This is a genomic window from Plesiocystis pacifica SIR-1, assembly GCF_000170895.1.
Lineage (GTDB): Bacteria > Myxococcota_A > Polyangia > Nannocystales > Nannocystaceae > Plesiocystis > Plesiocystis pacifica.
In genome coordinates, this window is sequence record NZ_ABCS01000040.1 from 1 (window position 1) to 57,671 (window position 57,671).

The 57,671-nt window shown below is 64.6% G+C and carries 31 protein-coding genes (1 of these 31 running past the window's edge); 19 read left to right on the forward strand and 12 right to left on the reverse strand.

Features of this window, described 5'->3' with window-relative positions:
- Positions 1-107 precede the first annotated feature (107 nt).
- Together PPSIR1_RS20385 and PPSIR1_RS20390 are read right to left on the reverse strand one after the other, a co-directional pair.
- On the reverse strand, positions 108-2,261 hold the full coding sequence (locus PPSIR1_RS20385; RefSeq protein ID WP_157595755.1) for a WD40 repeat domain-containing protein: 2,154 nt from the start codon (positions 2,259-2,261) through the stop codon (positions 108-110).
- 47 nt (positions 2,262-2,308) lie between these two features.
- Entirely contained in the window at positions 2,309-4,561 is a 2,253-nt protein-coding gene (locus PPSIR1_RS20390; protein WP_006973030.1) for an McrB family protein, read from the reverse strand.
- Between the two features lie 141 nt (positions 4,562-4,702).
- Between PPSIR1_RS20390 and PPSIR1_RS20395 the strand changes: the two genes are divergently transcribed.
- The 5 genes from PPSIR1_RS20395 to PPSIR1_RS20410 are packed head-to-tail and all read left to right on the forward strand — an operon-like array spanning position 4,703 to position 14,561.
- On the forward strand, positions 4,703-6,478 hold the full coding sequence (locus PPSIR1_RS20395) for a type I restriction-modification system subunit M (protein ID WP_006973031.1): 1,776 nt from the start codon (positions 4,703-4,705) through the stop codon (positions 6,476-6,478).
- On the forward strand, positions 6,475-8,001 hold the full coding sequence (locus PPSIR1_RS20400) for a type I restriction-modification system subunit M (RefSeq protein WP_045116410.1): 1,527 nt from the start codon (positions 6,475-6,477) through the stop codon (positions 7,999-8,001). The genes PPSIR1_RS20395 and PPSIR1_RS20400 overlap by 4 nt, the downstream gene beginning before the upstream one ends.
- Positions 7,994-9,205, forward strand: coding sequence for a restriction endonuclease subunit S (locus PPSIR1_RS46350; RefSeq protein ID WP_006973033.1), 1,212 nt, complete (start codon positions 7,994-7,996; stop codon positions 9,203-9,205). The genes PPSIR1_RS20400 and PPSIR1_RS46350 overlap by 8 nt, the downstream gene beginning before the upstream one ends.
- On the forward strand, positions 9,202-12,486 hold the full coding sequence (locus PPSIR1_RS43300) for a type I restriction endonuclease subunit R (protein WP_006973034.1): 3,285 nt from the start codon (positions 9,202-9,204) through the stop codon (positions 12,484-12,486). Before PPSIR1_RS46350 ends, PPSIR1_RS43300 begins: the two co-directional genes overlap by 4 nt.
- Positions 12,483-14,561 (forward strand): hypothetical protein, encoded by a 2,079-nt coding sequence (locus tag PPSIR1_RS20410; RefSeq protein WP_006973035.1) that lies wholly within the window; start codon positions 12,483-12,485, stop codon positions 14,559-14,561. The genes PPSIR1_RS43300 and PPSIR1_RS20410 overlap by 4 nt, the downstream gene beginning before the upstream one ends.
- A gap of 59 nt (positions 14,562-14,620) precedes the next feature.
- On the opposite strand, the gene PPSIR1_RS20415 is transcribed toward PPSIR1_RS20410, so the two are convergent.
- The 3 genes from PPSIR1_RS20415 to PPSIR1_RS20425 form a co-directional block, all read right to left on the reverse strand.
- Entirely contained in the window at positions 14,621-15,694 is a 1,074-nt protein-coding gene (locus PPSIR1_RS20415; RefSeq protein WP_006973036.1) for a hypothetical protein, read from the reverse strand.
- A gap of 38 nt (positions 15,695-15,732) precedes the next feature.
- Complete coding sequence (locus tag PPSIR1_RS20420) at positions 15,733-16,410, reverse strand: hypothetical protein (RefSeq protein WP_006973037.1); 678 nt, start codon at positions 16,408-16,410, stop codon at positions 15,733-15,735.
- A 127-nt stretch (positions 16,411-16,537) separates the two neighbouring features.
- Positions 16,538-16,792: a helix-turn-helix domain-containing protein gene (locus PPSIR1_RS20425; RefSeq protein ID WP_006973038.1), complete on the reverse strand. Its 255-nt coding sequence runs from the start codon at positions 16,790-16,792 to the stop codon at positions 16,538-16,540.
- Positions 16,793-17,126: 334 nt separating this feature from the next.
- On the opposite strand from PPSIR1_RS20425, the gene PPSIR1_RS50255 reads away from it, so the two are divergent.
- A complete protein-coding gene (locus tag PPSIR1_RS50255; RefSeq protein ID WP_232296517.1) occupies positions 17,127-17,411 on the forward strand; it encodes a hypothetical protein in 285 nt (94 codons plus the stop codon).
- Positions 17,408-17,752, forward strand: a complete 345-nt coding sequence (locus PPSIR1_RS20435; RefSeq protein ID WP_006973040.1) for a helix-turn-helix domain-containing protein — start codon at positions 17,408-17,410, stop codon at positions 17,750-17,752. The genes PPSIR1_RS50255 and PPSIR1_RS20435 overlap by 4 nt, the downstream gene beginning before the upstream one ends.
- Here PPSIR1_RS20435 and PPSIR1_RS20440 read toward each other — a convergent pair.
- Positions 17,749-18,306 (reverse strand): RNA polymerase sigma factor, encoded by a 558-nt coding sequence (locus PPSIR1_RS20440; RefSeq protein WP_006973041.1) that lies wholly within the window; start codon positions 18,304-18,306, stop codon positions 17,749-17,751. The two genes, PPSIR1_RS20435 and PPSIR1_RS20440, sit on opposite strands and share 4 nt — an antisense overlap.
- Before the next feature lie 115 nt (positions 18,307-18,421).
- Here PPSIR1_RS20440 and PPSIR1_RS20445 point away from each other — a divergent pair, with 115 nt between their 5' ends.
- Positions 18,422-19,948 (forward strand): serine/threonine-protein kinase, encoded by a 1,527-nt coding sequence (locus PPSIR1_RS20445; RefSeq protein ID WP_006973042.1) that lies wholly within the window; start codon positions 18,422-18,424, stop codon positions 19,946-19,948.
- On the opposite strand, the gene PPSIR1_RS20450 is transcribed toward PPSIR1_RS20445, so the two are convergent.
- The gene (locus PPSIR1_RS20450; RefSeq protein ID WP_006973043.1) at positions 19,945-20,472 is read right to left on the reverse strand and encodes a hypothetical protein; all 528 of its coding nucleotides are present in this window, start codon (positions 20,470-20,472) and stop codon (positions 19,945-19,947) included. The two genes, PPSIR1_RS20445 and PPSIR1_RS20450, sit on opposite strands and share 4 nt — an antisense overlap.
- Before the next feature lie 1,053 nt (positions 20,473-21,525).
- On the opposite strand from PPSIR1_RS20450, the gene PPSIR1_RS20455 reads away from it, so the two are divergent.
- From PPSIR1_RS20455 to PPSIR1_RS20465, 3 genes are all read left to right on the forward strand, one after another.
- On the forward strand, positions 21,526-22,380 hold the full coding sequence (locus PPSIR1_RS20455) for a hypothetical protein (RefSeq protein ID WP_086001538.1): 855 nt from the start codon (positions 21,526-21,528) through the stop codon (positions 22,378-22,380).
- Positions 22,381-22,442: 62 nt separating this feature from the next.
- Positions 22,443-24,011: a site-specific integrase gene (locus PPSIR1_RS20460; RefSeq protein ID WP_086001532.1), complete on the forward strand. Its 1,569-nt coding sequence runs from the start codon at positions 22,443-22,445 to the stop codon at positions 24,009-24,011.
- A gap of 571 nt (positions 24,012-24,582) precedes the next feature.
- On the forward strand, positions 24,583-27,360 hold the full coding sequence (locus tag PPSIR1_RS20465) for an AAA domain-containing protein (protein ID WP_045116412.1): 2,778 nt from the start codon (positions 24,583-24,585) through the stop codon (positions 27,358-27,360).
- Here the strand turns inward: PPSIR1_RS20465 and PPSIR1_RS48100 are convergent.
- Positions 27,324-28,283 (reverse strand): hypothetical protein, encoded by a 960-nt coding sequence (locus PPSIR1_RS48100; protein WP_157595757.1) that lies wholly within the window; start codon positions 28,281-28,283, stop codon positions 27,324-27,326. The genes PPSIR1_RS20465 and PPSIR1_RS48100 overlap by 37 nt on opposite strands.
- Positions 28,284-28,696: 413 nt before the next feature.
- Here PPSIR1_RS48100 and PPSIR1_RS20475 point away from each other — a divergent pair, with 413 nt between their 5' ends.
- The 6 genes from PPSIR1_RS20475 (at position 28,697) to PPSIR1_RS20500 (ending at position 42,540) form a co-directional block, all read left to right on the forward strand.
- Positions 28,697-30,058: a phospholipase D-like domain-containing protein gene (locus PPSIR1_RS20475; RefSeq protein WP_045116420.1), complete on the forward strand. Its 1,362-nt coding sequence runs from the start codon at positions 28,697-28,699 to the stop codon at positions 30,056-30,058.
- Positions 30,059-30,093: 35 nt separating this feature from the next.
- On the forward strand, positions 30,094-31,641 hold the full coding sequence (locus tag PPSIR1_RS20480; protein WP_157595758.1) for a sigma-54-dependent transcriptional regulator: 1,548 nt from the start codon (positions 30,094-30,096) through the stop codon (positions 31,639-31,641).
- Positions 31,642-31,885: 244 nt separating this feature from the next.
- Positions 31,886-35,443, forward strand: a complete 3,558-nt coding sequence (locus tag PPSIR1_RS43320) for a Druantia anti-phage system protein DruA (protein WP_086001533.1) — start codon at positions 31,886-31,888, stop codon at positions 35,441-35,443.
- A 2-nt stretch (positions 35,444-35,445) separates the two neighbouring features.
- A complete protein-coding gene (locus PPSIR1_RS20490; protein WP_006973056.1) occupies positions 35,446-36,960 on the forward strand; it encodes a hypothetical protein in 1,515 nt (504 codons plus the stop codon).
- Between the two features lie 70 nt (positions 36,961-37,030).
- Positions 37,031-41,485, forward strand: coding sequence for an ATP-binding protein (locus PPSIR1_RS20495; RefSeq protein WP_157595759.1), 4,455 nt, complete (start codon positions 37,031-37,033; stop codon positions 41,483-41,485).
- Positions 41,486-41,496: 11 nt separating this feature from the next.
- Positions 41,497-42,540: a hypothetical protein gene (locus PPSIR1_RS20500; protein WP_006973058.1), complete on the forward strand. Its 1,044-nt coding sequence runs from the start codon at positions 41,497-41,499 to the stop codon at positions 42,538-42,540.
- A gap of 55 nt (positions 42,541-42,595) precedes the next feature.
- On the opposite strand, the gene PPSIR1_RS46355 is transcribed toward PPSIR1_RS20500, so the two are convergent.
- From PPSIR1_RS46355 to PPSIR1_RS48105, 4 genes are read right to left on the reverse strand one after another with little or no spacing between them, the layout of a single operon-like run.
- A complete protein-coding gene (locus PPSIR1_RS46355; RefSeq protein ID WP_086001534.1) occupies positions 42,596-44,269 on the reverse strand; it encodes a nuclease-related domain-containing DEAD/DEAH box helicase in 1,674 nt (557 codons plus the stop codon).
- Position 44,270: 1 nt separating this feature from the next.
- The gene (locus PPSIR1_RS46360; RefSeq protein WP_086001535.1) at positions 44,271-45,611 is read right to left on the reverse strand and encodes a PD-(D/E)XK nuclease family protein; all 1,341 of its coding nucleotides are present in this window, start codon (positions 45,609-45,611) and stop codon (positions 44,271-44,273) included.
- Positions 45,608-52,006, reverse strand: a complete 6,399-nt coding sequence (locus PPSIR1_RS20515; RefSeq protein ID WP_006973061.1) for a DEAD/DEAH box helicase — start codon at positions 52,004-52,006, stop codon at positions 45,608-45,610. The genes PPSIR1_RS46360 and PPSIR1_RS20515 overlap by 4 nt, the downstream gene beginning before the upstream one ends.
- 60 nt (positions 52,007-52,066) lie before the next feature.
- Complete coding sequence (locus tag PPSIR1_RS48105; RefSeq protein WP_157595761.1) at positions 52,067-56,215, reverse strand: hypothetical protein; 4,149 nt, start codon at positions 56,213-56,215, stop codon at positions 52,067-52,069.
- Between the two features lie 182 nt (positions 56,216-56,397).
- Between PPSIR1_RS48105 and PPSIR1_RS20525 the strand changes: the two genes are divergently transcribed.
- Both PPSIR1_RS20525 and PPSIR1_RS20530 read left to right on the forward strand, forming a co-directional pair.
- Entirely contained in the window at positions 56,398-57,666 is a 1,269-nt protein-coding gene (locus tag PPSIR1_RS20525) for a DUF6361 family protein (RefSeq protein ID WP_053335403.1), read from the forward strand.
- Positions 57,663-57,671: the 5' portion of a phospholipase D family protein gene (locus tag PPSIR1_RS20530; RefSeq protein ID WP_157595762.1), read on the forward strand. Its footprint extends 1,842 nt past the window's final position; the window shows 9 of its 1,851 coding nt (coding positions 1-9); it begins with the start codon at positions 57,663-57,665; its stop codon lies beyond the right edge, outside the window. Before PPSIR1_RS20525 ends, PPSIR1_RS20530 begins: the two co-directional genes overlap by 4 nt.

The window sequence follows — 57,671 nt, forward strand, 5'->3', positions numbered from 1 at the left end:
CCCTTCTACTTTCTCGCAGATCAAGTGGGCAGGAGAGGGTTAGATCGGGCCCGATCGACGAAAAAGTGGATGATGATCGTGCCCCGTTTGCGGGTGGAGGATCATCCCTACTCCGAGTTCAGCGGGCCGAGTTGCTGGGGCTCCACGGGATACAGAAGGCCCTGCTGGAGAGCCTCCCTCAGTCGAGAGTTTTCAGGCCACCGCAGGCGCAGGACCTTGGGTGTCACACCCCGTTCACCCGTCTCACTCCAGCTATAGGCGCCCTTCGGCATCGCGTGGACAGGGACCCTGAACAGCGGCGGATCAGGGCTGTCGCCACTTCGAGCATCGGCTACGAACGCGCCGACCCAACGATCAAGCTCGGCGTCCATCGGTCCATAGGCTCCCGTTTGCCACCACCGCTTGGTCCCCGTTGCTTCCACATGAATCGGCCACTCGTCTCCTGGGCGGACACGCATGATGGCCCCCTCATCGAGGACAAAGGTCGTCTCTACGAGTTCATACTCCTTGGACCACTCTCGCAGGCCATCTTCGGCGATGCTCAACAAGCTGCCGTCAGGGCGCTGGTGAACTGCAAGGATCGAGTGCGGGTGGGCGGGCACGCGTCGGTACCGATCAAGCGCGCTCCACACGATCAGCTCCCCTCCGCGGGTCCCCGCGAGGAACAGACAGTCACCGCCCTGGCCAAGGGCGAGGCAGGTCAGGTCTTCGTCGATCTCCCTCTCTGGTGTACAGCTTGGTAGGGGCCCGAGTTCGACGCGAACCAGCCCTTGGGCGTGGGCGACCATGAGAGTCCCTTCGTCGAGAAAGACGAGATCCTGCACGCGCTCGACACCCTCCACTTGAACACTCGAGATTTTGTGAGGGCCGTCTGCTCGCACGAACTCGAGCTTCCCCCCACGTCGAGCGACTGCGAGGTACTTCCCGTTCGGCGAGACTGCAACTCGATCAACCGCGAGCTCGACTTGGACGCGAGCTGAGTCTCCAAAACTCCACGAAGCAGCCACGGATTCAAGAACGCCGTAGTTCGAGGACTGGCTCCTCTCACGCGTAACCCAGCCATGCTCTTTCGTCCCCAGGACGAAAGCACCCCGCCAGGGAGCGACGGCAGTCACCTTGTGATGAAATAGCCCGCCGCCGAGTAGTCGCGGCTTGGCGTAGCTTGGTCGAGAAGCCCAAACGAGGCTGGACCCCATTTCTCCGTGGGAGAGAATGTCAGGGCCGATGAAGGCAAGACTGCTAAAACGACTGATCTGCCCAAGGGGCTCAGGACCCAGGGATTGGTCCTCGCGTGGCTCGTCGGTACTGGCCGCGTTGCCCATGGACCATAACCAGCTAGATCCTCCAGAACCGAAGTCGCAGTTACTGGTAGTCCACGCGACACGCTCCTCATCGATGACCGCAGCACAGATCTTAGATCGGTGTCGTTGCTCGAGTTGAAGTTCCCCGTCCAGAGACCAGCGCTGCAAGCCCCGGTCCATGGCCCCCCAGACCCGGCGGGTGTCCAGGGGGACCAAGCTCAAGACCAGCCAGCGGGCGTCGGCGAGCACCTCCGGTTCGTCCTGTGTATCCGGTCGCCACAGGCACAAGCGCCCCGCTTCATCGCCGAATAGATAGCCCCCATGAATCGGGCTGAAGGAGGTGATACGGACCTCGCTGAACTCGGAGGAGCCCACCCTGATCCGGGCGTTACGCAAGCGTCCTCTCAAGCTCCCGTCGAGGGTCCACACCGATAGCCACCCCCCTTGGGTCGCAGTGGCAAAACGCTCGCTGTCTACGGGGAACACCGCGAGCACCGCCTCTCCGCTGGGTTCGCGCCAGATCCGTCGTGTCGTCGGCGAGCCAGAGCCGACAGGCATGACACCGTCGTCCGCGTAGGTCCGCAACTTCCCGTAGGCGAGCAGCGGATCGTCGAGCTGACCGAGGCTCCCGGTGCGAGTCGTTGCAGGTTCGCTGCCGAGGACGAACTCCGGCTGGGCTTGGCGAAGCTCCGCGATGATCTCCGCGAAGCGATCGCGCCCGAGCTTGTCTGGGTTGGGCGAAACGTCCAAGCGCAACAGGTGCTCGGCCCCGCCGCGAAGGTCGATGAGGCGCGCCCGGACCTCGCCCGCGTAGAAGCCCGGTTTCCAGCGCCAGCAGGATCGCCCAGCGCCGTGCTCGACCAGGACATGCTCGTCATCGATCTCGAGGCGCCAGTGCTCGCCCTCGATCGCCAGCTCAGCCTCGACGAGCTCGCGGAAGCCCTCGATGGGTTCGCGCATGTCGACGAGGTCGAACTCCAGATCGGGGCGAGGCCGCGCGTGCAGGTTCAGCGCCAAAAACGCGCGCTCCCCGTGGTTGTGAGGTCATGCGCGAGTTGCTCGAGCTTGTTCAGGCAACGGTCGAGCTTGTGACGCTTGGCGACCTTTTTGGTCTCGTCGAGGGCGGCGCGGAAGCGGGGCGAGTCGTCGCCGCGCAGCTTGGGCACGATCTTGGCGTAAACGATCGCGTCCAGGGCCGCGTGGAACTCCAGCTGGCCGCCGTGCTCCTGGTTGCGAGCGAGAAAGTCGACGACGTCATCGACCACGCGCCAGCCAAAGTGCAGGCGCGCGGGCATCAGCGCCTGCATGAGCTCAGTCAACGCCGTCCGCAGCCGCTCTGTATCCTGCTTGCCGAGCTTGCTCCGGTCCCAGCCGGTGTAGTCGTTGATGTCGATGTCCCAGAACTCGAGGGTGAAGGCGCGATCGAGGACCTTGTCCGAGAGCCCGTGGGTGGTCTCGTCCATGTTGACGGTGCCGATGATTACGAGGTTGCTCGGGTAGGGGATCCGTTTCTCGACACCGTCATGCATGTCCCCCTCGCTGTGGAGGTCGATGCGATTCCCCGTCTCCATCGCCGACAGCAGCGGCGCGAGGTACTGCTCCGGGCGGGAGAGGTTCATCTCGTCGAGGATCAGCACGTGGGGCTCCTCAGGCTTGCTCACGGCTTGACGGAGGAACTCGAGCACCGGGGTTCGGACGTACGCCGTGGGCTGAATCGGGTTGATGTAGCCGAGCAGCGGCCCAGGGTCGTACCAACCAGGCTGGACGGCGATGATCTTGACCCGTGTGCGCGCAGCCTCGCCGCCACCGGTAAGCGCGAGGCCGTACTGATGGGCGAGTTGGGTCTTACCTGCGCCAGATAGACCTGTGAGCACGGCAAAGTGCCGGCGTGGGTGGGCCCAGAGGCCGGCGTGGAGCTCGGCCACGAGGGCCTTGGGGAAGTTGTAGGTCAACCCGGCGTAGAGCTGCTCGAAGGGAGGCTTTTGAATACCACTGACGTCGGTCGTGAGAGCTCCGTCGTCCTCGTCAGGCTCGCCTCCGTCATCCGGCTCGTCGATCGGTTCGAGGATCGCCGGCTCCCAGTGGATCTGCTTTGCCCACGCCTGACCACGATCGGTCAAGACCCACAGCCCGTTGTCGCGCTCGAACAGACCGAGGTTGAGGAGCCAGTACACGATCGAGTGGGGGGCAAACAGAGCTGTCCAGCCCGGGTTGGCTCTTTGGATCGCGCGCTTGAGCTCGCCATCCTCGACCGGCCCGCGGTCGCGTACGTGGACGAGGGCGAGGTCGACTCCGAGCACGCGCGTGAGCAACCACTTGGAGAGCTCGTCGGGGTCGCCTGTCTCCAGCGCTGCGCGGCCAGATGGCGTCAGCTTGTAGATGCCATTGACACGTTCGATTGCGCCAAACTCGCCTCGTAACACGTTGATGGTCGTGCCGTGGCTCGAGTCCTTCTTGCTGGGGTTCTCCGTGCGCAGAAAGTCAATGAAGTCCTCGCGGGTCAGACCCTCCTCGACGGCCTGGAGGATGGCGAGCATCGACTGGAAGTAGCCTTTGAAGGCGGTCAAGCCTTTGCGGCGCCGGGCGGCCGGCAAAGGCTTGAGCTTCGCCTCGCCTGCCTCGTCCACGACCTCGGTGACGTCTTCTTCTGTCTCGGCCTTGCTTCGGTGCAGGTGCATCAGCCACGGTAGGCTCATGCGGGCTGCGAGCGCGTCGTAGTCGTCGTGGGCGACGGGGCCGAGGACGTCGTTGAGGCGGCCAACGATCGCCCGGTTGACCGCGAGTGCCCCTTTGGGAGGGTCGGCGAGGAACCAGCCCGCGAACTCGTGCAGTATCCGACGGCTGGCGAGGGTCGTGAACTCGGTCGGAAACAGGGCGGAGAGCAGCCGGAGGATCTTCAGCCACGGGGTGCGGCGGCCCTCGAACTGGGCTACGAGGCGGTCGAAGATGGTCTTGATCTGCGCGGCCTTGGTGACCTTGCCCTCGGGGAGGGAGCCCATCGCTTCGGTGGCGAGCCACTCTCGGAACACCTCGTCGTCGAGGGCGACGTCGACCTTGACCGAACCCATGCTGGTGCTGGTGATCGCCTCGGACTCCCATAGCTTGCGCTGGAACTCACGCGTTCGTCGGAGCTCGAGCGGCGCCTGCGCGACCTCCCGAAGCAAGGTGGCAGCGCGCTGGCGCCAGCCCGAGACCCAGTCGGGGAGCTTGGCCTCGACGGTGTTGCAGAGCGAACGGAGGTCGTCGTCGGTGTAGGCCATGGTCGAGCTTCGATCTAGTAACATGCGCGCCGAGTGCCCAGGCCCACGAAACGCTCATGTCTCGAAACCCTGACCCGCGCGAGCCTGCTCGAGCTTGCCTCTGCTTTCGACGTTGAGGTCAGCAAGCGTGCCCGACACGACGTGCTCGTGGACGCGTTGATGAGCCGGCGCTCGGCCAAGCTGCGCGAGGTCTTGGACAGACTGCTCCTCAAGGACCTGAAGGCCATCTGTGACACTCATGGCCTCGATCGAAAGGCACGCGCCAAAGCCACGCTCATCGCGCGGATCCTTGGCGAGGATGATCCGCCGGTGGTGACCAAGTCCAAGGCCAAGACGAAGCCCAAGTCCAAGCCCAAAGCGCAGTTGAAGACCGCACGCCCCCGCCAGGGCGAGCTCCCCCTTGGACTGAGCGGGGGCGCCGAGCAAGTCGAGCAGGTCAATCTATCCAAGCTCGAGTCCCACCTGTGGGAGGCCGCCAACATCCTCCGCGGCAGCCCCGTCGACCGCACGGACTGGAAGAGCTACATCCTGCCGCTTCTGTTCTTCAAGCGCATCTGCGACGCATGGGACGAAGAGCGCGAGGACATGCTGAAGGCCTACGACGGGCAGGTGTTCCCCGACGAGTTCCGCTTCGATGTGCCCGATGGTTGCCATTGGCGAGTGGTCCGCGGGGCTACCAAGCACGTCGGCAAGGCCATCCGCGACGCCATGCGTGGGATCGAACAGGCCAACCAGGACAAGCTCCTCGGCGTGTTTGGTGACGCGTCGTGGACCAACAAGGAGCGCCTGCCCGATGACCTGCTCAAGGACCTGATCGAGCACTTCTCCAAGCTGTCGCTGGGCAACAAGGCCGTCAAAAACGACGTCATCGGCGACGCCTACGAGTACCTGATCAAGAAGTTCGCCGACTCGACCAACAAGAAGGCAGGCGAGTTCTATACCCCGCGGAGCGTCGTGCGCCTGATGGTCGATACCCTCGATCCCCAGGAGGGCGAGACGATCTACGACCCCGCCTGCGGCACGGGCGGCATGCTGCTCGCGGCGGTCGAGCACGTCAAAGACGCAGGCGGCGATCCGCGGACCTTCTTTGGCAAGCTCTTTGGCCAGGAGAAGAACCTGACCACGGCGTCCGTGGCCCGGATGAACCTGCAGCTGCATGGCGTGGAGGAGTTCGACATCCGGCGCGGGGACACGCTGCGCCGTCCGGCCTTTGCCTCCGCCGAAGACCACAGCCTGCGGCAGTTCGACATCGTGCTGGCCAACCCGCCCTTTTCGCTGAAGAACTGGGGGCGCGATGTCTGGGAGAGCGACCCCTGGGGGCGGGCCTTCGCCGGGCTGCCCACGGATAAGTCCGGCGACTTTGCGTGGGTCCAGCACATGGTCAAGTCGATGGCCCCCGGGCATGGGCGCATGGCGGTCGTGCTTCCCCAGGGCGCGCTGTTTCGCGGCGGGGCCGAGGGCAAGATCCGCAAGAAGCTGCTCGAGCTCGACCGCATCGAGGTCGTCATCGGCCTGGCCCCGAACCTCTTTTATGGCACGGGGTTGGCCGCCTGCATCCTCGTGCTGCGCATGACCAAGCCCGCAGCGCGAAAAAAGAAGGTGCTCGTCGTCGATGGCTCCTCGCTATTTCGCAAGGGTCGGGCCCAAAACCACCTCGAGCCTGAGCACGGCGCCCAGATGCTGTCTTGGGTGCGGGCCTTCGAGGATGTCGAAGACCGCGCTCGGGTGGTCAGCCTGGATGAGATCGAAGAAGAGGACTGGACTTTGAACATCAGCCGCTACGTACTGCCTCCGATCGGCAAGGACATCCCGCCGCTGCCCGAAGCCGTCGCGGACTTCAAGGCGGCCCTGGCCCGGTGCCGCGAGGCCGAGGAGGCCCTGCGGCGAGAGATGAACGAGGGCGGGTGGCTGGCATGAGCGACACGCTGACCCAAGACGAGCTCGAGTCCTATCTGTGGGGCGCAGCGACGATCCTCCGGGGCCTCGTGGACGCGGGGGACTACAAGCAGTTCATTTTCCCGCTGGTGTTCTACAAGCGCCTGTCCGACGTGTGGGACGAGGACTACGCCGAGGCGCTGGCCGACTACGATGACAGCGAGGAGCTGGCCCTGGCTCAAGCCAATGAGCGCTTCGTCATCCCCGAGGGCGCGCACTGGAACGACCTGCGCAAGGCGGCCAAGAACGTGGGCAAGGCCATTCAGGACGCGATGCGGGCGATCGAGGCCGCCAACCCCGGTCGGCTCGAGGGGATCTTTGGGGACGCGCCGTGGACCAACAAAAACCGGCTTCCGGATCACACGCTCAAGAGTTTGTTGGAGCACTTTTCTGGCCAAGTCTTGTCGATCGCGCGGGTGCCAGAGGACATGCTGGGGGACGGCTACGAGTATTTGGTGGGGAAGTTTGCCGACGACGGTGGGAGCACGGCGCAGGAGTTTTATACCAATCGGACCCTGGTTCACCTCATGGCGCAGATGCTGAAGCCGCAGGACGGTGAGAGCATCTACGACCCCACTTGTGGGACCGGCGGGATGCTGTTGTCGGCGCTGGCCGAGGTCAGGCGCACGGGGGGCGATCAGCGCACGCTCGGGCTCTATGGGCAGGAGCGCAACCACATGACGGCGTCCATCGCCCGCATGAACCTGGTGCTTCATGGGGTCGAGGACTTCGAGATTAAGCGGGGGGATACCTTGGCTCGTCCGCGCTTTGTCGAGGGGGACCGGCTGCGGACCTTTGATGTGGTGTTGGCGAATCCGCCCTACTCGATCAAGCGGTGGAACCGGGAGGCGTGGGGGGCGGATGCGTGGGGGCGGAACTTTTTGGGGACGCCGCCGCAGGGGAGGGCGGACTATGCGTTTTTTCAGCATATTTTGAAGAGCATGGATCCGGAGACTGGGCGCTGTGCGATTCTGTTTCCGCATGGGGTGTTGTTTCGGAAGGCCGAACAGGATCTACGCCAGAAACTGGTCGAGGCTGACCTCGTGGAGTGTGTGCTGGGGCTGGGGCCGAATCTGTTCTTCAACTCGCCGATGGAAGCGTGTGTCGTTTTTTGCCGGAGTGAGAAGCCTGCGGCGCGGAAGGGTCGAATCTTGTTCATCGATGCGGTGAACGAGATCGCCCGCGAGCGGGCTGTCAGCTTTCTCAGGCCCGAGCATCAGCAGCGCATCTTCGGCGCATATGAAGCTTTCGGCGACGAATCGTCGTTCTCGAAGGTGGCGACACTGGACGAGGTCGCGGCGCGAGGCCACAACCTATCTATCCCCCTCTATGTCAAGCGGGTAGTGAAGAAGAAGAAGAAGAAGGCTGCGGAGGACTCGGGCGCTCGCTCGCTGTCTGAGGTCTGGACCGAGTGGGAGCAGGAGGACCGTGCCTTTTGGCAGCAGATGGATGTACTCGTGGATACGCTGAACGATCTTGTGAGCGAGGAGGGTGCCCGTGGGTGAACTCAAGTCGGGATGGCGGCGGGTCAAGTTCGGAGACGTTGTTCGCCAGGTCAAGGACAAGGTTCCAGCCAAAGAGTCAGGCCTTAGCCGCTACATCGCGGGCGAGCATATGGACACCAATGACCTGCGGTTACGTCGATGGGGCGAGATCAACGACGACTACCTTGGGCCTGCATTCCATATCCGGTTCCGGCCTGGTCAAGTGCTCTATGGGTCACGACGAACCTATTTGCGAAAGGTCGCAGTTGCTGGGTTCGATGGTGTCTGTGCGAATACGACCTTCGTCGTCGAGAGTAAGAGCCCAGGGATCTTGCTGCCCGAGCTATTGCCGTTCATCATGACGACCGAGGCTTTCCACGAGCACTCAGTGAGGGAGTCGAAAGGCTCGGTTAACCCTTACGTAAACTTCTCCGACCTTGCATGGTACGAGTTCGCGCTGCCACCGCTGGAGGAGCAAGGCAAGATCTCACGAATCCTGCAGCGTTCCGCCGAACTCCAAGCCTCATATGCAGACTTGGTCCAGGTGGCCAAGACCACTCATCGTTCCTTCGTAGACCAGACACTGGGATATGGGGCGCAACGCCCATGCTTTGAAAAGGAACCTCCGAGCATTCGCAGGGGCTGGGCCTATCAACCGATTGAGGCGCTCTGCGAGGCGCTTGTCGACTGTCTGCATCGCACACCGAAATACTCGAAGGCAGGGTTTCCTGCAATCCGCACCGCAGATGTCGAACCAGGGTTCCTGCGCTGGGAGACGGCTCGACGTGTCCCTGAGAGCGAGTATCTCATCCAAACAACAAGGCTTCGACCAAAGCCAGGCGACGTGTTGTTTTCGCGAGAGGGAGAACGGATGGGGATGGCTGCGCTTGTACCCGAAGGCGTTTCCCTGTGTATCTCGCAGCGCATGATGCATCTGCGGCCCAAGCCAAATTTCCCTGCCAACCTGCTTATGGAATACCTGAATTCCTCGTGGGCTCAGAGGCAGATTTTGATGCACAAGAGTGGCTCCACGTCACCACACATCAATGTGGCTGACGTTCGGCGTCTCATGGTGCCCGTCCCTCCGAGGCCACTGTGGCCCCGTTTTTCTGACGATTGTGCTGAGCTGCTTGCATCCGTCGCTCAAGCAGAATCTAGGTCGGTTCGAGCCACCGAGGTCTGCGTCGCAGTCCGCGAAGACCTATTAGCAAGGGCTAACGCATGACCTCGAAAAAGTCCAGCACCGTCGCAACCTATCTCCGCGACATCCTCACGGGCGGCGTCACCCACGACACCGCAGCCGGCCCCGGCCTGGCGTGCCACTCTCGCCAACTCAGCGGCCTCGGCTGGCACTACCTCGCCCCCATCAATCTCCCCCGCCTCCCCCACGACATTCTCGTCGCCCCCTACGTCCGCGAGGCCCTCACCCGCCTCAACCCCGAGATCGCCGCCGCCCCCGAGCGCGCCGACGAGGTCCTCTACGAGCTACGGGCCATCCTCCGTTCCGCCCGCAGCGACGGCCTGATCAAGGCCAACGAGGCCATGACCGAGTGGTTTCGCAACGACAAGACCATGCCCTTCGGGGACAACCACGAGCACACTGCCGTCAGACTCTTCGACTTCGAGAACATCGAAGCCAACCACTTCATCGTCACCACCCAATACCGCGCCCAGGGCGAGGGCGGCTCCCTGTGCGCCGACCTCGTCCTGCTCGTCAACGGCTTCCCCCTCGTCGTCATCGAAGCCAAGCCCCCGCTGCGCCCCTCGATCAGCTGGCTCGACCGCGCCAGCACCATCCGCCAACAGTACGAAGACGAAGTCCCCGAGCTCTTCGTCTGCAACGTCCTCAACGTCGCCACGGACGGCCGCGAGCTCCGCTATGGCTCGATCGGCATGCCCGAGAACCTCTGGGGCCCCTGGCGAGCCCTCGACGATGTCACTGACCCCGAGGCTGCCGCGACCGTCACCGCGACAAATATGGGCATGCTCGCGCCCGCGACGCTGCTCGACATCCTCGAGCACTTCACCCTGTTCGCGGTTAACGACAAAAAGCAGCTCATCAAGGTCGTCTGCCGCTGCCAGCAGTACCAGGCCACCAACCTCATCGTCGACCGCGTCGCAGATCCGAACGCCCCCAAAAAGGGCCTCATCTGGCACTTCCAGGGCTCCGGCAAGTCCTACCTGATGGTCTTCGCCGCCAAGAAACTACGCCTCCACCCCGCCCTCGACAACCCAGCCGTGCTCGTCGTCGTCGACCGCGTGGACCTCGACACCCAGATCGGCAACACCTTCCACGGCGCCAAGGTCGAGAACCTAGTCAAGGCCAAGACCCGTGCCGAGCTCAAGTCCATGCTCCGCGCTGGCACCAAGAAGGTCATCATCACGACCATCTTCCGCTTCGGCGACGAGAGCGCCAAGCAAGAGGCCAACCGCCTCCTGCGGTGGACCAAGACCCGCCTGGGCAAGGGCAAGCTCGACGAGGCCGAGACCTACCTGCTCGACTGTGCCGAGCTCCTGGCAGGCCTCGACCCCAACGAGGGCCAAACGCTCCGCGACCGCTTCGCAGCCCTGCACCAGCGCTTCGAGGCGGCCGCAGGCAAGGCGCTGGTGCTGCCCGAGCCCCAGGCAGTCGCCTCCGAGGACACGGGCGAGGACAGCGAAGACGAGCCCGCCTCGGCCGTGCCCCTCAACGACGCGCACAACGTCATCGTGCTGGTCGACGAAGCCCACCGCACGCAGGAGGGCGACCTCGGCCGCAAGATGCAGGCCGCGCTCCCCCACGCCTCCTTCTTTGGCCTGACGGGCACGCCCATCAACAAGCGCGACCGCAACACCTTCAACACCTTCGGGGCCAAGTCCGACGAGGGCCGCTACCTCCACCGCTACGGCTTCGAGGACTCGATCCGCGACGGCGCGACCTTGCCGCTGCACTTCGTGCCCCGGTCCAGCGAGCTGAAGGTCGACGAGGCCTCCCTCAGCGAGGAGTTCTCCCAGATGACCGGGGGCCTGTCGGACATCGATGAGGCCGAGCTCATCCGCCAGGCGACCCGCTTTGGCGTGGCCGTCAAGGCGCCGGCCCGCGTGGCGCGAGTGGTCGCCGACATCGCCGAGCACTTCAGGTCCCAGGTCCGCCCCCAGGGCCTCGCGGCGATGATCGTGACCTACGACCGCGAGGCCTGCCTGCTCTACAAGGCCGAGCTCGACAAGCACCTGTCGCCCGCGGTGAGCGACGTGGTGATCTCCGTGGGCAACGAGCGCAAGGGCGAGTCCGAGTACCTCGCATACAAGCGAGACCGCGACGCCGAGGAGAAGCTCCTCGAGCGCTATCGCAAGCCCTCGGATCCGCTCAAGATCCTCGTGGTCACCGCCAAGCTGCTCACGGGTTTCGACGCGCCGATCTTGCAGACCATGTACCTCGACAAGCCCCTGCGCGATCACACCTTGCTGCAGGCCATCTGCAGGACCAACCGGGTCTACAACGACAACAAGCAGGCCGGGGTGATCGTCGACTACCTCGGCTTGTTCGAGAAGACCGCGGAGGCCCTGAAGTTCGACGAGGTCGACGTCGGGCGCATGGTCGCCAGCATCGAGGCAGTCAAGCAGCAGCTCCCCGAGGCGATGGAGAAGTGCCTGGCCTTTTTTGAGGGGGTCGATCGGACCCAAGGTGAGCAGCGCTCCCATGTCGCGGCGCTCAACAAGCTCGGCTCGATCGAGCGCTGCGACGCCTTTGGCGAGCACTTCCGCTTCTTGTCGAAGGTCTGGGAGGTGATCTCCCCCGATCCGATGCTGACGGCCTACGCCGACGACTACTCCTGGCTTGCGCGGCGATACAAGGCGGTCCGTCAGTCCGGCGGCGGTGGCCAGCAGATCTGGCAAGAGCTCGGGCCCCAGACCACGCAGCTGCTGTACGAGCACCTGTCCTTCAACATTGGGGCGCTCGAGCTGGAGGACATCGTGCTCGACGACGAGCTGTTTGCGGTGATCCAGCGGACACGCGATCCCGACGCGACGGCCGAGGAGCTCGCCACCAAGCTCGAGGACTACCTGAGGACCAACCAAGGCGTGCCGAAAATCCCGGACTTCCTCGCCAGGCTCCAGGACCTCAAGAAGAAGTACGAAAAGGGCATGATCCAGTCGCACGAGTGTATGACGCGTCTGCGGAACCTCGGCAAGGGGGCCTTCGCAGCCGTCGAGGAGAGCGAGCGGGAGCCGGTGCCTCCCCCCGTGCGGCCCGAAGACGAGGGCAGGGCCAAGTTGAGCGAGCTGTTCGAAGGGGTTGGCACGGTCGAAGCGGAGATAGTCGAGATGCTCGTGGCAGACATCGACAAAGCGGTTCAGGCAGAGCGCTTCCCAGGATGGAGCGAGTCCGACGGTGGCAAACGTCCGATGAGGAAGTTGATCCGGGGCGTCATGTTCGACCACCTCGGCCACGCAGATCGGGACCTCCACAATCAAGCGGTCGCGTATGTCGAAACCTACTACGCGGTTCAGAAGGAACCCAAATGAAGCTCCTGAGCCCCATCCCGACTGCGGACGAATATCTCAGGCTCCTGCGCCAAGATCTCGAGGGCGCGCGGGTGCTCCGCTTCGTGATCGCCTACGTGTCCGAGAGCGGCCTCGCGGCTATCGGCTCCGATCTCCTGGCTGCTGCCTTGAAGCAGCCCGGCTCCTTCGGCCTTGCCTCGCTCTCGTGCGCCTGCGGCTTCACACCGCTCGTAGGCCTCCAGACCATGCTCGAGCCCGAGCAAGGCCGGCTCAAGTACTTCGTCGATCCGGTCGTGTTGGGCTCACAGGGGGACCCGGCCCTGTCCCTGGTGCACAGCAAGATCGTCTACATCGTCCGCCCCGACAATCGCGCCGTCATCTACCTCGGCTCACACAACTGGAGCGGGCGGGGGCTGGGCTCGGACACCCCACGCTCGGCCGAGGCGTCGATGCGCTTCGAGTTCGAGTTCGAGCTGTCCCAGCTCAGCGGTGCGGGGACGGACCTGCCGTCCGAGATCAATCGGCATCTGCTCCAGTGCTTCAACCTCGGGGCGAGCCTGCCGGTCCATGACGACAACCTCCCGATCTTCGAGGATTGGTACCGGGCACGCTGCGAGCGCGAAAAGCCCCTGCCGCTGGATGAGTACGCGGTGGTCATCGGCGCATGCTCGACCGACGGCACCTCCACCTACGACCACCTGTGGAAGGCCATCCTGACCCCGGGCGCGAGCATCTACTTGCCCTGCCACGTCGAAGACGAGGGCCAGATCCTCCGGCTCCGCCAGGATCGGGTGCTGTTGATGGCCTGGACCAGCAAGGAGGCCCTCGAGGAGTCGAAGGAGCCCGTGCTGCTGTTTTGCAAGGTGACGCGACAGGTCGCAGGCAAGGACTCGGCCTTCGAGGGCACCAGCGAGGGGGACATCGAGAACTTCGACCTGGTCCTTCACGACCCCCGCCAGGGTGCGCGGATCAGCGCGGGCGAGGAAGCGGGCGAGCCCCTCACCATCAACCTACACAACGGCCACGTCTTCGAGTACTTCACGCTCAGTCCGGTCCCGGCCTCGGTGACGGCCGCGAGCATCGACGGCGGCGGCCCGCCAAAGTACCAAAACTACCTGCAGGTCTATCAGGTGCTGCTCCCGGAGTGGCTCAAACAAACGGAGGACCCGCGTGACGTTGGGGCCCGCGAACAGATGGCGACCCGACGGGACCAGGGCGTGTGGACAGCTGCCAACCTCGCGCTCACGACCAATCGTCAAGTGCAGCCCGAAGTGTCGAAGAACTACCGAGTCCCCCAACAGACACGCGAGCAGATCATGGGCTGCTTCGAGGAGTTCTTCGGGCTCGGCGAGGGGCGCCTCGAAGTGCGCCCCGTCGACCCAAACGTTGCGCCCAAGGAGCTCGTCCGACTCGCGCAGAGCCGACTCCACTACGGCTACATTGGCGACAGCGCGGTCTCGGACAGCGACGCGTTCTACTCCCGTGTGCGGCCGGGACGCCTTGCTGTGGACCTCGCCCCGATGCAGAAGATGTCGGACGAGGGCGAAGGCTCCTCGGTCGAGGCGCGGGTCCAGCAGCTCTATGCGGAGCGCCTGCGCGAGATCCTGGCCAACGTGGGGATCGAGGACGCTGACCTCGCAGCGTGGGAGGCGAAGCCACCGAAGCGCAAGACCCGAGCGGTCGACACCGTCCGTCTCAGGGTCTTCGACCTCGACGATCCAGAGGACCTCCCCGGGGTGGTCGCGGATCTACGCCAGCGGCACGGGACCGCGGCGCTGGCAGACTTCACGCTGCTGAAAGAGATCCTGTTGTTGGCGGTGTCCATCCAGGGCGCTGGCCTCTCGCAAACCGTCGGACGACCCTTGTTCCAACGCCTCTTCGACGATATCCGGCACGCAGACACGGGCTTCTTCTGCCAAATATTCGTGGGGACGCTGGAGGGCCTGGCCGAGACGCACTGCCCAGACGGCTGGCCCGCGGAGCAGCGCGGGCGGAGCAACGCGAAGCGGGCGATCACTCAGTTTCTCAAGAACCACGCGCTGGGTGAGGACCGTGTATGGCAGATGCTGTGTCTTGAGTACTTGCGGGGGCAGTGATGCCCTGCGCCATTGGTTTCCATCCCTGACTGGGACCCAGTCTCGACCTTGGATCGGACTCAGGGCGCCGCGGCAGCAGCGACGGAGAGATTGACCAACTCACCGGGAGCATCGGCGACGGTCAACATGTACCGCCCTGGGACGAGATTGAGCACGTCCGCCTCATCCGCACCGTTAATCGCGCGTACATAGCCACCAGGCATGGTCGAGGTCGTCGGCGGGACATCTCCCCAGGCGGGGTCGCCCTCTTCCGGAGCCGTGATCAGGAACTCATCGGCGCAGCGGTTGATCGTCGCCGCGCTTCCTTCAAACTCGATGGCATAGCTTCCCGGTTGTGTGATGGTGAGCAACCGCGCGGTTGCTTGCAGGCCATCGCCGCCGCGAACGTCATCGCGGGAGCAGTCGAGGACGAGGCCTTCAGACCACTGGCCGTTTCCAACCTCGGGAAGCTCGGGGATCTGGCAGTCGACCAACGGTGGGTAGCTATGCGGGAGCTCCGCAAAGAACATCTCCTCGGCAGCTTCTGCCGTTAGGCCGTAGACACCCTCAAAGGCCTCGAATGGCGGGCGCGAGTCCTCGAGCAAGGCGATGAAGAGCTCGGGGCCGTAGCGCTCCCACAGCCAGCGCATGAACAGCCCCGCGCTCCCGTAGTCGACTTCGGCGGTGCTCCGTTCAAAGTTGGCGAGGGGATCGGGAGTCTGGACGCTGACGAGGCGACGGCGGTCTAGCGCTTCGGCGGCACCTTCAGAGAAGAAGGGAGGCGGATCCGCGAAGCTAGCGACGACGGCGTGGACGAGTTCGTGGTCGAGAGAGAAGGAGGTCGAGTGGATGGTGTGCGTCGCCGAGGAGTAGCAGCCAGGGCTGTCGTCGGTCGCGCAGTAGCCCTTGGGCGGGTTCTCCCACAAGTAGAGGTTGATGGGAGCCTCCGCTCGCGTGGACAAGGCCTCCTCGAGCCCAGCAACCTGGGCGTCGAGGTATGCGAGGTCGCCGCCACACAGCGGGTAGTCGAACTCCGTGCCGATGCGGAGGTACTCAGTCTCGTAGCGGACCTCAAAGGGTCCCGGATCCGCGCAGCTCATGGAAGAGCCGAGCGTGCCCAAGACGAGCAGCCCCCGAAACATGCTGTCGGACAAGCGGGGAGCGGTGCGCGCTCGTTTGGGCAGGTTCAGGGTCATTCGACGCGGTAGGAGAGTACCACGGGCGCCCCATCGCGGAGGCCCGCGAGTCGGAGCTCGGTCTCGTCATCGAGAGCCTCCCACGCAAGCAGGAAGTCCTCCGTGCTCGTGATCGCGTAGCCGTTGAGTTCGTGAAGAACGTCGCCCGACTCCCACCCCATGGCTTCGGCCAGGGGTCCAACCCGAGTGACCCGGAAGTATCCGCCATCCACTCGGCCGAGATGGGTGCCGTCGTCGAACAGAGGTGAAGGGTCACGCTCGAGCGCGTCGAGGGCTTCGGCATCGATGACCATCGCGCCAGAGCTCGGGTCGAGGCTTACGTAGTCCGAAGGTGTCCAGGTCGGGAGCTCGGAGTCCTCGGAGGTGTCGGGGGTGCTACCGGCTTCGTCGTCAGCGCCGCCGCCGGCCTCGTCGCCACCGCCGTCTGGGCAGACTGCCACCTCCTGCGCGACGCCGCCTGCCCCCGCACAGGACGCGGATGCCACCCCAACGCTCGGGGCGCAGATGATCTGCTGATTGAAAACGTTGGTCTCGCAGATGACCGCGGACTCTCCAGGCAGACAATCCTTGGTGCATGGGTTGTCCTCCTCATCTTTGTCGAGCACGGGGCCACATGCCGTCATCAAGGTGCATGTGAGTGAAACTGTGATGGCCGAGAGCCTGAAGATGTTCATGGTCGGGCATCTTAGGTCGACGGCCTTGGATCTGTCAGGAAGGGAAGTGTGAGCTCAGATCCCGACAGGGTGAGCCGGCCGTTCGGTCTGGCATGCTCGGGTGTCCCTGTTCGGCCGTGTCCTCGATCTAACTGTCCAGCCTCCCGCGGCCGGTCTCAGGCTCAACGAACAACGCCGAAAGCGGGACGCCCAGCCCAGCCGCGAGGCGACACAACCATTCGAGGTCTGGGTCATACTCCCCAGACATCACGTCGAAGAGCTCTCGTCGATCGATGCCGGCCCGATCCGCGACGACCGTCAGCGGGAGCCCCCCGAGCTGCGTCAGCCGACGAAGGTTCTCGGTCACGAGCTCGTGGGCGCTCAGCTCATCGACTTCCGCCATGCTGCGACAACGGTACCGTAGCGGGGGACCAGCGAGAGGCGGTCTCTCTGATTTTTTCGGCCTCGCTGAAACTTCTCGCTCCGCCGCCTAATGAAACTAAAAAGTGGCGACGCATCACCTGGCCCCCATCCTCGCACCCTTCCTCGAGCAAGCGGAGCGCCGCGCGGTCGTCCAGGCCTTGCGGGCTCACCCAAGCTGGACACTGGGGCAGCTCCTTGAGCACATCGAGGCTGAGGGGCGCTACGCCACGGTATTGCGCGACCTTCGGCTCGGAGAGTTTGTGCTCGCAGACCCCGTGGTTGTCATTCGGCGGCGCCCTCCCGAGCGACATCCCGTGAACCACGCCAACGCAGAGCGCCTCGAAGCTGCCATGGTCGCCGCCGGATCCGAGTTCGATACCTTCGTGCGTGAGGTGCTCGAGGAGGCCCGTGCAGGCGTCCACGCTGAGCACAGCCGCGACGGTTGGGTCGACTCGGCCTTGCTCCGGAGCTTCGTGGGCGGACCACGCTGGAAGCTCCAGGCCTCTCTCGCACGGCTCACCGAGGCCGACGTGATCGAGCGCGTCGGTAGGACGAACTCGACGCGCTACCGCCTCCGACAGGGCGGGCGCGCCCAGTGATCCGCTCGCGGGCCCACTTTGGTGCCCATGTCCGCTTGCTGAGACGGGCGCGTGGCATGACTCAAGACATGCTGGCCGAGCGGAGCGGCTTGTCCACCGATACGATCCGCCGCCTCGAATACGACAGCTTTTCGCCCAGCCTCGAAACCTTGCGGAAGTTGAGCCTGGGCCTGGATCTGATGCTCAGCACGGTATTCTTCAGCTTTGAGCTGGGTGAGCGCGACCTCGCCCGGGAGCTGGTGGACATGCTCGGCAGGCGCAGCCCGGATGAGATCGAACTCGCGACGGGGGTCTTGCGGTTGCTGTTCGCGGAGCTCGATCGTCGAAAGAAGCCGGGCTAACGCGAGGGGGTGCGCTCACGGAGCTCGATGCGTTGGCGAAGTGCCTCTCGCCCGCGTCGACGGTGGGTGCGAACTGTCGCAGGGGGGAGGCCGTGGCGACGGGCGTAGCCCTGGACGTCGCCTCCACGAAGCTGATCCTCGATAGCTTCCCGAAGGCGAGGCTGGAGGCGCTGGAGCTCGCTTTGAAGGAGCCGCATGCGCTCGCGCTGACGAACTCGCCCGCTGGGGCTGGTCCTGGGGTGATGGAACTCAGCCGACTCGAGCCCACCGACCTCGAACGCGTTGGGCGGCCTTCTCGCCCGTTCATACAAGACGATGTAGTGGGCGATCCGCGTCAGCCAGTGCGAAAAGGCGTCGTCGTGCTCGGGCTCGAAGTCGGGGAGCTTGCGCCACACGGTCTCGATCGCCGACTGGCTCAAGTCGCGGGCTCTTGCGGGGCCACAGCGTCGGGAGAAGTGGCGCACGAAGAAGCGCTCGAGGGCTCGGCCCAGTCGCTCTTTGGCCGGACCATCGGGGGCGCGGCAGTAGTCGCTATAGAGCTCATCGAGGCGCATCCTGGTCAGCCTACACGAGGGCGCGAAGTCGCGACTGGACCGAAGAACAGGGCAAGCTTCAAAGAAGTTCACGAGCTTTGAAATACACCGTAGGTGTTAGGCTTCATCGACCTCGATGGGGACTCATGACGAGAGCGGCGAGCATCCGCGTAACGAGCTGCCGAGCTTCAGCGACTGGCTCGCCCTCGAGGACGATGAAGAGCGCGAGGACGTGCTCTTGCCTGAGTCGCAGTGGGCCCCCGATCGCTGGGTCGACCTGGTCGCGCGCATCGACGCGCCGCTGATGAGGCAGCGCAATGGGGAAGAGGACGTCGAGTTATTCTGCATCGACCGCTACATGCTCGATGATGTCCTCGGTTATGGGGGCATGGGTGTCGTGGCGCGGGGCTGGGATCCAGAGCTTGGCCGCTGTGTGGCGATCAAGCTGTGCTTGAACCCGGGGGAGCTTGGTGAGGAGGCACTGAGACGAGAGGCGATGACCCTCGCGCAGCTTCGGCATCCCAACATTGTCGCGGTGCATGACATTGGCCGCTTCGAGGACAGCCTGTACATCGTCATGGACTACGTCGAGGGACTTGACGGGCGAGAGTGGCTCAGGCGGAGGCTCGACGTGGGCGAGATCTGTCGGGTGTTTCGTGGGGCCTGTCTTGGCCTCGACGCGGCGCACCGAGCGGGCATCCTCCACGGGGACTTCAAGCCCTCGAACATCCTGGTGGGGGTCGGTGGAGAGGTGTGCGTCGCGGACTTTGGTGTCGCCGAGCTCATCGGCTTCGACGGCGAGTCCGGCGATGGGGAGGGCGACGAGGAGTGGTCGACGCCGCGGGGCGGGACTTTGGCCTACATGGCGCCGGAGCGGCTCTGTGGGCATCGAGGAGATGCTCGAGCAGATCAGTTCTCGCTATGTGTGTCGATGTGGCAGGCCCTGCATGGCGTCCGGCCGTTCGCGGGGAGCTCTGCGGAGGAGCTACTCGAGGCGATCGAGCGGGGGGAGATCGAGCGGGGCGACGAGCATGGGGTCGAGGCGATCCCGGAGCCTCTGTCGCGCGCGGTGCTGCGGGGACTCCGGGCCGATCCGGAGGAGCGGCACCCAAACTTGGGCCCCTTGATGGACGCGGTCACGCTTGCAGGCGGCAAGTCGTCCGCGCCAGAGTGGTACCGAGGACGCGGACTCCAGGCCTTGCTGACTCTCGGAGTGATGGCGGGCTCATTCGCGGTGTCACTCTCCTGGCTGTGGTGGGCGCTCGGACAGCCCAGGGTCGCGGACCAAGTCTCACACGCGGCTGTGCGCGCCGAGGCGGCAATGCCCGCGAGGTCAGCGGTTGACGTCGCTATCGCTCTGATTCGCGCCGGCAAACACCAGGACGGTTTGACGGTGTGGGAGGCTGAGCAAGGCCGGCGAGAGGCCAACGGCGAGCCCTTCGCAGAAGAAGGGCTGCGCGTAGGGGCCGCACTGCTCGAGCGCGGCAACGACGTGTTCGAGGAGAACCCCAAGCTCAGCGCGAAGCTGGCGAGCGTAGTGATCTCGATTGGCGAGTCCGCGACTGTCGAGCTTGGCAAGTCGGGTCAACCCACGGAGTCTGCGAGGCGGTTGACTCGCAAGGCCCTCGCTTTGCAGAGGTTGAGCTCCGTCACTCCTGACTAGTCGAAGCAGGTCACGGTGCCATCCTCGTTGGTTTGACCGTGAACGCAGATGATGACGTAGCCATTGATGTCCGCACAGGTCCAGGCGACATCGGCGGGAATCGGCTCGCAGCCCTGGCTCGTGCAGCACAGCAGGCTCTCCGTGGCCTCGACTGGTGGCGCGCCGACGTACTCGAGGCACAAGCCCATGTCGCACGCGTCGGCGAAGGGTTGGTAGCAGGTCGCTCCCGTCCCCGTCGCCTCGCCGTACTCGCAGGTGTAGCGCTCTCCCGTGGTACAGCGGTCGTGGGCATCCGGGAAGTCGCACACGGCCTCATCAGAGGTCTCGTCGATCTCACAGCAGAGTTCGGCGTCGAGGATCGGGACATCAGGCCCGCTGGGGTGGCAGTAGCGGGGGAAAACCTGGCCGAGTACGTCGACGTAGGGCTCGCCGACCTCGTCGCGGTGTAGTTCCCCACAGAGGTCGGGGATACCGGAGAGGGTGGCGAAAGTTTGGAGAATGGTGAGTGAGCTCGCGAGTATCATGAATCGACGCTAGCACTGGAGCCATGGCCCACTGGTCGCCGTCGTCGAGCCTCAGAGCTTCTGAGTGCCAGGTCTCTCCCTGAGCCTTGTCACAGATGCCTGAAGCTGTGACTGACTGACCGGGAGGTCTCGGTCCCCGAGCAGGCCGACGGCCCGCGGCGGTTCGAGCGGCGCGATCGAGCCCGGACATGACCGCGCTCGATCGAGACCGACGGTCTCCACCCGTCCCGGAGAAGAGCAGACCATCGGGAGCAGAGTCCTCCTCGCGTGGGGAACGGCTGTTCTGTCGAAGAGGGACAGCCTGGCTCGATGTTCGGGGAGACGAGCCACGACCGGCCTGGTCTCCGAAGGTTGTCTCGAGTTGAAAGCGACAGCTCCGAACTGGGAGTCAGACACTGGCTGGTCGCTGGCAGCCACTCCCAAGTAGTTGGGACACCCTCCTTGAGGTTGTCGCGGGCCTCGGCAGGCTGACGTGCTCAGACCACACAAACCCCGCCTGTGTGTACGGAGCTCCTCTTCTTACATCCCTTACCCACATAAACCGGACGTAACTGGGACCTAGATTGCCCTTTTTACCCACCTAATCCGAGGCGAAACCACCTAAGTTCGAGGCAAGGTTACCTACCTAAGCCCCAGGTAAACCCTACTCGCGCTGGGGCTTGGCCAGACGGCCCGTCCCAAAGCCGTACAACTCGTCGTCCAGCTTCCAAGAGGGACCAGTGGGCGCTGCCCTGGCTTTGCCCTTGCACAGCCGGGGCAGCGCCCATTTGCATGTTCAGGGCCCGGGAGCGGCCCGGGAACGCCGCCCCGGACGTCCCGGAACGCCGCCCTTTTGCATGTGCAAGTGCATCCCTCTCAAACCGCGAGATCAGGAACGCCCTCACCCCGAGGCCAACTAGACAGCCCGACAATGTTGGGTCACGGTGGAGCCATGGGTCGGATATCGGAGCGAGGCGTGCCCTCGCGTGGTTCGGCGTATGCGGCGATCACCGCCGCCTGCCCACCAACTACCCCCAACTCGAGACCAGACGAGCGGAGGGCCAGGTGACCGCCATGCGCACGGTTGGGATCGTGGCCGCTACGGTCGCCGCGACGGCAGCAGTCGGCGGCGCAGCCTACTGGATCTACCAACGCTACAAACACAAGCGGGACGACGCGGAGCGAACCAAAGCCGAGGACCGTCCGGCGGACTTCGACGACGACGGCTCAGACCCCGTCACCCCTGAAGAGCGACGCGCCCGCGGGCACTACATCCCGCGCACGGAGATCGGCGCCGACGTGATGAAGAAGTTCGAGGAGGCCTTCGGTGGCGGCTACGCGCCGCCCAAGGACGAAGTGATCGATCACCTCACCCAGGAAGACGTCGTGCTCTTCGGCGTCGAGTCCGAGCCCGTCCCCGGCTACCCTGAGACGCGCGAGGAGGTCCTCACCGCCAAGGTCCGCACGGTGGAGCGCTCGGTGGTCCGCGCCCGGGTCATCGGCCCCGTCGTGCACGCCGAGCACCATGGCTCCCACGCCGGCCACGGCTTCCGCGTGGGCGACATGGTCGAGGTGCCGCGTGGCGTGATCTTGTTGGCCGCGCGCCCCAAGCCCACCGAGCTTGAGGGCTACGACAGCCAGGGCAAGTCCGCCGCGACCTTCCAGCCCAGCCACAAGACCAAGCAGACCTACGAGATCCACCCCGGCACGCCCTACGACCTCGTCATGCCCTACATCACCGAGGACATCGAGTGGTACGTCGACCGCGAGCTCGTGAAGTTCGAACTCGTCGGCACCAAGGGGCTGCACCAGCAGATCGTCTTCAGCGAAGACAGCATGCGAGGCGGGCTGACGCTGCGGGCGCTCGATCGAGATCCCAAGACGGGCCTGGTCTTCGTCGCGCGCTGGGAGTTCGACATCCAACCCTAGCGCCGTGGTGGCCTGACTCCCGAAGGCCTGCACGGCGCGAAGCCAAGACAACAGGGCGAGCGATGAACCCCCGTGAAGCGTTGCTGACCGCCGCCGAGCTCGCGGCGCGGCTGCGCAAGAGTCGGGACTGGGTGTACCGCCGTGCTCGCATGGGACAGATCCCCGGGGCTCTACGCCTCGAGGGGCGGTGGCGATTCCGAAAAGCCGCGATCGACCGCTGGCTGTTTGCTCTCGAGGATCCGACGGGCGCCCCCGCCCGGGGTGTGGGAGACTCCCTGTCGGAAAGGCGTGCCGCGCTCATGAAAGTGAAGCGCGACATGAAAATCACCGTGAGGCAACGGACGCAGGGATACGGCGGGCTGGAGGTGGATCTGTTTTGGACAGACGCCGGCGGCAAGCGCCACCGCATGCGGCGGGCGTCCCCCTACAAGTCCAAGAACAAGACCCGTCGATGGGCCCAGCAGCTCCTGCGCGAGCGCATGGGCACCGCCGGCGGACCCGTCGACGAACAGGAGCACGAACCGACCCCCTACGACACCCAACACAGCTACGACCACGACAAGGACACCGACGAAGAGGGGCTGACCTTCTCCGAGTTCGTGCCCCGCTTCCTCGCCCTGTGCGAGTCCCCGGCCGCGGGCCGGCGGGGGGCCAACAGCGAGGGGGAGCTTGCGAACAAGCGCGGGATGATCCGCGATCACCTCGAGCCCTACTTCGGGCAGATGCTGCTCTCCGAGATCACCGCCCGCGAGGCCGACGCCTACGTGTGCGCGAAGTCGACGACGATCAGCAAGCGCACGAGCAAGCCCCTGAGCAGCTCGTCGATCGCCAACCACCTGGGCCTGCTCCGGCGCATGCTCAAGGTGGCGTGCCGCTGGGACATGCTCACGAAGGTCCCGGAGATCACGATCCCGAAGAAGGGGGAGGTGGACAACTACCTCAGCCGCCGCGAGAGTCGGCGGTTGCTGGCGAAGGCCGATCCGCTGTTCCGCGACATGATCGCGCTTGGGCTCCGCACGGGCATGCGCCTGGGCGAGCTGCAAGAGCTTCGCGTCGGGGACATCAACCTCGGGGCGGCGCGCATCCGGGTCACGCGGCAGCGGACCAAGGAGGGCACGATCAAAAAGCCCAAGGGCGACAAGACGCGGACGGTCCAGGTCCCGCACGACGCGGTGACCATGCTGCGCAAGCGCGTGGCCGGGCTCGAGCGCGACGAGCTCGTGTTCTCCAAGCCCGCGGGCTACCAGGCGCCGCACCGCACCGAGGCGCCGGCCGAGGGCGGGGAGCACTGGTCCCACAAGGAGGTCTTCGCTGCGGTCCAGCGGGCCACGGAGGCGGCCAAGATCGGCCGGAAGGTCGGCGTCCACACCCTGCGGCACACCTTCGCCACCCATGCGGTGGCGGCGGGAGTCCCGCTCAGCGTCGTCTCGCGGCAGCTCGGCCACGCCGACATCCGCACGACGATGCGCTACGCACACCACGCGCCCGAGCTGAACCCGGGCATCTTCGACCGCCTCGCCGACGGCTCCGCGATCCCCGCGGGGTGCTCGGAAGGTGGAGCTGACGACCAGTCAGTGGATGATTCATCCACTCGTCATCCAGTTAAAAATCCAGAGGCCCGAGAACGGTAGTTCTCAGGCCCCTAGCTTGTGAATTTGAAGCTCCGGCAACAGGACTCGAACCGAATTGGGGGCTTCTGCGAAACGTCAATGATGGCGCGCAGTTGGGCCGGAAGCTCCCGAAATCGTTCGGGTTTCTTTGTGCCGTGGGGGTCCGGGGAAGGTAGGCACGTGGAGTCTCGTTCCGCAGGGTTGGAGCACACGCGGAGCACATGAGGCTCGGAACCGCGAGTGGCCAGAGTAGCAGCGCCGGATCCAAGTTGGCCTGATTCTTGGCCACCCGGACGGCGCCACAATCTTACGGCCGACGAGCCGGCGTGCCGAGACGGCTACCAGCACCGTTCTCTCGTCGACAAGACAGCGGCGGCAAGGTCAGTGGTGCATGACGGCGATGGCCTGGAAATCTTCAAAGGATGCTGCGTAGCCATGCTGCGCCACCTTTTCGACGATGATCGGCAAGTTTTCGTCGACTTTCTGCGTCGGGGCTGAGCCGTTTCAATGTTCTCCAGGACTTGTACGGGTGAGCCCCCTGGGCACGGATGCTGCTCTACCTACGCGGCATGACGAGGAGGAACCCAAACTAATGTCACAACTCAACTACATGGCGCTGACTGGGGTCGGCCGTTGGGACCGGGCGCTGAAGGACGTCGGCGCGCAGCTCAAACCCTACGACAACTACCTCTGGACAGCGATATCCGCTGTGAAGCGTCACAAGCCAGCGCTTGCTTGGCGAACACCAAACAAGGAAGAGGAGACCCTGCTCAACGAGCGCCTCCGGGCCCGGCTCGAACGTCGCAATCGCCAGGCTCGGCAGGCCGAACGACGCCGCGATCGGCACCAGCACGCCACGCCAACTGGGGTCTGGGTGATCCTCGAGCCGCCGCCCTGGCGTGAGGACGAACCTGAGCAGACTTTTGACGACTTCCTACGCGCCCGCGAGGTCTATCAGCGCCCCGGCACCGATCAGCGCGCGAGCCTCGAGAAGCGAGGCTGGGACGTCGAAGCTCGGGCGCTGCTCCTCGACCGGTTCCCTTCGGTCCTCGAGCCTGAGCAGGGTAGTGAACACCTGGCCCCGACGTCTGCCCATCCCCACGGGGCCCTGCTGTGGCTCCGTCCCGACATCTACAATCTGACCCGTCAGCAGTGGGCGATGCGCGCCCTCGACAACGCCCCGTCGCGGCCCCTCGCGCCGCTGATCAAGCTGCTGACCACGCAGGCGAGTTGGCCTCGATTCGAGGCGCACGCGCTGTCTGAACAAGACTGGGTGTTCCTGCGCCCAGCGACTCCTGGCAGCGCGCTCCGCGATGGCACTGACGAGCAGCGTCGCTTCGTGGAGATCGCCATGGGTACGCCCGACTTCGCGCTCCTGGAGGGCCCGCCCGGGTCCGGCAAAACCACCGCGATCTGCGAGCTCATCGTCCAACTCGCCCGCGAGAACAAGCGCGTGCTGTTGGTCGCTTCGACCAACGTCGCCGTCGACAACGTGCTCGAGCGCCTCATCGCCTGGGAAGAGCAGCTACCCGAAGAAGACCGCTTCGTGCTCCCGGTCCGTATCGGCGACAGCGGTCGGATCAGCAGCGACGCGCTCGAGCCCTTCTTGCACGAGAACATCGAGCGGACCGTGCGTGACGACATCCTCGATTTCCTCGAGTCCGGCCGGGGCAGCGAGGTGGGCGCCCAGGCTCGCTCAATGCTCGACGAACGCCTACGTCGTACACCAAAGAAAGAGCGCTCTGAGCTCATCTCACGCCTGGTGGCCGAGTCCGTCAACCTCGTCTGCGGGACGCCGATCGGCGTCCTCCAACACCCCGAAATCAAGGACTACCACAGCGCTGACCGCCATCACCCGCGTCCAAGGGAGCTCTTCGACGTGTTGATCGTCGACGAGGCCAGCAAGACCACCTTCACCGAGTTCCTGGTCCCGGCGATCTACGCCAGGAAATGGGTGATCGTCGGCGACATCAAGCAGCTCTCCCCCTACGTCGAGAGCGAAGACATCAGCCAGAACCTGCGCAGGGCCCTGCAGGACATCGACGGTGAGGCTCAAGCCCAAGCGGCGGCCAGGGCCTATCAAGCCACCCCGCGAGGACAAATCGTCCGCAGCCTGATCGCTTGTGACGACGACCAAGCTCGGCTCCTACAGATTGAAGCCAGGGCTAAGGGAACGCCCTATGTCGATCTCGACCGCTGCGAGACGCGGATGGTCGCCGGTGTGCCCGGGGTCGTCCCAGGCCTCCTCTACGCAAACCTCATCTTCGGGGCCCCGGATACCCTCGCACAGTTCGAGCATCGTCTGCCCGAGGATCTCGACCTGGTCGAAGGGCCCCTCCCCTCGCTTCATGATCTCCAGAGGGCGCGAGCTCATGCTCGCGGTGAGACCCGAGAGCAGGCCGGCGACTGGGCTCACGAGTACGGGTGGCGTCTGGTTCGAAGCTACGAGCTGCGCCACAACCACTCCGAGCGGGCGCCGATCAAGAAGCAGCTCGACGAGTTGATGCCGGCCTCGTTGACCGAGGAAGCTTCGAAGAAGCTCTCTCGCCATGCTGAGAACATTCGTCGCGTCGCGCTCCCCTCGATTCTGGAGCTGCTCCAGATAGGCTTCGAGAGGCTCCCGGGCTGGGATCGTGGCGTCACCTTGAACCACGGCCTACCGGATGAGGCGCTCAGCCAACGCCTGGTCTCGCTGAGTTTCCAGCACCGCATGCATCCGCACATCTCGGCCTTCTCCCGCCAACATTTCTACTCGGACGAGTCTACCTCCCGGTCCACCTTGTTGCGTGACGCGAGCACGCTCGAGCGCGACTGGAGCTACTCGCGCTACACTCGACGAGCCGTATGGATCGAGGTCCCTCGACCGAGGGGAAGGCATGGGAACCGCAACCCCGCCGAGGCCGAAGTTGTGATGCGGGAGCTCGAGGCCTTCGCCCGCTGGGCACAGCGTCAGCCCGGGCGGCGAGACGGTCCGTGGAAGGTATCGATCTTGACCTTCTATCGAGGCCAGGAGGCGATGCTCCGCGACCGCCTCCAGCGCTTCACCAAGCAGCCGGGCAATACGCGCAACTTCGCCTATCCGCGCAAGCAGCCTCGCGTGGAGATCACCTTGTGCACGGTCGACCGCTTCCAGGGGCACGAGGCTGACCTCGTGCTGCTGTCCTTCGTCAAGGGGGGCGGCCGAAAGCATGGCTCCGTCGGCTTCCTCAACAGCCCGAACCGACTCAACGTCGCGCTCACGAGGGCCCGCTACCAGATCGCGCTGATCGGAGACCGGAACTACTTCGCCCACTGCCGCTCGCCGCTCCTGGTCAGCCTCGCAACCTCACCCCACTACGCGACCGAGCTCGCATGGGAGGGAGACCGATGATCCGCTTGCACCGAAACGTCGTCATCTCGGCCTTTGATCTCGAGGGGGTTATCGCTCGCTCGCAGGAGCGGCCTGAACTCCTCGCCGTCGCGCGCCTGGCCTACGATCACCCCCGAGGTTTGACCGCGGACATCCTCGCCGGTGAGCTCATCGGCGGCCAGTCCATCCTCTGCCGCCGGATCATTGACCGATGCGTAAGCCTCCAAGTGCTCGAGCGCCAGCGTGTTGGCGCCCCCGCCCGGCTCACGGAGCTCGGCCGCGCAATGCTCGAGCGCGGTCAGATCTGGATCCCCGAGCGAGGCACCTGGCGCGTCTACTTCGCCGAGGACCCGCTCCTCGATGTCCCCCTCGTCCACGTCGAGCCTTGCTGGACTCCGAAGGCCAACGCGGCTCGGAGTGAAGTCTATCGCCAAAAGAAGCAGGGAGGGCGCCCCGCTCGCGCCCAAGCTCGCCCCGCGTTGTTGCGCAACTTTGAGTACGACACGCTGTGCTCGTCGCTCGTCGATGGTTCGACCTTCCAACTGCTCGAGCTGAGCAAGCACGGCGCTTATGGCCAACCGTCGACACTTCACCTCGGAGTAGGCTTTCCCGCCGACGGTCACCCGCGAGTGACGCTCAGCGGGGAGCTCGAGGCGCCGCCGCGACCCCCCAAGGTTGCGTGTCGACCGATCGCGCTCGACCGTGTCCTCGAACTCCCCAGTGCGCTCGCGGCCTGGCGCTACGAGGACCTTTGGACAGAGCTCGTCAGCTTCGCCCGTGACATCGAGCTGGAGACCCTCGCCGCGGCCTGTGAGCGGGCCAAGCGACCGGTGCTCCCGGTCACTCTGGAGCAGACCTCCGCGAGCGAGCGCCGAAGCATGCGTACGCGAGTCGAGGTCCCCCCGCTCGAGTTCGCCCGGGCCGGATGCTTCGAGGCGAATCACCTCGATCGCGTCGAGCTGATCCCTCAGTCCACCGAGGACGCCGACCGGTGGGCGCGATGGCTTCAGTGGGACTCCCTCGATGGTTATCGAGTGCCGGCCCAGCTCGAGCGATCTGCGGCCACGATCCGCGAGCGCTTCCCCTTGTTTCAGGTGAGCTCCGCGACACCACATGAGCTCCTCGCGCGAGCGAAGAGCGACCCGACCGCACCTTCGTCCCGCTACCTCTTGACCACGGCCGACCTCGGCCTCTGGAGTTGATCATGGAGACCTCGAAGAAAAAGACCATCGCCATCTCCGTTGACGAGGCACTCCCTCCATGCTGGATCCGGCGGGGTCCGACCGAGCACGAACAGCGAGAGACGATCAGCGCGAGCCTGCTCAGCGCAGGACCCAAGGCGACCCTGCGCGGTGCCATGGTCCGCGCTGTCGAGGGCGCCCAGGAGACTGTCCTGGTCGCCTCGTTCTTGTTCTCGGACCGCGAGCTGTGTCAGGCCCTCCTCGGAGCTCACGAGCGCGGCGTCCGTATCTACCTGCTGACCGCGTCCGAGACCCGGCTTCGCAACACCGACGACGAGTCATTTACCCAAGCCCGAGTGCGGGAGCACGAGCAGCTCCTCAATCGACTCGCGGGCAAGGTCGAGCTTCGCTCGGCGGGTTGCTTTCATGCCAAGTTTGTCGTCGTTGATCACCAGTCGAAGGCTCGCGGCTGGCTCTCGACAGCCAACCTGAACCCCGCGCTGCTCGAATCCCGAGAGCTCGGCGTCTCGCTCGGCGAGCGCGACGCACGACAGGTCGCCGCATGGTTCTCGTGGGCTTTTTGGACCTGCGCCGAGCACGAACTAACGGGCGAAAAGGGGCGGCTACGCAGCATCGAGGCGCCCCCAGCAAAGCCAGCCGAGCCCTCGCTCGGACCCGTCTTGGTGACGACGCCGAAGCATCAGGCCCTGCGGGGTAAGCTCTTGGACTGGATCCAGACCAGTAAGCGCGAGCTGTGGGTCTCGAGCTACAGCATCGAGGGCGATCACGAGGTCGTTCGCGCGCTCGTCGAGCGAGCCCGCGCTGGCGTACCCGTGACCGTGCTGACGCGTCCACGTCCCGCGGTCAGTGCGGCCGTCACCGCGCTTCGTACCGCAGGCGCAGAGGTCTACGCCCACGACAAGCTCCACGCAAAGGCCCTTCTTTGCGATCATGGCGCCATCGTCATGACGGCCAACCTCGACACGCACAGCCTCGATCACAGCTTCGAGGTTGGCCTCGAGCTCGATGCGCCCACACGGACTGCGCTGGCCAAGACCCTCCGTCGCTGGGCGGAGAGCTTCCCTTGGCGCTTCGAGCTTGGAGCTGCCCGAGCCGACAACATCGGCGAGATCTGGCTCGCTGAGCTCCGACGCAAGGATGGCAAGCATGAGGTCGTGGCCGAAGAGACCGTCGTGCTCGGTGAGGTTACCGCTCGCGATGCCCTCGATCTCGACGACGCGCCCGACCCCGAGTTCACCCGCCCTCCGGAGAAGCAGCGCCTCCCCGCGAACATCCGCTACGAGTGGACAGTCCGCGCGCCGCGTCTGCCAAAGCGAGCCAAGGTGCTCAAACGCAAGGAAGTGCGCGAGGTGCCCGGCAAGCGCGGCTCCATGCGCACCCAAGAGGTCGAGGTCGACTACGAGCCACCAGCTTATCAGCAGGGCAACAAGCGCTACGTCGTGCTCGAATCAGGGGCCCCCGCCAAGGCCGCGCGTGAGCTCGCCGTCGAACTCGACGCCAAGGTGGTTGTGCGATGAGTCGAGGCGGTTCACCCGTCATCCTGGTCAGCTGGGTGAGCATCGGCGGCGGCGCGGGCCCGTTGCTCACCGCGATGACGGACTCCCAGAGCCCCTTCAAGGGGCGCGTCGAGCACATATATCTGTGCACCCACGCTGTTCGAGCGAACACTCGCGAACGCGAAGCCCTCGAGCAGACTCGTGAGGGCTTGCGCGAACACCCCGTCGCGCGAGCCGCGAAGCTGAAGGTGTGTCGCTGGAAGGCCAAGGCCTCTCCGATCGAGCACGAGCCCATCCGTCGCTTCGCCGAGCGAACGCTGCTCGACATTCGCCGCCAGCATCCGAGCGCACACATCGTCATTCACCTGTCCCCGGGGACGCCGGCGATGCACGCGATCTGGCTGCTCCTCGGTAGCACGGGGTTCATCGACGGGCCGCTCAGCCTGATCCAGACCGCAGACAAACGCGGCCGAGAGGCGGGTAACCGCGCGGTCCAACTGGTCGAGCTCAACGTCGAGTCATGGCTGCAGCGCTACCGAACGATGCGCCTATCTCGCGCTGACGACATCGACGACGGTCAGCTCTTCGACCCCACGCGGGTTCGCAGCGAGGCGATGCGCGACGTGATCGCTAAGCTCGAGCGGTGGGCGACCTCCCCGGCCCCCGTGCTCCTGCTCGGCGAGCGAGGCTCCGGCAAGACCAGCCTGGCGGCGTGGCTACGCGCGCGGAGCCCCTTCTCCAACCCGGACCTCGATCCATGGCCGGTGGTCGTCTGCGGCCAGTTTCAGGCCAACCCTCAGCTCGCGCAGTCCAAGCTGTTCGGTCACGTACAGGGGGCCTTCACGGGCGCGGCCGAGAACCGCGAAGGTCTGCTCGACGCTGTCGATGGCGACAGTTTGTTCCTCGATGAGATCGCTGACATCGACAGGGCCACGCAGCGGAGTTTGATGGCAGCCGTCGAAGGCCGAGGTTTCTATCGGCTCGGAGACACCGAGCTCCGCTACTCGAACTTCCGGCTGATCTCGGCGACCAATCGCTCGCTTCAGCGACTGCGGCAGGACAGGATCCTCGATGACGATTTCCTCGACCGCGTCGCGGTGTTCGTGCTGCGGATCCCACCGCTGCGCGAGTGTCGGGAGGACCTGCCCGACTCCTGGATGCAGGTCCTGGCGCGGATATCCTCACGGGTCGGCGCCTCGCTGACGGAGCTCGAGGAGCTCGGCCGGAACCCCAAGATCCTCGCGCTGCTTGAGCGCCACCGGCTCCCCGGCAACTTCCGAGACCTCGAGCGGGCCGCTCACCATCTCCTGGTCGCGCGAGCTGCGGGCGCGAAGAGCTCCAAGCTGGTCGACACGGTCCGAGAGGGGCTCGACACGCGCATGATCGCAACCGATGCGGTTGGACACATCGGCGCAGGGGAGCTCCGTGGCGAGCTCCCGCTCGACGAGGGGGACTACACCCGGCGAGTGAACGCGTACAAGCTGCGCTGGCTGCGGGCTGCGCTGGCCCATGCCGGGGGGAACAAGGCCAACGCCGCGAAGGCGCTCGGTATGAAGGAGTCGACCTACAAGGCTCAACTGACGAAGCTGAGCGAGACCGAGTGACTCCAACCGACAGGAAGTCAGCGCTCGGCTGGAGCGAGTGCTCATCCATGTTCTTGACATGTCAGGAGCGAGTGCCTGACATGGTGTTCAGGTCTTCATCGTGTCAAGTAGCCTTGTGTAGTCCACCAAGGCGCGAGTACCCTCACCGCCCGACTTGAGGATCAGGCCGCTAACAAGGATTCTGGGGGTCCCGCTCAGCAGGCCGCGGATCACCAAGAGTTCGATCACGCAAGGGTGCAGCCAGATGGTGGCACAGACCGTCCGCTACAGCCCCAAAATCAAGAAGGCAGCCTACACGAAGCTCACAGGGATGGTCCGAGCTGCGGACGGGCCCCTCCAACTACAAGCGTCGTTGATTGACTTCGCGGAGGGTGCTCGCTCGAAGCGTCAACGCGCCGCCGCCTTGGTCCTCGCTGATCTTGTCCGACAGGGATGGGACGTCCACGTACGCGACAAAGAGATCTGGTCCTCGTCAATCGGAGGAGCCACACGCAGCGGTGAGCGGGCCGAGGAGGCGAAGGCTCGAGTCCAGGAGACGCTGAAGGCTTTCCGGGCCGTTCAACTCTCCGAGGCTTCGGTCAATAAGTTTCTGCGAGGGATGGAGCGGCCCCGTGTCTTTGAAGGTCGCACGGTCTCGGTCCTCAACCTGGTTGATGACGGTCACGATCTTGCTCTGACGCTGGCGGACGTCTCTCGTGTGCCGCCCTCCGATCGCCCGACCGCACTCCGCGAAGTCATCCATCCGATCATCCAGGTCGCCACGCCGGACGATCGGTGCGAGCACACTGGGCTCTCCCTCTACGATGTGTGGCGGTACTTCCGCCACACATGGTCCCTCGAGTACCGAACCACGCCGGGCCGCTCGTTGGCGTTCCTCGTCCGCAACGCCGCCCGACCCATGGCCCCAGTGATCGGGATCGCGTCCATCGCCAACGCGGCGCTGCAACTCAAGGTCCGTGACGATTGGATCGGTTGGTCGACTCATGGAGTCCTAAGCACGCTCAGCGCGGAACCAGAGCGCTGGCCACAGCTTCGACGCGCCATGAACCGGACCTTAGGGCGGGCCGTGCAGCAAATACGTAGCGATGACCTGCTTGAGGAACTCCGCGACTATGAAGGCGCCGAGCTCGAAGAACGACTTCGCGTGATTGGCGCGGCCGCACGAGAGGAGCGCACCCGTCAGCTCCAGGACCGAAGCCAACGGCAGGCGCGAGGTGAAGAGGTCGAGTCCTTGCACGCGCTGCCGCTCGATGAGGATGGAAACATCGACTGGGTCACGGCCTCCGAGCGAGCGCTCTTCACACGCAAGCGAGCTGAGACCCTCGCAGATCTACTGTTCGCTCAGCGTGTGCTCGCAGGTCTTCCAACACGAGGTCGAGCTGTGGAGGGCGCCCTACAGACCAAAGATGCACGCCGCGCGCTCACCATCGCGGCTCGAGAGATCCGAAAAGTTGGGCTCTCTAGCCGACTGCTCGACGTCAACGTCTGCGGCGCGGCCCCTCCGTATCGCGAACTCCTCGGTGGCAAGCTGGTCGCGCTCGCCATGGCGAGCGAAGAGGTCTCGGACGCATATCGCCAGCGCTATCGCGGCAGGGTGAGCGAGATCGCGTCTCAGGTCGCGGGCGCACCTGTGAGGAGGACCCCAGAGATCTGCCTCCTAACCACTACGAGCCTCTACGGGGCCGTCTCGAGCCAGTACAACCGGCTCCGCGCGAAGCTGAACTCTTCGACGGGGGAGCCGCTGGACATCCGGTGGCGTGATCTCGGGCGAACGGAGGGGTGGGGGACGACGCACTTCTCAGAAAAGACTGTCACGTCCCTGCGCAGGCTCGTTGAAGACGTGACCGGAGGGCGCAATGTCAACAACGTGTTCGGCGAAGGTCAGTCTCCGCGGATGCGCCAAGTCCGGGAGGGCCTCGCAATCCTGGGGCTCGACGTCGAGGTCTACCTGAAGCACCGGCACGCTCGACGCGTCTACGGGCTCGAACTCGCCTCAGATGCTCGAAGTGCGCTGCTGCTCAACCGCAAAGCTGCCCCTTCGCGACCAACCTTCGATGAGATCGCAAAGTGGTGGTCTACGCGTTGGTTGAGCCGCCGGGTCAACGACGAGCGAGTGCGGGCGCGCGTCGCTGTCCAGGGGCCCGCGTCCGTGAAGCTCGAACTCACCCCGCCCGACCTCAGCCCGCAACTCGGGCTATTTGATAAACCTCCCCCCACGGCGAGCAAACCTCTGATTCAATGGAGCGGCGTCATGAAAACGCAGAGCAAACCCGAGCTCATCCAGAGCCTGTACCGAGACCGCGGCGCCTGCGCGGACCACCACTCGGACGAGGTCGTGCGAGTGCTGCATATCGAGACGGCGGTTGACGGCTTCGTCAAGAAGTGGGCGCGGGGGCGCGTCCTGTTCGTGACCGGGAACCCTGGTGACGGGAAGACTCACCTCCTCAAGCACCTGTCCAAGAAGTTAAAGAGCGCCCGCGTCGACGTGTGCCTTGACGCCAACGAGCTGTCAAACGAGCGGTTGATCGAGATGATCAACAAGGCCGCCCGCAGCAGGACTCGTGGGCTGGCCTTGGCGATCAACGAGGGGATCCTCGTCCAGTTGGTCCGTGACGCAGAGGATACGCGATGGGCCGCCCCAGTCAGGCGGCAGCTCCTCTATCCCCTCGTGTATGGAGACGCGGACGATGAGCTCGAAGACGATCGCTTCCTCGTCATTGATCTAAATCACCGCAACAACCTCGCGTCGGTGGTCGTTGAAGAGGCGATCAGGCGTCAGCTCCAGCTGTCGGGGCCGTGCGCAAGCTGTCCTGGGGCCGAGGGCTGCTCACTGCAAGCGAACGCGTCGCGTCTCGCCGGAGCTGGCCGACCGGTCGAACGAATCGCGCGGCTCCTCGCCGGCGTCGCGGACGTCGGCGTCCACGCGACGATGCGTGAGCTGCAAGGGTTCATCGCGTTTATGCTCACCTGCGACGAGAGCTGCGCGACGAGCCCACGATCGCTCGCGCGTTATTGGGTCAACGCGTTCGATGGAGGCGATGGGCCGCTGTTTGACGCGCTCCGACGCTTCGATCCTGCGAAGATGACCCACCCACTCCTTGACGACAAGCTCTGGCGTGAGGCCGATCGCGACGATGAATGGTCGGCGGGCCTGCCGGCCTTCGTGGGTGTAGAGGCCTCACTCGAGGACCGGCTAGAGTCCTTCGAGGAGCGCAAACGGCGAGCGTTGTTTGAGCATGTAGACGGAGACCGCCTCTTGACCTCGACGAGTCAGATTGACGAGGAGCTGCGAGCCCTGCTGGAAGCCGACGCGAGCGCGCTCCGTCGCGTGGTCCGCCAGCTAAACCGCTTCTATGACCGGGACGAGGAGGCGGACGAGCACCTGCACTTGTGGATGACCCATCGGTATGATGCGAGGCCCCCGCGCTACGCCGCGTCCTCCGCTACGGTGCCGCGCGCGAGGTTGGAGCTGCTCCGGCCGCGGCTGCGCGCTCCGCTGAATGAGGCGTTCCCAGACCATCAGCCCGATCATGTGGTGCTCGCGGCGAAGTCAGGGCGAGCTCGGCTTCGAATTGACCGCGCGCTCGTTGAAGCGCTGCTCGCGGCCGAGCGGGGTCTGCCCTCGACCTTCCGACGCGGCGAACCCGAAGCGAGGATCGACGCGTTCATCAGCGAACTCGCCGACGCCTATGGCGACCCCTCCAAGGAGGACCAGGTCGTCGTCAGGTTGGTCGACCGAGACACGGGCGGGAACGTGCAAGTGTCAGTCGACCTCCGCGGTCGAAGCTTCGTGAAGGGGTAGAGATGAAGATCGGTGCGGTGCTCAACAAGGTCTACGACCGGGACGTCGGATGGCGCCCAGCGTCAGGCGGGATCAAGCCCGTCCACGTGGCGAACGGTCTGATTCGCGCAATCCAGGGAGGTCAGTACGACGTCTCGCTGCTGCATGAATTTGTCGTGTGGTGGACCAAAGGCCGAAAGCCAGATCCGAAGAAGACCTATGAGGTGCTGGCTTCTTCACACACCGAACTCTACGCGGCCTTCGACCACCCTCGCGCTGACTTCGAGCGGACTCGTAGGTACGTAGAGGGTTTGCTCCGGGCCGACCGGGCGCTGTTCCCCTCGAAGGACAAGTCTTCCTTTTCGCTCACCCATGGTCGAATGGTGACCGCGGACATGAACGACCGGAAGCTTGGTGTGTTCGGAGCGGCGCTCCTCGGGGACCCCGATGAGGAAGACTCGCTGGCTGCGGCGATCCGCGCTGCGGCCGTCGTGGACGCTCCACGTGATCCCCTGAGCGCGTTGACTTGGCCTCTCTTGAGCGAGAGCCCGGCCCGAAAGATCCGCGCTGGGGATGCCGAGGCCATCAAGAGGGCGCTGAAGCGTCGGCATAACTCAGAGTTCGTCACCACCATTCAAGAGGCCGCTTCATGTCTGGCCACCCATGAGCGAGGCCAAGGCAACAGCATGCGGACGCTCCAACGCGCGGTCCAATTTGTCTGCGTTGCCACCATCGCTCACGCTCAGGCCCTCGCGGCGGGGGGGCGCCTCGAGCGACGCGCCCCAGCCTTGATGACCTTGGCAGGTCACCGCCGGAGTGACGTCGCGGTTGCGAGCGAGCGATCCCTCGACTTCATCTACGGGAGCTTCGAGCAGTGGCTTGCGAAGCGCCTCGCCGGCCTGATCGCAAAGGGCCAAGCGCTCGCGGACGACATGGATCCCGCGCCGTCAGGCACGACCGACCTACGGCGTGTCAAGCCGTTCCTCGTCGGGATCGACAGCGCGAAGTCCAAGCAAGGGAGCCCCTCGGACCAAGAGATCAAGCAGCGGATGAACTACTTCAAGCAGGCCAGGCAACAGCTCGGACCCAAGGCGAAGCCTGCCGATGTGCTCGCGCGCGCGCTGGTCGCCAGCTACTGTCGCGAGTACGAGTCAGGCGGACCCAAGCAGTTCTTGCGAGGGCTCGGGTGCAAGGTCGGGCTGTTCTATCCCCACTTCCAGGGTGCCACGCGGTCAAAACGTGTTCGACCGAGCGTGCCCGTGATCGACATGCTGGTCCGCGCGTGCGTTGAACACGGCGACGCTGTCCCGCTAGACGAGTTCCTCGAGCGGCTGTGGCGACGGTTCGGGCTCATCGTCGGCGGTCGCCGCGATGAAACGTGGGACGACGCTGGCGTCCTCGCCAACCGCGGACTACCAGTGGACATCCCCGCGCTGCTCGAAAACACCGAGCGCCTAGTCGACGAGCTCACCGTCATGGGGCTCGCTCGTCGCTACGCCGATGACGTGACCTTCGTGGGAGACAGCTATGAGCGCTGAATCAGAAGAGTTTGCCGGCCGCATCGTTGGTCATCTGTGCGCGCGGCTGACCGACCGTAGCGCGTTGGGGGTGATCGCCGAGGACCTCCCGCCGCTGGACGTCGACGCGCTCGTGGGCGTCATCGCGGAGGAGGCCAAGGCGGGGGCTCGAGGACCCCTGCGTCTCGCCATTTTGGGCGGTGCCAAGCCCCGACGGAAGCGACGCAAGACGGCAAAGCTCGAGCTCACGACTGACCCACTCGTCGCCAACAAGTGGCGGAATGACGACGCCGCGGGGGACGGGGCGCGATCGATCGTCGTGGTGCTCGGACCGACGGCCAAGCTCAACTCCCTTCGGACGGCGCTTCGCCCCCTTCGCGCCAAGGAGCTGCGAGGTGAGATCGCGCGTGTGGCCTCAGAGTGGCTAGAGCAGCCGGAGCGAGGCCACTTCTGGCGGGCGCTCGCCGAGCGCAGCCGCGACGTCCCGACAGCGACGCTCTTGGAGTACGTCGCGCCGCTGGAGGCGAGCGCGAAGCGCCCCGCCAAGCTCCTCGAGCTCGAGGCTCGAGGGGTCTGGCGGATGGGGTTGCTGCGATCACCCAAGCTGACCTCATCGGCGGGCCTGGGGAGTGCAAAGAAAGCCCTCCGCGCGAACGTCGACTTCGTTCGCTCGCTGGAGACGCTCTCTGACAAGAACCTCGAGCGCCTCGTCCACGCGTCAGACAACGGCGACAAGCTCACTCGCCAAGACGCTGACAAGCTGCTCCGCTTCGCAGCCTCACGCGAACGGCCAGCGCTCGAAGGCATCTCACTCGAGCGAGCCCGTGAGCTCTTGCGAACGGAGCTTCCCCAGACGGCGGAGGCCTACGATGAGGACCAGCCTCGCCCTGCACGGAAGGAGCGAGTCGAAGGGGACATCCTCGCGCTCGATCTGCTGTTGTCAGGGTCGAAGGGCGCCAAGAAAGCGGCCGCGGCGTACCAAAAGCTGCTCGAGCCTAGCCCCGACGGCGAGGACCAGGACCAACTGAAGCTCGGCGAGCGCGTTGTCCTTCCACAGCGACGAGAGGGCAGCCGTCAGAGCGTGGGCCTGTTCGGCGGCTTGCTCACTCACGACGTCTGGGGGGGCATCGCCGTCGCAACTGACGCGGTCGACTTCGTCAGCGCGACCAAGATGATCGCGGCAGGGGACGCGAACGTCCACCCCTTCACGCCGGGAGCTGAAGACCACGTACGCGGCATGATCGAGAAGGCAGTGAATCGGCGGATGATCGAGCCCGCCGCCCTCGAGGCCTTCGACGAATACGCTGAGCGCCGCGCGACGCTCCTCTCCTCTCAGCTCGCGCTCTTGGACCACCCGCTGTTGGCGTTGGCCGCAGACAAGAAGCTCTGCGCGGAGGTGGGGCTGATGCTCGACGCGTACGGACGCGCGCTCAAGCTCGTCAAGGAGGCCGCCGATATCCTCCAGCGTCGGGGTAACTTGGAGCCCGCGCGCCGACTAATTGCGCGAATGCTGAGCTTGGACATTGCGTTCGTGCGCGCCGGCAAGGCGTGGTTCGCCGTCGCGGCGCCGACACACCCGTTCCACCTCTGGCGTCTGCACGCGCTGATCGAAGTGTTCGCCGATGACCTAGACGAGCTCAGGAAGATCGGCCCCGAAGAGCTAGAGGATCTCGTCACAGATCCACACACGGCGACTCCGCACGTCGTGCTGAGTCGGTTCGCTGCTGACGGTGGCGCCATCGAGCATACCTCCACACTGATCGCCGCGGGCAGCTATGGGGCCTTGCCGATGTTCGCTGAGCCGAAGGCGCGGCAGCGCGGGACATTTAAGAGCAAGGCCCTCGCTGCTCTCGCCGACCGACTCATGCGGCTCATGCCTCACGCCGCGATCGGCCTCCGCGTCACGCTCGTGGACCCCCCTAGCGTGGCGGGGGCGCTCGATCGGCTCCTGAACCTGAAGAACCCGCTAGATGATGAGCTGCCAGTGCCGCTCCATGCGACCGTCCTGCGGACGCGTCAGGCTCCCGACGCCACAGACGAAGAGGATGACAAGCTCGGCACCCTCGCGCGCGAGCTCGTGGACGCGGGCGGCACCCTGCAAGTTTATCCCGCCGTCCCGTCGCTCGCAGACGTCGAAGCACACCTACGTGATCGCCCAGCCCATCTGTTGGCGCTCTTCGATCCGGGGCAAGCCGAGGTCGTGAAGTTGAGCGCTCCTCGCCCGCGCCTGTCACCCTTGACGCTGCCGCGCTCGTACTTCTACGACGACTTTGACGACCGCATCGACGTTATTGTCTCCGGCGATATCCCACTGTTTGGTAGCTACCACGAGCTCTTTTGTCGAACGATCGACGCTCCGACCTCCGACATCCTCGGCCGACGCTCGGGCGCGAGCCAGAGCAGGAAGGAGCTCGAGCGCATCACGAATTCCGCGGTGTGGGTCTCGGTCCTCGATCAGGGCATCGAGCCCACGTTCCGGATCAAAGGCGCGGAGCGGCTCGACTGGCGGCAGGATGGTGGCCGAGATGTCGTCACCGTGACGGCTCACCATGAGACCGTGGAGCACTTGGTCCACGATGCCCTTCGACTGGCTGGCCTCCCGACGACGGAACAGAGCGTCAAGCGTACGTTGAAGGAGCTCTTCAACCTGAGCGGCGAGGCAGTGTTGGGTTTGCTCCGCGCCCAGATCGGGGTGTCTCTGGTTGAGCCCCGCTTCGCCAAGGGCCTGATCGGTACGCTCATCGCGGCGAGGTGGTACCTGCGCGCGCACCCCGAGGCGCTGCTGATCTCATTGGATGAGAAGACCAGCAGGCGGTGGATCTTGGGGGTCGCGTCCGACGACCGACACGGCGACCTCCTGGGCGTGCGAATGAGCGACGCTGGGCCTGTGCTCGAGGCGATCGAGGTAAAGACCTACGAAGACGCTGACGCGGTCGTGAAGGTGCGAGCGAAGGGCATCGAGGGTGAGGCGGTGACACAGGTCGACCAAACGATCGCTGTCCTGCGACACATCATCGGCTTGGATGACGATGGGACCGCTGTCGCGCGGGCGCGAGAGTCGATCCTCAAGGACCAACTCTACCGTGCCGTCGCGGCGCGGCCGTACAGCGCCGACCGTCGCAGCCGACTCGTCCGAACGCTCGAGGAGTTATTCAAGACTGGACCGGCCGAGCTTCTTGGATTGATCTTTAGCGTGAAGATCGCCCCGGGGGAGGTGTCGGTCTCTCCCGATGCGCCCAAGTACCGACGCTCTCCTGGAAAGAACACCGTTGGGTACGTCGAGATCATCGAGGCAGGAGAACTACCAAAGCGGTCGCGCCCTAAGTCGACCAAGCTCAAGACTGACGCGAGCGGACCTGAGCCTGGTTCAAGCCCGGGGTCATCGGCCAAGTCGAAGTCGAAGTCCAAGAAGCGGTCATCGCAGCGGAAGCGGAGCTCAGCAGTTCAGCCGGACGAGGACATTCGCGTCCACATCGGCGAGAGCCCAACTGGCGGGGAGGTGACTTGGGCTCCCCATGACGAAGAGCATCCTCTCAATAATTTCGGTTTGCTGGTGACGGGGGACTCTGGCGCAGGGAAGACCCAAATTCTTCGCGCGATCATTCACGCTGTGACTCAAGCGGGAGTCCCTGTCTGCGCGTTTGACTACAAGAACGACTACGCAGATCCGGAGTTCAGCGAGTTGGTGGGCCTCGACGTCTACAACGTCGATCGACAGGGCTTGCCCTTCAACCCACTCGAGCTCGCTGGTGACGAGACTGGGCGCGCCCAGCCGATTCGTCACATCCATGAGATCGCTCAGATCCTGAAGCGCGTGTTCAGCCTCGGAGATCAGATGGAGGCGCGGCTGCGCAAGGCGATGCAGCGCGCGTACGAAGCTCGCGGCATCAAGGCGCGCGTCTGGATCGATGTGGATGACGCTCCTGCGCCGCCTTCTTTTGACGAGGTCATCGAACAACTCGAGAGCACGGGGAAGAACGAGAAGTTGCTCAACCGGCTGTCCCCGTTGTTTGACCTCGGCTTGTTCCCATCGTCGGAAGACGCGGAGTCAACCTTTGACGAGTTGCTCGAGCGCAGCGTCGCGCTGCAACTCAACGGCTTGCCTCACGACAACATCAAGCAGGCGCTCTCGGAGTTCATCATCGTGAGGTTGCACGCGCACGCCCTCCGAGGAGAGCAGCCGCGTCGGCTACGACGGCTTCTGGTGTTTGATGAGGCGTGGCGGGTGAAAGAGTCCACCCGGCTTCACCAACTCGCTCGGGAGGGGCGAGCCTTTGGGATTGGCATCGCTCTGGGCACGCAGTTCCCCGGTGACATTCCCGACAACTTGTCCGGGAACCTCGCTACTCAGCTGTTTCTGCAAAACCAAAACTCGGAGCACGTGAAGTCGGTCGTCAGGACCTTGCTCGGCGCCCGGTCTGGGAGGGGCGTGAGGTCTCTGGAGACGCAGATCAAACAGCTTCAGAAGTACGAGGGCTTCTTCCGGAATCAGCAGTACACCCCCTACACCTTCGTCACCACGCTGCCCCACTTCAAGCGGGTCTAGCGATCAGCCTGATGCCCGATTCTCTCTGCCCGCGGCCTACCCGGCAGCAGTATCGGCTCGCGCGCCTCATCACCCGGTGGTACCTCGATCGGTACCACGGCACCGACGAGGACGTGGGCACAGCCAGCATGTTCTGCGACCGCCGTCGGGTTGGACACTTCGCGGTGAGTCGCCGAGCGCTCGCGCGCGGCAGCGGCGACGCGTTGTTCCGGATGCTGATCGCTACGACGATGTTCCAGCGTCGACAAGACGCTCAGATCCTCCGCGTGCTGCGGGGGATCTCGAAGGAGCACACCTACGAACTCACAGACTCCCGTCGACTGCTGTCACTCGCCGATGATAGCCGTTGCCCGCACCTGAAGAGTAACGCCACGCTGCTAGAAGCGTGCGACCTCTCCAAGGACCCCGTGACGAAGCAAGGGCGCTGCGGCGCGAGGCCACGCACGCCCTGTCACCTCAAACAGCACACGGTCCTGCTCAAGCGCTACGGGCACTTCGGGAAGGTGCCAACATCGGTCGCGCTCACCCTGCGAGAAGGCAGCGCCGATAGCCTCGCTGAGCTCCGTGAGCAGGTGCTCGGCGAGCATGACGACCCACTTGAGCGGGCTGTCGCCCTCGAGCGGCGGCTCTCGAAGGCGTGGCGTGTCAGCGACAAGATCTCCGCGATGTTTCTCTCCGCCGTCTGCAACCCTGACCTGTGCCCGGGCCTGTCGCCGTGGGCCGAGGGCGTCGACTGGACGCGATACGTCGTCATCGACAGCAACGTCGATCTCTTCCTGACCGGCACCGGTTATCCAGGTCCGTGGACCTACAACAAGCGGCGGGAGTTCATCCAGCGGCTCGCAAAGCGCGTGGATCTCGAGCAGATGAAGCCAGGGCTGCAGCGGTTCAACCCCAGGATCGTGCAGCAGGCCCTCTACTTGTTCATGAGCATATCCAACCGACGCGCGGCGAAATTGGATTGCGCGCATGAGGCTCCTCGCAGTTGTGAAGCATGCCCCGGTCCGCTAAAGTCACTGTGTCCGTCGACTGCCTCTATGAGTATCTCGAAATGAGCAAACACTATTATCGTCGATCAGATGATGACACGACAGAGGGAATCCGTACCTACTAGGTCCGGATCACCTTGAGGACGTGCTTGGCTCGAGAACTTGCCACGTAGTGGTCCTCCGCGGAATAGCCGCGCTGCGTCCCTGCATCGGGTACGCCGGCTAGGACGATCGCATCAGCCTCCAGTCCTTTGAAGCGGCGGTGGGTTTCCAGCAGCACACCTTCGCCACGACGCCACGCCTCGAGGTCGTGAACCAAACGCACCACCCCGAATTTCTCTGGCCACTGGTCGTGACGCAACCACGGTACGAGGATGGCGACCTGAGACGGCTTGAGTCCCCCGCGGTCCCGGAGACACCAGTCCTGGACGGTCTTCCGTGTCGCCTTGATCACATCAGCTTCAGAGTGGACGCGTTCTTCCTCAACGATCATACCCTTAGGAGCGCCTGGGTCTACCTCCGCCTCGAATGACAGCGCTCGGGCGCTGTACGCTGCAATCGCCTGGGTGTTCCGGCAGTTCGTGTCCAGCGTGAAAGGCGCGAGCTGAAGTTCGGTAGCGGTCATCGCGGCATCCCGATAGATGCGCTGCCGAGGATCGTAGAACACCGTCAGCCGGCGCGGCTCATCGCACCGGTAGAGGGCCTCCAGCGCTTCCCACCAGAGTTCCAAGAAGTCTTGCCCTTCGTCCACGACAATGGCGTCGAACCTCTCCTTTGGATCAACATCCAACGCTGCCGCCTCAAGGAGGTCTGCTGCTTCATCGCGCCAGAAGGCGTCGCCCTGGGCGTTGAATGACCGCATAGTCAGTCGGCAGAAATGGGCACAGATACTATGGAACGTGCTCACCACGATCTGGTCCTCATAGGCTGGGGACAGGGAACCGGAGAGCGACTGCGCCAAGTGTTTATTGTAGCAGAGGACGAGGACTCGTAGTCCGGCGTCGGCGTGGCGTCGCGCCTGGGTCATGGCCAACAGGGTCTTTCCCGAACCCGCGACCCCTTCAATGGCTGATCGTGGGTGACGCCTGATGAAGCCCAGAATCCGGTGCTGAGCTTCGGTCAGCCTTAGGAGTTTCTCCTCCTGGTCCGCGATCGTTCGCCAGAGTACTGGCACGAACCTGAACATGGGGCTCAAAGCCGACCTCAGGCTGGAGAGCATATCTGTATGGATCGCCTTGAGCCGTGGAAGCGCACACCAATGCGTCAGGGCGCGTTGAACGGCTCGTCGCATATCACGCAGCGCCCCAGGACCCAGGAGGATAGCCGGATGGGCATTTGCCGGAAGAGGTCCCTCCCAACGCGTCTCGGTGAACACCACCGCGTGGCCAATGGTGAACGGCGGGGCGCCCTCGAACACATCATCATCCCGCAGGTGATTCAGTATTGCGCTCTTGTTCTTCTCCGCTTGGTCGAAAGGGCCTTGCATGTGATGCCACTTGCCCTCCCTCCGGTTGAGTTGCGACCATCGATGCTCCACGGGGTCATACACGATCTCGCTGGCCTTGACCTCCAGCACAAGCACGCCACGCTTCGGATCTACGATCACAAAGTCGATCTCTCCGTCCTTGAGGTGGTCAGCCCGCGTGTTTGGGTTCGTGCGGATCTGTAGCCAAGGATAGCTATGATAGACGACGACGTTGTCGTCGAGTTGCTCCTGCAGCGCTCGAGCAACATCGCGCTCGCCCCGATTCCTCACCTGCTCAAGAGTTCGCACAGTCGGAATGAGACGTGCCACGTTAGCCCACCACCTCGCCGGCCGTAGCCGTGTTGAGAAGGACGATTTCGCTGTTGTGCCCGAGCCGGAGTGTTGCCCCGGTGTCGTTTAGAAAGAACCGTGTGCCCAAGATCCGCACGACATCCCCCGACGCGAGCCCAAGGATCGCTGGTCCAGAAGTTGGCCCTCGCTCCACGACCCAGGCTGGAGCGCTTGGGTGCAGCACCCTGTTGACTGCCGCCAGGACTTCAGCTCCCACGTCACGGACGCAGACCAGGCGTCGTGCGCGTACAACCATAAATTCCCCCAATACCCGTTCAATTTCCGCTTCGACGCACCACCCTGGGCCCAGATCATCGCGGCCGATCCCTGTCGTGGCCTCCGATCCCTCGGTTCCAGGCGACGGCGTCAGCGCGCCCTTCTGAGTCCACAGAGTGGGTTCTCCGTCTGCAGCTTCGCAGTCCCCCCATCGCGGACAGAATCCGCAGGCCTCTGGCGTCCTCGCGGGTTTTGCAGTTGCGTCACCAACAGCGGCGGCCCAGGTGACTAACCAGGCGCGCAGACCGGCCTCAAGCGCGTCCATCTCCGCGCGTTCACACGGCTCAAAGGCCGTGACGATCCCATCGTAGTCCCATACCTCCCGCGTGACACTCGTGACATCTGGACGTGTAGCGAGTACCAACCAGGCGTACAGGCGTAGCTGTGCATTCACGCCGTCGGCCGAGCCTGTCTTGAGGTCGACGACCTTGGCCCGCCCGTCGTCGCTCACGCTCAGCAGGTCGATCTTCCCCCCTAGCCGCACATTGAGAGCATCGAGTTTAAGTTCCGCGTTCAGTTCGGGCTCAGCCCACACGCCGACGCCCTCGACCGGAGATCCGGCGGCCAGCGCCGAAAGCCTCGTCAAGTCCAAGCGGGTCTCGGCTAGGTTCACCCACCCTCTCAAGGCGCTTCGCCATTGGGCCTGGCCTTGGGCGACCCATCGGTCGATCGGCCCCAGCCTACCCCCGAGACGCACCCGCGGCCGCTCACCGCAGGTAACTGCCGTCGCCGCCGTCAGTATGAGGTTCTTGTACCCGCCGGCTTTCTTCACAGCGGAACGTACGCCTGCCTCTGGGCCCGTCTCTCCGCGCACAGCAAGATAGGCCTCCATCGCCGCGTGCATCACCACCCCTCGTGCGGTCGCGGGAGGGGTTTCGCGTGTGAGTTCCAGCCCCGCTGCCGGCATGAGCGACCACGCGGCTCGCAGGCCGCAAGTGACCTTCGCGCGGGAGTAACTCAGCGAGCGCGGCGCCCGCTCCCCGAAGAGGGCCAGCACTGCGTTGCTGCCGAGTTGAGCGGGTCGAGTCCAGCGGGATCGGATCATCCTGTGCCCCCTATGCCGAGCTTCGCGGCGAGGGTCTTCACCACTCGATCTGGATCTCGCTGAAAGGCCCCCTCGTCGAACGCGGCGAGGGTTACTCCAACAGGAAGGTCCTCGGTGTCCTCCGCTCGCTCGAGGGCGCTCGCCCGCGCCTCGTTTCGGGCCATCCAGCCATGTCCCCCCATCCCGGTACCCTGCGCGGGCCGGGCGTAGACCAACCAAACCCGCCGGTTCGTGGACTCCACTCCCGATGAAATCTCAGCCAGCACGTCGACCGGCTCCCCACCGGCCTCCCGTTCAAGCCACGGACCCTCATCTTCGCTCATCCACTCCACGCCGGGGTGCACGTCCTGGAGGGCGGCGATCGCCTCCCGCGCTGTACCGGCGATCCGCCTAGCGAGCGGAGTGACGACTTCCTCATGAAAGAGCCCTCGCACGCCCTGCAGTAGATACATCAACAACTGACGGCCAAGGTGGCGATCAAGTTCATCGTGGTGCTGCTTGTTGAGGTGGGTCTGTAGACAGCCCGTGCAACTCGTCGCGCACCCGCTCGTCGCCTCGCCATTGGCCGATGTCCCTTCGCAACTCCCGCACACTTGAACGGCCTGCTCAAGGATCTTCTCGATGTTCTCTCGCACCCGGTGGCTAAACCCCGCGCCACCGGCCAGCGTGTCGTACAAGTACAACTCGAACCCGGTGCCCCAGGCTGACACTTGCGCATCTCCGTCGTTGTCGATGCCTGCACCCCCCGGGACCGGGCGCACGTCGGCGGCCAACTCCCCCGGCTCCAACTGCAACACTGTGTTCGCTGCCAGGACCAGGGCCTCACAGGCAGTCCTCGCCGCCCGCTTGGTGTCGAGTGCTCCGCCTTGGACATGGTCTTGACCATCACCCGGCCGGCGGGCGTTGTCGATGGCGATCCAGCCTCGGTCTTCATCTGGAACAGCCAGCCGCAGTAGGCAGAGGTCGGTCACGAAGGTGGCTCCGAGCCGTAGCCCGCTGGTGCGGTACGCGTTCCTGCAGTCAATGTGGCCCGGTTGCGGCCTCGTATGTGGACCAAACTGTCCGAACTCCGCGTCGTCATCCTTGGCGACCTGAGGCGCGATGCGCTTGCAGTCCAGGCAGATCCGGTAGCCACGCCGCTTGGGGCCCTCGTTGACAACGAACAACTCCTCGCGCAGCCGGTTCCCGGGCACCAGAACTCGCCCGTTCAATGCATCGACTGGCTCTAACTCCGCATCCTTGGCGTCCATCATGAGGCGTGCACTGGTCGGATATTGGTCGCTCACCCGTTCGGTACCTCCGAGGTGCTCTCCCTGTTCATCGAAGCACGTGGCGAACCCCGGAGGAGCGATCCAACGCGCCCAACGATTCTCAACCCCACAGACGAGACAGGCCTCTCCCGGTGCGGGGGCATCCGTAGCGTCGCCGTCCAGAGGTTGGCCACCACCGTCCGCCGTGGCAGAGCCCTCCCCAGCGGCTCGCGGATTTTGCTCGCCTTTGCGGGTATGGTGGCAGTTCTCGCAGTGATAGACCCACTGATGCTTCCGGGCCGCGACCGCATCCTTGAGCGTGCCGCTGTCCGGGTGGTAGAGGGCGGAAACCCGATAGCGCTTATTATTGACCGGGAGCACACGGCCCGGAGCATATTGGCTCAGCGCCCTCGCGCGCCCCTGACGAGGAACCTCGAGGAAGCGCGGTCGCTTGGCGCGGTGGTCCTTGGCGAAGATATGGAAGCCCACCACATCAGTAGGGAACGCGTAACTCGGCAGCGCGCCGGCCTGCATGAGCACGTCGAGGACCTTGGCATGCGCAAGATCGAACGAGCTCTGGTTCCTTTTCACCCTCGAAGCAGCGTCCGCCTGCTCCTCCGCTTGCAACGCCGCGTCACCACCCGCGTCGTTGTCACCCTCGTCTTCTGTGTGGAGATGAGCCTCCTCAACCCCAACGTGCTCATCGTCATTGTCATCGCTCAGCGACGCCTCCGGTGCTGTCTCCTGAGCAACAGGTTGCTTCCCCCGAGGCTCAATTTCTACTTCAGCCACTGTGGTTTCATCAGGCGCCGAAACACCCAAGGCGGTATGAAGCAGTTTGAGGGTTTCGCCCTCCCATTCGTCCTCGAGTTTTCCCCTACCCTCGTCGTCAACGCAATCGCCGAGCACCGCCAGGATCTCGTTCGTTAGCTGAGCACAATTGGCCTGCCGCCACTCCTCGAAGCACGCCAGGGTGAGACGGTCGCCCGAGGCCAGGAACTGGCCAACGGTCCCGAGGCCGTCAAAGATTCCTTTGCGGTCGGGGTTCTGGAGCAGGTGCCGCTCGTACTCTTTGTCACTGTCAAGGGTCTCGTGGAAGAACCTCTGTAGTGACATCGCCAGTGCATGTCGATAGACGAGTTGCAGGTTGTTGGTGTCCAGCCTAGGGTTCGTCGGCGGCCCCGAGATCAGGTCCGCGGGGTGCTCGAAATGCTGCCGATCGAAGGGCTTGTCGTTAGCCCAAGCGATCACCGTGGAGATGCCGTCGCCACGACGACCCGCCCGACCCGCCCGCTGCTGATAGTTGTCACGACGCGGGGGCATGTTCCGCAGCGCGACCGCCGAGACTGCACCGAGGTCGATGCCAACCTCCATGGTCGTGGTGGACGAGAGGAGATCGAACGCGTCGGACTCCTTGCGCCCCTCGATGGAGTACTCACCGTCGGTGTTCTTCTTCGCCTTTCCCACCGGGCCGAGGTCTACGTCCTGGAACCGGAGTTCGTTGATCTCGGCGGTGTTGAAGAGCGCCTCGCGGTCCAACTCCCCGAGTTGGGCCGTGTGTTCGCCCGCGAGTGGAAGGGCCGGGAGGACGACCTGCTCGCCGGCCTTGGAGACATTCTCCTGCAAGCCATCGAGGGCCTCTGCCGCGCGGGCCCGGTAGTGGGTGCGGCGGGCCTCAAACCACGCAACCACGTCAGGCTCCGCCAGGCAAGCTGTGTCCTCGTCGCGACACCGCTCGCACTCCAGGAGCCATTGACCATCATCCCCAAGGGCCAGTACGGCCGCTTGGGGAACCACTGGCTGCACCCCGCGACAGCGCCGACAGCCTCGCCAGTGCGCCAAATTGCAGTCGACCTCCAACGTCAGGACGCGCCCGAGAAGTCGCCGTTCGGCGTCGCAAAACGCCTCGAGCAGCGCTCGGTGCAGTTTATTGGTGTCTTTATCCTTGAGGTTGAGCGCCTCGTTCATTGCGCCCTTCCACCGCTCGGCGTGCTTCGCATCGAGCCTCTTTGGAACCTGCTTGGGGAAATCCACGCCGGCCTCCACTGCCTCCGAAAGAAGCACCCCTCGACCAAGCCAGAGCCGCAGCCAGCGACCACAGAGGTGGTCAAGTAGAAGATCAGAGGAGATGAGTCCAACTGGCAGAACCCCGGCGGACTGGATCTTGGCTCGGGCAGAGCTGAGTCCACCCCGCGTAGGACGCACCGACGCCAGCGCGAGTCCCCAAAGGTCCATGGCCCGCTTGCTGGCAGCGCGGCCTGTTCCACCCCCGAGCCTCGGAGCCATTGCCCCGGAGAGTCCGCTTAGGACCCAATCGCGGACCACCGCTGGGGCGCCCACGTCGGCAGGGTCTTCACTCGGGTCGGGAGGCCTGCGCTCCGCGAACTCCTTGAGTAGGGTCGCCCACTTGGGAGGTCGGACGTCTTTTGCCTGACGCATCATATTTGCGAGACGCTCGGCAACCTTCATGGCCGCGTAGAGTTGCTCGCTGTCCGCGGCGCCGATGTCAGGCACGCGAAGCCGCTGGCTCAGCCGCGCCGCCCCCAACAGAGCCGCCTGCCCAGCGGCGGTGAGGTCTAGCGGTTTCGGGTCCTCCACGGGCTGAAGGTCCGCCTTGAGCAACACCTCATTGCGCCGCGCTGTCTCAGCGCAAAGCTCCTCATATGCCTCTGACAGCATGCGCCAGCCCACGAGCAACATGGGGCGTACAGCGTCTTTGAGGGCGAACTCGTTGGCCTGGATGGACAACTCGGCGGCAGCCCGCCGAGAGTCTGAGAACGCGAGGGCTTTGCGGCCCTCGAGCGGTGCGATCCGCAGCCGCCGCGCTCGCGCCTCTTCTGTCTCTTCCTCCTTCGGAGGCTTCGCTGGCTGAGCGGCGAGTTGCGCCTGGATGAGGTTCAGGAAAGGCTGGGCCCCTTGAGTGCGGTGGGGAGTAACCGGACTCCTCTGGCGGGTCCCCCCGTGGCGTTCAGCGGACATGCAGACCGGGCAAGCCCAGAAACCCGCGTCAGCGCTGGCGCCGGGGTTGGCGGGCACAACGACCTCCCGCAATGAGCCAGCGGACTTGTCATCACTGGCGGCCGAGATCCGCCCACGCAACGGGTCGAACCGGGCCTCACGAACGTCCGCGGCTTCGTCGTGTACTGCGTTTTCCTCCACTAGTAGGTCCAGAGGTCGCAGCCCATCTCCCTCTGCGGGACTCGACCAGAGTAGAGACCACGCGTCGAGCTCGTAGCCCTTCACATAGCCCCTCAGGAACGTCGCACCACAGTCGCGGCAGGTGTAGAGTTCGTAGACTCGAGCTCCGCAACGACACCGCGGCCCAGGATCAAAGGGATAGAGCTTGCCCACGAGGGGGGCGGGTGCCCCCTCGCAGAGTCCCTCCCGGACCTTCCCGGGGATCTGGTCGCACTCCGGGTTGGCGCAGGCCCACAGCCCGGGGAGCCCACGGAACATCGCGTGCACCTTGGCGGGCAGTAGCGCTCGCCTGTCCTCCATATCCAACTTTGCGTAGCTGCCTATCGCCAGGATCGTGGCGACCAGTCGCTGCCGCCGAGCCGAGAGCGCTTTGGTCGCCCAAAGGCTGGGGTAAAGCTCCGGAGGGAATGCCTTTTCCTCCAGCAAGAGATCAACAGGCCTCGCCTTCCGTGCGGTGAACTTAGCGAGACGATGCAGAGGCGCCCAGGAGCGGACCTCGGCGCCCCCAGCGTCGGCGAGCAGTTCCTGTGCGAGCGCGTCCCGCAGGCCCACAGTGGCGACCTCGCTGGCTTCCAACTCGGCGAGGCGCTTCTCGCTGATCTCAACCGCCTGCTCCCCCAACTCCCGGCGGGTCGCGGTGACAGGCTCGCCGAAGTCGGTTGGCGTCTTCCCCGTGAGGCGGGCCGCAAACACGGCAGCCGGATGGTCGCCAGACCCATCGCTACCAGCGAAGCTCGCGCTCGTGCAGATCACCTGGAGCCGCTCAGGGCCGATGCCGAGACGGTGGCGTAAGCGGCGGATCAACATCGCTACCTCTGCACCAGAGGCGCCGCGGTAGAGGTGGGCCTCATCGATCACGAGCAGGAGGCGCTCCTGTGGACAGGCGTCCAACCACTCTTTGGTCTGGCGAAAAAGCGAGCGCTCGATGGGGCGCAGCAGCGCGTACTCTAGCATCGAGTAGTTCGTCACGAAGACGTCGGGAGGTCCCTGGTGGTCGAGCCCGTCGAGGTCGAGCGCTTCGTGCCGGGTAAAGAGTTCAGCGTCGTTCTTGCGCCAGACCGCCCGGATCGGCTTGGGCTGGTGGTTCGGGTCTTTGTATGGGCGCGTCAGGTAGTCGCCGTCCCCCCACCAGTTCTTTAAGTCGTCCGCTCCGTTGAGGGTGTCTTTGACGGGCCACTTGCCCAACTCGCGAAGCTTCGAGATCAGGGACGCTGCGCCGTGTACGTCGCGCGCTGCGTTGTCGTAGAGCATCTTGAAGAAATGGTCGTAGGCAGGCTTGATCCTCTCCGCGTCGCGCGGCTTCCAGCGCTTTCCGTTCCACCGCATCCGCAGTCCTGGGTAGAGAGTGCGGCCGGTGTAGCGCCCGAAGGTCATCACCCGATCGCGCTTGTAGGTTTCCGTGACCAAGGTCTTGAGCTGCACCGCGCCAAACCAGCGACGAAGCCGGCCCAGTTGATCGTTGACCAAGGCGTTCATCGGGTACAAGACGAGGGCACGGACGGCGCGTCGCGCCCATGACGCAGCGCTCGCCTCCGCCTCCACAGCGAGTTTGCCCACGATGGGGGCGAGGAAACACTCGGTCTTCCCCGAGCCTGTCCCGGTAGTTACGACGACGGAGCCGCCGTTGAGGGCCCGGGTGATAGCCGTGGCCTGATGCTCATACGGCGGATCAAAGAAGACCCCTCTCTGCGCCAGCGCATCCAAGGCCTGTCGTGCCGCTGGGGGGACGCCCCCTGTGTCGAGCCAGTTCGCATCTGCCGAGGTGTAGTTGGGCAGAGTCTCCACATACGGGATCTGGGAGAGCACCCCTTGTGACTGCGGGTTGTCGAGATCAAACAGCAGGTCGCGCTGAGCAAGCAGGTATGGATCGCGAAGGTGATAGGCAGCCTTGAGGTAGCGCGCCAGAGAGTTGTGAAGGTGGCGGTGAACCGCCTGAATCGACCGCATGACGCCATGGTGCTGCCCTGGTGAGCAAAGATCAACATGCGTCGGCGTACCGGAGGATCGTCAGCGCACCAGGTGAGCTCGCACCCACCCGGCGCAGTCGTTGAGCTGATCGCGAAGCATTTGGGCTTTCTGGTGCCCTTTGAACCGGCTTCCGTCGGCTTGGACGAAGGTCGTCGCCGCATCCCGCAGCCAAGTAGGCGCCGCCTGGCCCAGACGGAGTTCATAGAGATCATCTCCCAGACGGCACCGCCTTATCTCGATCTTCCGTGGGGAACGGGTACAGTGCGCCCGAAGAGCATCGAGGAGGAGCCCCCCCAGTTCCCTCTCAGCCAGCGATGGACAGTCTTCCCTAGGGGCGAGCCCAAGCGCTTTCTCGAGGATTCGCTTCTCCCCCTCGGAGGATCGTGCGAGGCTGAGCCCGACGGTGCCTTTCCCGGGCGGCCACGTGCCACGGTACAGTACCCACTCCTCCCCCCCGTAGTGCCGCGGCGCCTTCCAGAGCCGAGGCAATTCCTCGTCAGCGCGACAGACGAAGAGCCCCTGGGGAAGTTCCGCGGTGGAAACAAGCTGCCGTAGGTGTGCGTTCCCACCCTCATTGAGGAGTGCCACCGCCCGTTCGACTACAGCCTGGGGACCATTCGGCAGGTCGACCGGCGCGTTCCTCCACGGGAACTCCACGAGGCGCTTGATTGTGCGACCACCCATGGCTGAAACCGCCAACTCTAGCCGCTGTTGATCTTCACTACTCAGCGGGACGAGGACCCGTGGACCGCAGACACGCACGTTGGGTGCCTTCCGCGAGGAACTCGGGCGGAATTCACGGGGGCATCGCCCCACGAGACCGAAAGGAGCGGGGTCCTCCCCGGCCAGTGAGATGACGCGCGGCGGTGTCACCCCGATCGACGAACCACCACGCACGTCCCCGCTGCGTCGGAGTTCTGCGTGCCTCTCGCTAGCATCCACACCCTCCATGTCCTCAGTCGACAGCGCCCCTCGAACAGCCGCGTCGATTCCGCTCCTGTCGCACTCCCCGACCGCGTCTAGCCAACGCATAGCAAACGCCTTCCAGCGGAGACGTGACCCCGACCCCTCGGTGACCCCGACCCCCTTGTCGCGCTCGCGTTTGGATGCTCTCGGATCCTGTACAAGTGCCATGCGGACCTGAGTTCGCGTCGATGCAACGTCGACAACGTCGACCGCGTCGAGTTCTTCAGTGTTGTTGAGCAGAGCATCCACGCGCTCCCATGCATTGTCGCTAACCTCGGCCGTGACCTGGCGAGCGGCTTGGAGCAGCTGGAGCGTTCGTTCGCGAGCCCCGACGAGGCTCCCCTGAGACCTCCCCTCTGTGTTCGCCCAAACGTCGCCGATGCCGAGCGCCTCTTGTAGGACCAAGAGCGGATCCAACGAGATATCCCCCGTGTGGGTCAGCGTTAGCATTCGGAACGGAAGCAGGAACGCGCCAGGGCTCACGACCAACTTCAACAGCGCCCAGCGAGTTGGCTCGTCCGGCCAGCCGTTCCCGAGGATCCAGCCGGCCGACCTGCAGCACTCGTACCAGCGGTCTCGCAACGGCCGAACCGAAGCCATACTGGGGAGGCCGAGTGATGCGTCCTGGCGCCCCGTGGCTTCCTCGCGCAATGACTCCTGAAGGTCGTTGATCAGGCGCTCAAGCAGCGCGGACCTGGCGAGGACGCTGGCCTTCCGCCGCACCGCCTCGTCAGCCTCGTCGAGGCTGCGGGCGCGCTCTAACAGAGCCGCGCTACGGAGCAACGGACCTGCCGCCCGCCGTTTGTACCCTGCCTCGATCGCAAACCAGTGACCCTCACTGCGACGTGCTCCAGCGACAAAGCACAGAGCCGGCGTCAACAGTTCGAGCCGATGTCGGTCGCCATTCACCATGGAAGTAGCTCCAACCACCGCCCCCATCGGTGCTACGAGTTGATCGGGGTCTAAGCCCCCGCCTACACCCATGAACCCGCCGCTTTGGAACGGGGCCTGCAACTGAACGCTGCGGAACCCCTCATCAGCGTCGTCACGAGGGTCCCAAGGGCATTGACAGAGCCTTGTGCCCTCCCCGCCAACGCTCACCGTCGTTCCGCTGACACGCCGCGCTCGCCAACTCGGCGTGCCCCCATCTATTATTTCGAAGGTTGACGCCTCGCTCCATTGCGCGTCCCCGATGCGGACCTCCACGGTGCCGCTCCACGCCTTCACGCCCGCATTCTCCAGCCGCCGCGACGCGGCAGCCACCATGGACGACAACTTGACGCGGTCAACAAAGACAATGCGGGTCCGGTCGGCGCCATCGACCTCCCATGTGCACTCTTCGACCTCGAACTCCAACTCTGAGTCGACGGTACCTCGCCATACCCGAACTCGGACCTGGATCCGCACATCGCCGCTGGGCGAAGCACGTACTTCCAGCGAGAGCGGAACCGCCGGTGGACGAGCGCCTAGAGGCGGCAGCCCTTCACCCAGCAACTCCGATCGCCAGATCTGGAACGCGCTGTGTGATACTACGACCCCACGCATGGTCGCGGCTGCATTCTCGTCGAGCCTGAGTTCCAGCCCCCGCCGGTCTTTGTCGTGGGAGAATTCGAGTCGGGCATCCCAAGGGATCTCCCCGCGGAGTTCTACCTCAGCGGAGTCCTGAACTCCCGTGAGTCCCCCCAGCACCTTCCCGTCTGACCGACACAACTGGGCCGTCCAGGGTCCTCCCTTCTTGGGCGCAGCGCACCACAGAGCGGCGGGCCGTAGCGGGACGATCGCGCGCCAGGTTCGGTCGTCGAGTGCTACCAGTTCGTGGACCTCGCCAAGCAAGCGAGGCTGAAGGTCGCGGTCCTCGTCGGCGTTCACCCGGAGCACACGTTCGACAATCCAGCACGGGGATGCACCAAACAATGAAAGCTCTCCGACCACGGGACGCGAGTCGCTCGCAGAGGCAGGCACGACCTCGTGAGTCGCACCCACCGCGGAACCGCGCACGGTGAATCCGTCGCCCCCGGGCCTCTCCTTGAGCCACTTGAGCCGACGGAAATCGCCCGAGGCCGGGAGCACCCCCGCGACATGCTCTTCGAATAGCTCCCGGCGACGTTCGGAGTTCCCCTCTACCAGCGTGACACGGGCTTCAAGTTTCGCCTCCTCCGCCGGAAGACCGCTGAGGATACAGGCGCGTCGTCGGCCGATCTCGCGTCGCTTGAGCAGTTGTTCACGCAGGAGCATGTCGGACACTGGAACACCATTGGCCTCCCAGCGCATCGACACGAGTCCCCGTAGGAGCGTCCTCAATGTACCTTTTGAGTAGAAATCACCGAGGTCGAGAGCGAGCGCGTACTTGCCGTGACACACCCCGCTCTTCACGGCCGGCAGCAACACCAGCGGCGCGCGTACGCGTCGCTCATGCGAGGCGCGGTTGCCAGATCGCGCCTTGTTGACGGCTTCGACCACGCGCGCTCGCGCGCTCGCAATTAGTGTCTGCTCAACCTGTTGTAGGAGCGCCGTTTCGGCGAGGAGATCTTCGTCAGTCAGGATCCCATGCACCAACAAAGCAATGAGCCCCAGGACTGGGACTCCAGAAGTCCCCGCAGCGATCCCTGAGGACCAACGACGGCGCGCCTGTCCGAGCGCTGACGTGCGATCGGCCCGCTCCTCACCGAACTGCTCCAACGCTTTCGCTACCGCTGCCCACCGTTCCTCAAGTGTCACTCCGCTGCACCAGGCCACTGCAAGCGATCCTCGATCACACAGGTCGTTGGCCTCCCTCATTTTCGCCGCAGGAACGACCGCGGCAGGGAAAACACGCATGAGCGGCTCACCACCGAAGGCCGGTGGCGCCCGCAAGAAGTTCGTGTTCGCCCTACTCGTGTCCCCGCTGGTCGGGATTTGCGCAGCCGACTTGAAGAAACCCTCGATCTGTCGACGGTGTTCGGGCCTGAGCTTTGCGTCAAGCCACTCCTCCAACTTCGCCCATACAGCCTCGGTCTCGAGGGCGGCCTCGGAACTCGCAGCGATCCAGAGCCAGCGATCCAGAGTGTCGACTCCGTCCCGGGTCTCGAACCGACGCCTCAGGGCTTCACTCAATTCGTCGACATCTTCGCCGTGCTCGATCCCAAACACGTAGCCGCCACACTCTCGCCTTGCCTCGCGAAGGTCGCGATACGCGGCACGGATCCGCGTGTTGATAGACTGTGCTTCGGTGTGATCAGACACCACCGTCAAGCCTACTCCATCCTCGCCAGATCAATTCGCGTCGCTCACAAACAGTGTGAGCGCCGCACGTCGCTCGCGGTGGCTTCTAGGAGATGACTTCGACTCGTCGGCTACATCGGTCGAGCGACGACGACGCCTGGTGCACCGGAGTCCGTAGCCGCAGCTACCAAGATCATTTGCGAGTGAACCAAATCGCCAGCATGGCGAGACCCTGCGATGCTAACCTGACCGTCGTGGAGCCCACCCTCGGTTGGACACTACTGTCCCGCGCAGCCCTCCGGCACGCTGAGAGAAGCCTCAACGAAGACCAACAAGGCGTCCGCGATGAAATCGGATTCCTCCGCCTCCACCAGGCCTACGCCAACCGCTTCTTCCCCGGCACGAGCGTGCTGCAAACGCGGCTGCGCTACACGCTGTTCATCCCGTGGATCTACCAGCGCATCGCCGAGTCTGGAGCGCGCACGCAAATTGCAGAGCGTGTTCAGCAAGAGGAGCTGAGGCTCGTCGCACGTCTGAAGAAGAGCAAAGAGGAGGGCATCATCGGCGGCCGCACCTTTCCCCGTCCCGTGTCTCAGCCGGCGTCGATGGTGTACTGGAACGCTCTGACTCGCTGGCAGATCGTCCACGCGCCGCCGGGCCAGGAGCCGCCAAATCGTGGGCGGCTGCATCGACACCTCGGGCTGCGTCGTCCGTCCACAAATCTGCGCGACGACGATCACGACCCGCTCGACCCAGAGACTTCGCTCTTTGTTGGCGTTCCATCGCCGCCCAAGGAGTGGTTCAAGCCGGCCTCGGCGCTGACCTTCATCCTCCCCAACGCAGAGCGTGAGTTCGTTCGACGGCAGTGGATGACAGTCGAGCGACGGGTAGACGGGCGGCAGACGCTCTTGGCCCGAATGGCGGACCAACGTCTTGAAGTTGATGAGAGCGACCTACTGTGGTCCGAGAATGTCCGCCGCGTGGCTGACGCAGATGACGCTGCGGCGCTGGTTCGTGCCGAGCAGGTTGCGGCTTTTTCCGCCATCGGACGGGCGATCTATGCAGCGCTGACGGAGACGTTGCGTGTCAACGTCGACGGGCTGCCCACTCCGGAGCTGCATCGGGAACAACTCGACAAGGTCTTGGCCCGCTACAGCCGACCGGCTATCGCGCTGGACATCCCGGCCGTCCTCGACGACGAGCCAGCGCTTGCGGGGTCGAGGATCCTCGAGGTGCTGCGCGAGACCAAGGCCTGGTTACAGGGAAGCAAGCGGGCCCTGAGTGACCTCGAAGAGGTCTACGCCACCGCGGAGCTGCGCCGCAAGCGACAGCGGGCGCGCCTGCCCCGAACACTCACCGCCCGCCAACGGCGAGCCGAGTGGGAGGCCGAAAAACACCCACCTGCGCGTCCGATCGGCTACCGCTGGTATCGCGTTCACAGGATGCTGACCGACCTCAATGGAGCAGGATGAAGCGC

Coding starts and splice junctions, on each gene's coding strand:
- PPSIR1_RS43300 (WP_006973034.1), top strand. CDS start 9,202: ATGACCTCGAAAAAGTCCAGCACCGTCGCAACCTATCTCCGCGACATC.
- PPSIR1_RS20385 (WP_157595755.1), bottom strand. CDS start 2,261: ATGCGCGAACCCATCGAGGGCTTCCGCGAGCTCGTCGAGGCTGAGCTG.
- PPSIR1_RS20455 (WP_086001538.1), top strand. CDS start 21,526: ATGCGCACGGTTGGGATCGTGGCCGCTACGGTCGCCGCGACGGCAGCA.
- PPSIR1_RS20465 (WP_045116412.1), top strand. CDS start 24,583: ATGTCACAACTCAACTACATGGCGCTGACTGGGGTCGGCCGTTGGGAC.
- PPSIR1_RS20445 (WP_006973042.1), top strand. CDS start 18,422: ATGGGGACTCATGACGAGAGCGGCGAGCATCCGCGTAACGAGCTGCCG.
- PPSIR1_RS20460 (WP_086001532.1), top strand. CDS start 22,443: ATGAACCCCCGTGAAGCGTTGCTGACCGCCGCCGAGCTCGCGGCGCGG.
- PPSIR1_RS20450 (WP_006973043.1), bottom strand. CDS start 20,472: ATGATACTCGCGAGCTCACTCACCATTCTCCAAACTTTCGCCACCCTC.
- PPSIR1_RS43320 (WP_086001533.1), top strand. CDS start 31,886: ATGGTGGCACAGACCGTCCGCTACAGCCCCAAAATCAAGAAGGCAGCC.
- PPSIR1_RS20475 (WP_045116420.1), top strand. CDS start 28,697: ATGGTCCGCGCTGTCGAGGGCGCCCAGGAGACTGTCCTGGTCGCCTCG.
- PPSIR1_RS20490 (WP_006973056.1), top strand. CDS start 35,446: ATGAAGATCGGTGCGGTGCTCAACAAGGTCTACGACCGGGACGTCGGA.
- PPSIR1_RS20500 (WP_006973058.1), top strand. CDS start 41,497: ATGCCCGATTCTCTCTGCCCGCGGCCTACCCGGCAGCAGTATCGGCTC.
- PPSIR1_RS20390 (WP_006973030.1), bottom strand. CDS start 4,561: ATGGCCTACACCGACGACGACCTCCGTTCGCTCTGCAACACCGTCGAG.
- PPSIR1_RS20420 (WP_006973037.1), bottom strand. CDS start 16,410: ATGAACATCTTCAGGCTCTCGGCCATCACAGTTTCACTCACATGCACC.
- PPSIR1_RS46360 (WP_086001535.1), bottom strand. CDS start 45,611: ATGATCCGATCCCGCTGGACTCGACCCGCTCAACTCGGCAGCAACGCA.
- PPSIR1_RS20425 (WP_006973038.1), bottom strand. CDS start 16,792: ATGGCGGAAGTCGATGAGCTGAGCGCCCACGAGCTCGTGACCGAGAAC.
- PPSIR1_RS20515 (WP_006973061.1), bottom strand. CDS start 52,006: ATGCGGTCGATTCAGGCGGTTCACCGCCACCTTCACAACTCTCTGGCG.
- PPSIR1_RS20440 (WP_006973041.1), bottom strand. CDS start 18,306: ATGCGCCTCGATGAGCTCTATAGCGACTACTGCCGCGCCCCCGATGGT.
- PPSIR1_RS20400 (WP_045116410.1), top strand. CDS start 6,475: ATGAGCGACACGCTGACCCAAGACGAGCTCGAGTCCTATCTGTGGGGC.
- PPSIR1_RS20410 (WP_006973035.1), top strand. CDS start 12,483: ATGAAGCTCCTGAGCCCCATCCCGACTGCGGACGAATATCTCAGGCTC.